Consider the following 56755-nt stretch of genomic DNA (forward strand, 5'->3'; position numbering starts at 1 on the left):
GGTATCAACTTCTGGCGTTGATTTTTGGCACGCTGTTGAGTTCTCAAGGAACGGACGCTTCCTTTGTACTCACCCTCTCGGGCTTTCCTCCGGGCTTCGTTCTGTTCTTACGTTTCCGACTCTATCAGAGTCAGTCCCGCTCGCTTTCCAGGTTCTTCGCTTTCGCGTTTTCCCTTTCCGGCGATTCCGACTCTATCAGATCCTTTCGGGCCTGACTCCCAGTCAGCGGGCTTGTCGCTCGGGCTGTTGGGCCCTTGCGACGAGTGAGACAGTAGCGGATTCCCTGCCCCCGAACCTAATCGGCGGCTGCGTCCTAGGACGCGGATTCCACATTCGCAAATACGCATGAAAACGAGACGACAAAGTGCATCGTTCGTTCGAATACGTGTTGCGGGATGGCTGTCCGGGGACCGACCGGGGTCGGCGCTCTCACGGCGGACAACTCGGAGAACCTTACGGATCGGGTACTGGTGTGTCAACTCCGGGACAGACGTCCCCCTCAGGGCTAACCTGGGGCCCATGACCACGCATGCGCTCACGGCCGCCGCCTCGGCGGCCGGGGGGCCGTACGGCAGTGGGTTGCCGCCGACCGGGAGCCGGACGACGCGCTGTTCTGCGTCGTGGATCTGCACGCGCTGACCGTCGAGCACGATCCGGCGCGGGTGCGCCGGCTCAGCCGGCAGGCCGCGACGCTGCTGTTGGCCGCCGGCCGCCGATATCTTGGCCTACCGGACCGATGAGGTCCCCGTGGGCGAGGACCAGCGGATGTCGCCGATGCGGTGGTGGAGCTGCTGCGGCCGGTGCGGGAGCGGCATGCCGAGCTGGCGGCCGATCCGGCAGCGGTGGAGAAGGTGCTGCGCGAGGGGGCCGGGCGGGCGCGGGCGCTGGCCCGGCCGGTCGTGGACCGGGCCTACGAGGCGATCGGGCTGCTCGCTCCCTGATGCCCGGCCGCGTCTGGGACCGAGGGCGTCAGTTGACGCAGCCCGCGATCACGCTCGGGGCGCAGTTGGTGGGGTAGTTGTCCGTCACGGGGGTGGCGGTGAGGGTGACCGTGCCGCCGTCGTTGAAGATGCCACCCGGGGCCGTGTGGGAGAAGTTGTTGGTCACCGAGCTGTTGCGGACGTTCAGGGTGGCGTCGGAGGCGTTGGCCAGGCCCCCGCCCCGCGCCCCGCTGCTGAGGGCCCGGTTGGCGAAGACGGTGGTCCGCTCCAGCGTCAGGGTGGAGCTGCGGTTGTACACGCCGCCGCCGGCGTTCTCGGCCGCGCTGTTGCCGCGGATGAGCGTGTCCGTGACGGTCCCCGTCAGTTGGTAGGTGTTGATCCCGGCGCCGAAGAACCGGGCCGCGTTGTCGGTCACCCGGCTGCCCGTGAGGGTGAGGCTGCCGTTCGCCGCGTCGAGGCCGCCACCGTCGTCCTTGGCGGTGTTGCCGGTGATGGTGGTGTTCGAGATGTTCGTGGCTCCGCTTGTGGAGACGCCGCCCCCGGTGTTCGTGGTGATGTTGTAGCTCACGGTGCTGTTGCGGAGGGTCAGCGTGCCATAGCTGAGGATGCCCCCGCCTGGCCCGGTCTGGCCCGCGAAGTTGCGGGTCACCTCCACGTTGTTGAGGGTGAGCGTGGTCCCGGGGCCGGCGTGGATCCCGCCGCCGCCCTCGCCGCCGCTCGCCGACCGGCCGTCGCGGACCGTGAGGTTGTTGAGGGTCAGGCGGCCGGTGGGGCCGGAGACCTTGAAGAGGCGGAAGTCGGTCGCGGACTGGCGCCGGATGGTGCTGCCCGCGCCCAGGATGTTGATGTCGCTGGTCACCACGGGCAGGCCGTTGCCGGGGTTGTCGGGGGCCGTCAGGGTGTACGTGCAGCCGGGGCTGAGGAAGAGGACCGCCGGTCCGGGGACGGTGTTGGCGAGGTTGATGGCGGATCTGAGGGCCGTCGCGCTGCACGGGACGAACTGCTGGGCGTGGGCCTCGGTGGCGGGCAGCGCGACCACGGTCGCGCAGGCCGCCGCCGTGGCGGCGAAAACTCCTAGTCTGGACATGGAGAGCAAACTAGGTAAATCCGCTGAGAAGACTTCGGGGCGCGCCGGGGCGGTCCCCCGCACGGTGCACACGGCCGCCCCGCCGGTCGGACTCGGGACACGACCGGATGGCTCAGCTGTTGCCGGAGGCGAGTTCGCGGCTGCGGTCGCGGGCGGCTTCGAGGGCGGCGATCAGGGCCGCCCGTACGCCGTGCTTCTCCAGCTCGACGATCGCGTTGATGGTCGTACCGGCCGGGGAGGTGACGGCCTCGCGGAGCTTGACCGGGTGCTCGCCGCTGTCGCGGAGCATCACGGCGGCGCCGATGGCGGCCTGCACGATGAGGTCGTGGGCCTGGGCACGGGGCAGGCCCAGGAGGATGCCGGCGTCGGTCATGGCCTCGACGAGGAAGTAGAAGTACGCGGGGCCGGAGCCGGAGAGGGCGGTGGCGGCGTCCTGCTGGGATTCGGGGACGCGCAGGGTCTTGCCGACGCCGCCGAAGATCTCCTCGGCGTGGGCGAGGTGCTCGGCGGTGGCGTGGCTGCCGGCCGAGATGACGGACATGGCCTCGTCGACGAGGGCGGGGGTGTTCGTCATGACGCGCACGACGGGGGTGCCGGGGGCGAGCCGCTCCTCGAAGTAGGAGGTGGGGATGCCGGCGGCGCCGCTGATGACCAGGCGGTCGGCGGGGACGTGCGGGGCGAGCTCTTCGAGGAGCTTGCCCATGTCCTGCGGCTTGACGGTGAGGATGAGGGTGTCGGCGCGCTTGGCGGCCTCGGCGTTGCTGACGGCCTCGACGCCGTAACGCGCGTGGAGTTCCTCGGCGCGTTCCGCGCGGCGGGCGGTGACGAGGAGCTTCGAGGCGGGCCAGCCGCCGCGGATCATCCCGCTGAGCAGGGCCTCGCCGATCTTTCCGGTACCGAGGACTGCGACTGTCTGGGTCATGCCCGATTCACCTCGCCGAACGCCGAACTGAGTGCGTGTACGGCTTCATCCTCGCACCCCGCGGTCAGGGCGTGCGGCGGCGGAGGGTGGCCGCGCCGAGGGCGAGGACGAGCAGGGCGCAGGCGGCGACGATGACGGCGTCGCGGATGAAGTCGGCCGTCATGTCCGTGTGGGTGAGGACCTGGGTCATGCCGTCGACGGCGTAGGACATGGGCAGGACGTTCGAGAGGCCTTCGAGAACGGGCTGCATGGAGTCGCGGGCGGCGAACAGGCCGCACAGCAGGAGCTGGGGGAAGATCACCGCCGGCATGAACTGGACGGCCTGGAATTCGGAGGCGGCGAAGGCGGAGACGAAGAGTCCGAGCGCGGTGCCGAGGAGCGCGTCGAGGAGGGCGACGAGCAGGAGCAGCCACGGGGAGCCGACGACGTCGAGGCCGAGGACCCAGAGCGCGAGGCCGGTGGCGAGGAGGGACTGGACGACGGCGACGGCTCCGAAGGCGAGGGCGTAGCCGGCGATGAGGTCGCCCTTGCCCAGCGGCATGGCGAGGAGGCGTTCGAGGGTTCCGGAGGTGCGCTCGCGGAGGGTGGCGATGGAGGTCACCAGGAACATCGTGATGAGGGGGAAGATCCCGAGGAGCGAGGCGCCGATGGTGTCGAAGGTGCGCGGGGTGCCGTCGAAGACGAAGCGCAGCAGGGTCAGCATGAGGACGGGGACCAGGAGCATCAGCGCGATCGAGCGCGGGTCGTGGCGGAGCTGGAGCAGGACGCGGGCGGCGGTGGCGAGGGTGCGGGAGCCGTTCATCGGGCGGTCCTTTCGGCGGCGGCCTCGGCGGCGGACTCCACGTTGGCAGCGTCCGCGTTGGCGGCCTCCGCGTTGGCGGTGTCGACGAGGCGGAGGAAGCCCTCCTCGACGGTGGCCGACCCGGTACGGGTGCGCAGTGCGTCGGGGGTGTCCTGGGCGAGGATGCGACCCTCGCGCATGAGGAGCAGGTCGTGGCAGCGCTCGGCCTCGTCCATGACGTGGGAGGAGACGAGGAGCGTGGCGCCGCGGGTGGCGGCGATGTCGTGGAAGAGGTTCCACAGGTCGCGGCGCAGGACGGGGTCGAGGCCGACGGTGGGTTCGTCGAGGACGAGGAGCTGCGGGGTGCCGAGGAGCGCGACGGCGAGGGAGACGCGGCTGCGCTGGCCGCCGGAGAGGTTGCCGGCGAGGGCGTCGGCGTGGGGGGTGAGGTCTACGTCGGTGAGGGCGCGGTCAACGGCGTCGGCGCGGCGTTCGGCGGCGGCCCGGCCGGGTTCGAGGACGGCGGCGAAGTAGTCGAGGTTCTGCCGGACGGTGAGGTCGTCGTAGACGGAGGGGGCCTGGGTGACGTAGCCGATGAGGGAGCGGAGTTCGGGGTGGCCGGCGGGGCGGCCGAGGACGTCGAGGGTGCCGGTCACGTGGGCCTGGGTGCCGACGATGGCGCGCATGAGGGTGGATTTGCCGCAGCCGGAGGGGCCGAGGAGGCCGGTGATGCGGCCGCGGGGGACGTCGAAGGCGATGGAGTCGAGGACGGTGCGGGGGTGGCGGCCGGTGCCGCGGCGGACGGTCAGGCCGTGGGCGTGCACGGCGGCCGGGGCGCCGGTGCCGACTCCCTGGGCCCTATTATTCATCATGCGATGAATAATGCTCCTGGCTGTGCCGGGGCGTCAACGGAGCGGCGCTTACTTCTTGCGCTTGGGCCGGCGCGCGGCCGGGTTGCCCGTACGGGAGCTGCGGCGGCGGGCGAATTCGGCGGTGGCGTGCTCGTACTCGGCGCGGCGCAGCTTCTCGCCGGGCGCCTCGGCGAGGCAGCGGAGGAAGTACGCGATGAGGGAGCCGATGAAACCGATCGTCTTCAGGCCCTTGAGGGCGGCCTCGTCGGAGGACGGGGCGGGGCGGCGGCTGAAGGAGTCCCAGGTCTTGACGAAGGCGATGGAGCTCGCGATCGCGAAGAGGACGACGACGGAGATGCTGAGGAAGGGGCCGACGTCGCCGATTTCCAGGCCCTCGTAGGCGAGGCGGAGCAGCAGGGCGGCGGCGAAGGCGGTGACGAGGGAGCCGAGGGCGAGGGCTACGCGGCGCAGGGCGTAGCCGCCGTCGTGGTTCACCCAGGTGGTGCCGAAGAACCGGATCGGTTCGGGCTGGGGGCCGACGGGGGCCGCAGCCGGGGCCTGCCCGGCGGGGTTCTGGTCTCGCTGGTCGTCGCTCACACCAGCGATTATCGCCCCGCCGGCGGCCCCGGTCCGGGTGTGTCTCACGTGTCAGACCAGTGAGGCCGCCAGGCGGTCAGGCGGTCAGGCCCTCAGCCGCACTGGGTGGCGACGTAGCCGTCCGTGCCCGTCTTCACGTACGCGTCGGACACGAACTCGCCGTTGCCGACGCAGTCCCAGATGTTCGTCGTGCCGTACGGGCCCGAGACCGTCGTGCCGTCGCACTGGCAGCGGATCGACACGTACGCGCCGAGCGGCAGGACCCGAATGACCGAGTAATTGGTGCCCGGGCCGCTGCGGACGTTCACCCGGTAGCCCGGCGCGACCGGAAAGGTCGGGAAACCCGACCCGCTGGTCAGGCTCTCCATTTGGCTTGAATCGTTCTCAACCGACATGCGAAATCTCCCCCCACGGGTGTTGCCTTGTGCAACTCGCGCAGGGTAGCAGGACCTTGGAGATTCGTACGGTTCATCGACTAGGCTCCGGCGGGGGTGGTGGTGAACGATGCATTCGCTGCGCGCGGACCATGTGGGGTTTCCGGAGTACGCCGGGCAGTACCGGCTCGAATCCGTGCTCGGCTCCGGCGGCATGGGCGTCGTCCATCTGGCCACGTCAGGCTCGGGGCTGAAAATCGCCGTCAAGATCGTGCACCCCGAGCACGCGGTGGATCCGGAATTCCGGGCCCGCTTCCGGCAGGAGGTCGCGGCCGCCCGGCGGGTGAGCGGCGCGTTCACCGCGCCCGTCGTGGACGCCGATCCGGATGCCGAGCGGCCGTGGATGGCCACCCTGTTCATCGACGCCCCGACGCTTGCCGAGCGGGTACGGGAGCGGGTGCTGGACCCGCCGGAGCTGACCCGGCTCGCCGCCGGGCTGGCGGAGGCGCTGCGGGACATCCACCGGGCGGGGGTCGTGCACCGGGATCTGAAGCCCAGCAACGTGCTGATGGCCCCCGACGGGGTACGGGTCATCGACTTCGGGATCTCCCGGCCGGCCGACAGCGATCTGCGCACCGAGACCGGGAAGCTGATCGGGACGCCGCCGTACATGGCGCCGGAGCAGTTCCAGCGGCCCCGGGACGTGGGAACGGCCGCCGATGTGTTCGCTCTGGGGGCGGTGCTGGTGCACGCGGCGACCGGGCGGGGGCCGTTCGACTCGGACAGCCATTACCTGGTGGCGTACCAGGTGGTGCACAGCGAGCCCGATCTGACGGGGCTTCCGGCGCGGCTCGTCCCCCTCGTCGCGCGGTGCCTGGCCAAGGACCCGCGGGAGCGGCCCACGGCCGAGGCGCTGATCGCCGAGATGCGGGCGATCGCGTATCCGACCGCCGAGGACACCCAGGCCTTCATCCCACGGCCGCGCCGGCCGGTGGCGGCCGAGGTGGCCGAGGTGGCCGAGGAGGTGACGCACCTGCGGGAGCCGGTCCCCGCTCCCGGCGGGCCGGGCGCCCCCGGCGGGCGGAGGCGGCGGCGCCGGGTGGCCGTGGCGGCCGGGCTGGGGCTGCTGCTCGTGACCGCGGTGGTCGGCGGGTACCTCCGGTACGGGCCGTCGGCCGGACCGGCGGCCCAGCCGGCGGTGAAGGCGGCTCCGGTCCCGGCGAAGGCCTTCGCGCCGTGGGCGGTGTCCCTCGGGAAGCGGACCGCGGCCTGTTCCTGGGAGGCGGCGGCCCTGTTCTGCTCGGGGCCCGGGACGACCGCCGTCCGGCTCGACCCGTCGGACGGTTCGCGGGAGTGGTCCGTGGCGGCGCCCACGCCGGCGACCCGGACGGCGAAGGACAACGCCCCCGGGTACGGCGGCGGGCACGTCCTGGTGGTGGCGCCCGGCAGTGAGGTGCTCCAGGCGCTGGACGCCCGGACCGGGGCCGAGCGCTGGCGGTACAGGCTGCCCGGCGGTGCTCACGTGGTGTCCGCCGGGGGGCGGGTGCTCGTCGCGGCGCCGGGCGGGAGTACCACCGCGCTGGAGGCGGCGACCGGGTCCGCCCGCTGGACGAAGCGGATCGGCGGGGTGGGCTCCCTCTGGTGGGGCGACCCGCACGCGTCCGACGCGGCGGCCTCGCTTTACGTCTCGACGGCCGCCGGCGACGGCAGGTCGACGCAGGTCGCGGCCGTGGATCCGGCGAGCGGCACGGTGCGCTGGCAGCTCCGTACGACGGGCCTGCTCCAGCCGGTCGGGGTGGCGCGCGGGGCGTTCTACCTGCTGGACACCGACGTACGGGCCAGGACCGACGCCGTCGTACGGGTGGACCTCGGGACGCGCGATGTGCGGCGCGTGCGGTTGGCCTCGCCGCTGTACGAGACGCAGTCGGCCGTGGGGCAGGACGGCGTCGTGTACCTCTTCGGGGCCACGGGGGCGCTCGCGGCGGTCGGCGCCGAGAAGGAGGAGTGGCGGCTGCAGACGGGCGTGGCGGTGGGCTCCCGCCCGGTACTCGCCGAGGGCCGTGTCTATCTGACCGCGCCGGACGGACGGCTCCTGGCCGTCGACGCGGCCGCCGGCCGTCTGCTGGGGCAGACGAAGCCGCGTATGGAGGGGTCCACGGGGTCCACGTTCGCGGCGAACCTGCCCGCGCCCGTGGTCGCCGACGGCAGGGTGTACGCGTCCGCGCCCGACGGCTCCGTGTTCGCCGTGGACGGCGCGAACCCCGCCGAGTGGTGAGGACTCGCGGCGGGGTTCGGTGCGTAGAAGGAACGTAAGGGGAGAAGCTAGCCCAGCCTCGACACGTCGCGGACCGCGCCCTTGTCGGCGCTCGTGGCCATCGCCGCGTACGCGCGCAGGGCCGCGGAGACCTTGCGCTCGCGGTTCTTCGGGGCGTAGACGCCGCCCAGGGCCTCGCGGCGGGCCGTCAGGGTCTCGTCCGGGACGAGGAGTTCGATCGAGCGGTTCGGGATGTCGATGCGGATGCGGTCGCCGTCCTCGACCAGGGCGATGGTGCCGCCCGAGGCCGCCTCCGGGGAGGCGTGGCCGATGGAGAGGCCCGAAGTGCCGCCGGAGAAGCGGCCGTCGGTGACCAGGGCGCAGGCCTTGCCCAGGCCGCGGCCCTTCAGGAAGGAGGTCGGGTAGAGCATCTCCTGCATGCCGGGGCCGCCGCGCGGGCCCTCGTAGCGGATGACGACGACGTCGCCCTCCTTGACCTCCTTGCGGAGGATCTTGTCGACGGCCTCGTCCTGCGACTCGCAGACGACCGCCGGGCCCTCGAAGGTCCAGATCGACTCGTCGACGCCCGCCGTCTTCACGACGCAGCCGTCCTCGGCGATGTTGCCGCGCAGGACGGCGAGGCCGCCGTCCTTGGAGTACGCGTGCTGGACGGAGCGGATGCAGCCGCCCTCGGCGTCGAGGTCGAGGGTCGCCCAGCGCTCCGACTGGGAGAAGGCGGTCGCGGAGCGCTTGCAGCCGGGGGCCGCGTGCCACAGCTCCATCGCCTCGTCGGAGGCGGTGCCGGAGCGGGCGTCCCACTTCCCCAGCCAGTCCTCCAGGTTGTCCGAGTGGACGGTGGTGACGTCCTTGTTGAGGAGGCCGCCGCGGTGCAGTTCGCCGAGGATGGCGGGGATGCCGCCGGCCCGGTGGATGTCCTCCATGTAGTACGTGCCGCCGGGCGCCACGTTCGGGGCCACCTTGGACAGGCACGGGACGCGGCGCGAGACCTCGTCGATGTCCTTGAGGTCGTAGTCCAGGCCGGCTTCCTGCGCGGCGGCGAGGAGGTGGAGGATCGTGTTGGTGGAGCCGCCCATGGCGATGTCGAGGGCCATGGCGTTCTCGAAGGCCTGGCGGGTCGCGATGGAGCGCGGGAGGACCGACGCGTCGTCCTGCTCGTAGTACCGCTTGGTGATCTCGACGACCGTGCGGCCGGCGTCCTCGTACAGGGCGCGGCGGGCGGTGTGCGTGGCGAGGACGGAGCCGTTGCCGGGGAGGGCCAGGCCGATGGCCTCGGCGAGGCAGTTCATCGAGTTGGCAGTGAACATGCCACTACAGGAACCGCAGGTGGGGCAGGCGTTCTCCTCGATGCGGAGCACGTCCTCGTCGGAGACGCTCTCCTTCACGGCGTCGACCATCGCGTCGATCAGGTCGAGCTTGCGGACGGTGCCGTCGACGAGGGTGGCCTGGCCGGCCTCCATCGGGCCGCCGGAGACGAAGACGACCGGGATGTTGAGGCGCATGGCGGCCATCAGCATGCCGGGGGTGATCTTGTCGCAGTTGGAGATGCAGATCAGGGCGTCGGCGCAGTGGGCTTCCACCATGTACTCGACCGAGTCCGCGATGAGGTCGCGGGAGGGCAGGGAGTACAGCATGCCGCCGTGGCCCATGGCGATGCCGTCGTCGACCGCGATGGTGTTGAACTCGCGCGGGATGGCGCCCGCGGCGCGGATGGCGTCGGAGACGATCCGGCCGACCGGGGCCAGGTGCGTGTGGCCGGGGACGAACTCGGTGAAGGAGTTGGCGACCGCGATGATCGGCTTGCCGATGTCCGCGCTCGCTACGCCCGAGGCGCGCATCAGCGCACGTGCGCCTGCCATGTTGCGGCCGTGGGTGACGGTGCGGGACCTCAGCTCGGGCATCGGGTTCACTCCCCATGAGTGCGGCTGCGCGAGCGCGGCCGCGACAGTTGACGCGACTGTGGATACGACTGTGGATACGACTCAGTTACGAGGCTACGCCCCCGGCCCGCGGCCCGGCCGGGGCGTCCGGATAGCGGGACGGCCGGCTCATTCCTCGGTCAGGTAGCGCTGGAGGGTAGGGGCCACCAGGGCCACGATGGCCTCCGGGTCGGCGGAGGCGAGGGGCTCGACCTGGACGACGTAGCGCAGGATCGCGATGCCCACCATGTGCGAGGCGGCGAGCTCGGCGCGGAAGGTGGGGTCGGGGACGTTGAGGTCGGCCGCGACGCGCTCCAGGACCCGGCGCAGGATCAGGCCGCGCAGCACCTTCGCCGCCGCCTCGTGGGTGAGGGCCGAGCGGATGACGGCGAGGAGCGGGACCCGGGTGGCCGGGTTCTCCCAGATGTTCAGGAAGTAGCGGGCCAGGCGCTCGCCGATGCCCTCGGGGCCCTCGCCGAGGATCGCGGGGACGACGAGGGCGGGCTCCATGCTGAGCTCGATGGCGGCGGCGAAGAGCTCGTCCTTGCTGCCGAAGTAGTGGTGCACCAGGGCGGGATCGACGCCGGCGGCCTTGGCGATGCCGCGCACGGAGGTCTTGTCGTAGCCGCGTGCGGAGAACTCGGAGCGGGCGGCGCTACGGATGCGCTCCTGCGTGCCGGGGCCGTCGTCGGCCTCGTCGTGGCGCGGGCGGCCGGGGCCGCGGCGGCGCTTCGCGGGCGCGGCGGGGGGCGGGGGCGCGGGCTCGGCGGGCCGCGCGGGCGCGGCGGACGGCGTGGGTTCTTCCGGGGGTGGGGGCGGTGTGGTCATCGGCGGGGCGCCCGGGTGTCGGCCGCGGAGAGGTGGAGGCGGGTGAAGGCCAGGGCCTCGGCGAGGTCGGCCTCCCGCTCGGCGGAGGACATCGCGCGGCGGGTGTTGACCTCGATGACGATGTGGCCGTCGAAGGAGGAGGTGGCGAGGCCCCGCAGCAGCTCGGCGCAGGGCTGGGTGCCGCGGCCGGGGACGAGGTGCTCGTCCTTCGCCGAACCGTTTCCGTCGGCGAGGTGGATGTGCGCGAGGCGGTCGCCCATCCGGTCGATCATCGCGGTGGCGTCGGTGCGGGCGGTGGCGGTGTGGGAGAGATCGACCGTGAAGTGACGGTAATCGTCCTTGGTCACGTCCCACTCGGGCGCGTACGCGAGCATCTCGCGGTCGCGGTAGCGCCAGGGGTACATGTTCTCGACGGCGAACCGGACGTCGGTCTCGTCGGCCATGCGCCAGATGCCGCTGACGAAGTCGCGGGAGTACGCGCGCTGCCAGCGGAACGGGGGGTGGACGACGACGGTGCTCGCGCCGAGCTTCTCCGCGGCGCTCTGGGCGCGCTGGAGTTTGGTCCAGGGGTCGGTGGACCAGACGCGCTGCGTGATGAGGAGGCAGGGCGCGTGGATGGCGAGGATCGGGACCTGGTGGTCGTCGGAGAGGCGGCGCAGGGCGTCGATGTCCTGGCTGACCGGATCCGTCCAGACCATCACCTCGACGCCGTCGTAGCCGAGGCGCGCGGCGATCTCGAAGGCGGTCGCCGTGGTCTCCGGGTAGACGGAGGCGGTGGAGAGGGCGACCTTCGCTTTCGGGGTCGGGGGGTGGGGCGGGGGCACGGATGACAGGGTACCCATGCCCATGCCCTGGCCGGGCGGTACGGGGATTCTCGCCTGCGGCGCAGAGCTCAGCCGGTGGCTGGGCCTCGGCGGGCGCCGGGCGGGGTCGGGGCCCTGCGGGGCTGTCCCCTACCCGCCCTTCCACCGTTCCCCGGGCTCCGCCCGGACCCGCGCCTCAAACGCCGGCGAGGCTGAAAGATCCAGCCTCGCCGGCGTTTGAGGCGCGGGGTCCGGGGCAGCGCCCCGGCAGCGGCGGCGCGCCTGATCGGCCGGCCCCGCCACGGGATCGGCGGACGGAGTCCGGCGCAGCGGCGCGAAGCCGGGGAGGCGCCCCCGGCGCCGAGCCGTGCGAGCGGCGCGTTAGGAGGGAGCGGGGGTGGGGAGGTGGTCCAGGCGGCGGAGGATGACGCCCTCGCGCAGGGCCCACGGGCAGATTTCGAGGGAGTCCACGCCGAAGAGATCCATCGCGCCCTCCGCGACCAGCGCGCCCGCCAGCAGCTGCTCGGCGCGCCCCTCCGAGACGCCCGGGAGGGCGGCCCGCTCGGACGTGGTCATGGCAGACAGGCGCGGGACCCATTCCTCCAGGGACTTGCGGGTCAGGTCCCGCTGGACGTACAGGCCGTCCGCGGAGCGGGCCGCGCCCGCGATGCGGGCCAGCTGCTTGAAGGTCTTCGACGTCGCCACCACATGGTCCGGTGCCCCGAAGCGGCTGAATTCGCCGACCGTGCGCGCGATCTGGGCCCGCACGTGGCGGCGCAGCGCCCGTACGTCCGACGGGTCCGGCGGGTCGCCGAGGAGCCAGCCCGAGGTGAGGCGGCCCGCGCCCAGCGGGAGGGAGACGGCCGCGTCCGGGTCCTCGTCGATGCCGTACGCGATCTCCAGCGAGCCGCCGCCGATGTCCAGGACGAGCAGCTTGCCCGCCGACCACCCGAACCAGCGCCGGGCCGCGAGGAACGTGAGCCTGGCCTCGTCGTCACCGCTGAGGATCGGCAGCTCGATGCCGGTTTCGAGCTTGACCCGGGCCAGGACCTCGTCCGCGTTCGTGGCCTCGCGCACGGCGCTGGTCGCGAAGGGGAGGACGTCCTCGCACCCCTTGTCCTCGGCGGCCTGAACGGCGCCCGCGATCACCGAGACGAGTCGGTCTATGCCCTCGGGACTGACCGCGCCGTGCTCGTCGAGCAGCTCCGAGAGGCGCAGATCCGCCTTGTGCGAGTGCGCCGGCTGCGGGCGCGCGCCGGGGTGCGCGTCCACCACCAGCAGATGGATCGTGTTCGAACCCACATCAAGGACACCGAGTCTCATAGGAGGAAACGCTACTGTGCGCCAGGAGGATGGGTGTCGTAAGGGGCGCTTACGCTTGGGTTTGTGCCACATACGAAGAAGGCCAACAAGTCCCGGACCAAGAACGCCAAGGTTTCGGCCCCTGATGAGAAGGGTCTCGACTTCCCTCGGGCCTGGGTCGAGTTTCCCGATCCCGCCGACGACGAACAGATCTTCCGCTGCGACCTGACCTGGCTGACCTCCCGCTGGACCTGCATTTTCGGCAGCGGCTGCCAGGGCATCCAGGCCGGCCGGGCGGACGACGGCTGCTGCACCCTCGGTGCGCACTTCTCCGACGAGGACGACGAGAAGCGCGTCGCCGAGCACGTGGCGCGGCTGACTCCCGAGTTGTGGCAGTTCCACGACGTCGGCAGCGAGACGGGCTGGACGCAGCTCGACGACGACGGAGAGAAGCAGACCCGCCGCTGGGACGGCGCCTGCATCTTCCTGAACCGGCCCGGCTTCCCGGCCGGCGCCGGCTGCTCCCTGCACATCCTGGCTTTGAAGAGCGGCCAGGAGCCGCTGGAGACCAAGCCGGACGTGTGCTGGCAGCTGCCGATCCGCCGGACCTACGACTGGATCGACCGGCCCGACGACACGCGTGTCCTCCAGGTCTCGATCGGCGAGTACGACCGCCGGGGCTGGGGCCCGGGCGGCCACGACCTGCACTGGTGGTGCACGTCGGCCACGTCCGCGCACGGCGCCGGTGACCCGGTGTACGTGTCGTACCGGGCGGAGCTGACGGAGCTGATGGGCAAGGAGGGCTACGAGGCGCTCGTGAAGCTGTGCGAGGCGCGGCTGGCCTCGCTGCTGCCGATGGCCCCGCACCCCGCCGATCCCGTCTAGGACGGCTCTCTTCTCCGCCTGCCTACCGCCTACGAGCCGGAAGGTACCGGGGTCTCGGTGGGGCCCTCGGGCGCCGGGGAAACCGTTCCTCCTGACGGAGTCGGCGTCGGAGTCGGGGTGGGCGTCGGTGTCGGAGTCGGGGAGTCGGTCGGCGTCGGGCCCGCCGTGCCGCTCGGGGTCGGGGTCGGTGTCGGTGTCGGGGTCGGCGAGGGGGTGGCGGTCGGAGCGGGCGTCGGGGCCGGGCGGCCTCGGCCCTTGACGGAGACCACCGTGCCGCCCGGGTCCACGCCGACCCGGGCCGTCCAGGCGTCCTCGGGCTGGGTCTCCCGGTCCACGGTGATCCTCAAGGTGACCGATTCTCCGGGTGCCAGCGTGCCCGCGGTCTGGCTCGCGCGCAGCCACGGGGCGTCGGACCAGAGCCGCCAGTCCACCGGGGCACCGCCGGAGGCGGTGAGGGTGAGCCAGGTGGTGGCGCCCCGCGCGGACGCGGTCACGGTGAGCCGGCCGGGGGCACCCGGGCCGATGGCGCCTTCGGGAGTGGCCGGCGGGCCGGTGCTGATCACCTCGACGGAGACGTCCGGGGCGGTGCTGCCCGTGGCGAAGCCCGGCCGGCCGGTGGTGCGGGCGGTGTTGCCGGCGTTCTCGTAGGCGGCGAGCGGCAGCCCGGCGGCGGTCGGCGGGATATGGGTCTCGCTCGCGGAGACGCGGGTGGCGCCGTCGGCTCCGACGGATTCACCGGTCGCGGGGGCGCCGCGGTAGGCGGCCCACAGGGCCAGAACGGGCGCGGCGACGACGGTGGCGACCACGGTGGTGGTCACGGCCCGGGCCCGGAGCCGGTCGCGGCGGGCCGCGCGGTCCCTGGGGTCCATCGGGAATCCCGTCCGGTCGAACCGGGGGCGGGGCCCGCGCCCGCGGCTGCGGCCGGAGCGCAGCATCGCGGCGTGGACGGCGGTCCGGGGCGCGGGGACCAGCGGGAGCGCGGCGGTGTTGATGCCGCCGGAGCCGGGCCAGGGCGCGGCGGCCCCGACGCGCTCGGCGACCCGGCGGCAGCGCGGGCAGTCGTCCACGTGCCGGACGAGCTCGGCGCGCAGGGTGGTGGACAGCAGCACCAGGCCGTCGCCGCCCTCGGAGGTGAGCCGGGACACGGCGGGACAGCTGCCGGTCTCGACGACGGCGAGGGCGGCGCGGGTGCGCTCCACCTCGCAGGCGGCGCCGGACAGCAGCTCCCGGGCGGCGGTCGGGGGGGTGCCGAGGACGGCGGCGAGCTCGGGGACGCCGAGGCGGTGGCGGACGGCGAGTTCGAGGGCCTCGCGCTGCTCGGGGGTGGTCCCGGCGGCCTCGGGCCAGGCGAGGCGGGCGAGTTCGGTGCGGCGGTACGCGTACACGTCCAGGACGTCCAGCGGATCCGGGACGTGCCGGGCGGCCGGGGCGGCCGGGGCGTGCCGGGCCGCGGGGGCAGCGGGGGTGGCCGGGGCGGCGGGGGCATACACGCCGCCCGGTGTGGCCCGCGAGCCGGACGGGGTGTGTGAGGTGGCCGGGGCAGGTGAGGTGGCTGTGACGTGCGGTGCGGATGTGGCATCCTGCCCCGCCGCCCCGGCGGGCGGGTCCAGCGTGCGCCGGCGCCCCGTGCGCTCCGGCGTGCGCCGGGCGGAATGCGCTCCCTGCCTGACGCGCCGCCGCTCGGCGAGCCGGCGCAGGCAGCCCCACCGGGCGAGGGCGTACAGCCAGGCCCGCCGGTCCCCCTCGTCGGGACATCGGCCGGGGTGCCGCTCGGCGACGGCCAGGACGTCGCCGAGCACCTCGGTGGCGGCGTCGTGATCGCACAGGACCGACAGGCAGTACGTGAACAGGCCGTCCAGATAGGGCTCGTGCCGGAACGGGGGCGGCGGCTGCTCCCCCGGGTCCCCCTCGGAGGGAGTGCGCCCGTGCGCCCGGTGTGCGCCGGTGCGCGATGCGGGGTGTTGCTGGTTGCTGCTGCTCACCTGGGTGACCGTAGGGCGCACGCGGGTGACCCCCTGGAAGCCTTCACCGCATTTAGCCCTTACGGGTGAACAGATCGGGCCCCTGCTGACGGCGGACCTGACGCGGCGGAACCGACAACCCGACCGGCGCACCCCCGGGGGGTGTCAGTGGGTGCGGATACGGTGGGGCGCATGGCTGCCCGTACATCTCGTTCATCCGCCAAGGACCGGCCGTCCTACCGCTGTACCGAGTGCGGGTACACGACCGCGAAATGGCTCGGGCGCTGCCCCGAGTGCCAGGCGTGGGGCACCGTCGAGGAGATGGGCGGCGCGCCCGCCGTACGGACCACCGCGGCCGGGCGCGTCTCGACCGCCGCGCTGCCGATCGCGCAGGTGGACGGCCGTACGGCGACCGCGCGCAGCACCGGTGTGGACGAGCTGGACCGGGTGCTCGGCGGCGGCCTCGTGCCCGGGGCCGTCGTGCTGCTCGCGGGCGAGCCCGGCGTCGGGAAGTCGACGCTGCTGCTGGACGTCGCGGCGAAGGCGGCCAGCGACGCGCACCGCACCCTGTACGTCACGGCCGAGGAGTCGGCGAGCCAGGTGCGGCTGCGGGCCGACCGGATCAACGCGCTCAGCGATCACTTGTACCTCGCCGCCGAAACCGACCTTTCGGCGGTCCTGGGGCATCTCGACGCCGTGAAGCCCTCGCTGCTGGTCCTGGACTCCGTCCAGACCGTGGCCTCCCCCGAGATCGACGGGGCGCCGGGCGGCATGGCCCAGGTCCGGGAGGTGGCCGGGGCGCTGATCCGGGCCTCCAAGGAGCGCGGGATGGCCACGCTGCTGGTCGGCCACGTCACCAAGGACGGAGCGATCGCCGGCCCGCGGCTGCTGGAGCACCTGGTGGACGTGGTGCTCAGCTTCGAGGGCGACCGGCACGCGCGGCTGCGCCTCGTGCGCGGCGTGAAGAACCGGTACGGCGCCACCGACGAGGTCGGCTGCTTCGAGCTCCACGACGAGGGGATCACCGGGCTCGCCGACCCGAGCGGGCTGTTCCTGACCCGGCGCGCGGAAGCCGTGCCGGGGACCTGTCTGACGGTGACCCTGGAGGGGAAGCGTCCGCTGGTCGCCGAGGTGCAGGCGCTGACCGTGGACTCGCAGATCCCCTCGCCCCGGCGGACCACGTCCGGCCTGGAGACCTCCCGCGTCTCGATGATGCTGGCGGTGCTGGAGCAGCGCGGCCGGATCACCGCGCTGGGCAAGCGCGACATCTACAGCGCGACGGTGGGCGGGGTGAAGCTCACCGAGCCCGCCGCCGACCTGGCGATCGCCCTGGCCCTGGCCTCCGCCGCCAGTGACGTGCCGCTGCCGAAGAACCTGGTCGCCATCGGGGAGGTCGGCCTCGCCGGTGAGGTGCGGCGCGTGACCGGCGTACAGCGTCGGCTCGCGGAGGCCCACCGGCTGGGGTTCACGCACGCGCTGGTGCCGGCCGATCCGGGCAGGGTGCCGGCCGGCATGAAGGTGACCGAGGTGGCGGACATGGGTGACGCCCTGCGGGTGCTCCCGCGCCGGGCAGCCGGCCGCAAGGAAGCCGGGTAAGGGGCCCGGTGCGAGGCCCGGGGCCCGGTGCGGGGCCCGAGGGCGGCCGGTGAGGGGCCGGGGTGAGGCGTCGCGTCGCTGGTCAGGGGTGCGTGCCGGGTGTCGGGACGGGCTTGCTGGCCAAGCCACGGCGGGGCCGCAGCGCGCGCCGGTAGACTTTGGCCTGGTCCGCCCGGCCGTACGCAGGCGGCGCAACCCGCGACCGGAGGAGTGCAGTGGCAGCCAAGGACGGGGCAGCAGCATCCGGCAAGTCGGGCGCGAGCTCCAAGCAGGAGGCCATGATGCGCGCCTCACTGAGCGCGGTCGCACCTGGTCAGCCCCTGCGTGACGGTCTGGAGCGGATCGTTCGCGGCAACACCGGCGGGCTGATCGTCCTCGGGATGGACAAGACCGTCGAGTCGATGTGCACCGGCGGCTTCGTGCTGGACGTGGAGTTCACCGCGACCCGGCTGCGCGAGCTCTGCAAGCTCGACGGCGCGCTCATCCTGGACAAGGACATCACCAAGATCCTGCGGGCGGGTGTGCAGCTGGTCCCGGACGCGTCGATTCCGACGGAGGAGACGGGTACGCGGCACCGTACGGCCGACCGCGTCTCCAAGCAGTGCGGTTTCCCGGTCGTCTCCGTCTCCCAGTCGATGCGGCTGATCGCGCTGTACGTCGACGGCGAGCGGCGGGTCCTGGAGGAGTCCGGGGCGATCCTGTCGCGGGCGAACCAGGCGCTGGCCACGCTGGAGCGGTACAAGCTGCGGCTGGACGAGGTCGCCGGGACGCTGTCCGCGCTGGAGATCGAGGACCTGGTCACGGTGCGCGACGTGACGGCGGTCGCGCAGCGGCTGGAAATGGTCCGCCGGATCGCGACGGAAATCGCGGAGTACGTGGTCGAACTGGGCACCGACGGGCGCCTGCTCTCCCTCCAGCTGGACGAGCTGACCGTCGGCATCGAGCAGGAGCGCGAGCTGGTCATCCGGGACTACGTGCCGGAGCCGACGGCGAAGCGTTCCCGCACGGTGGACGAGGCGCTGCCGGCGCTGGACGCGCTGTCGCATCCGGAGCTGCTGGAACTGGCCATCGTCGCGAAGGCGCTCGGCTACACGGGCTCGCCGGAGACCCTGGACTCGGCGGTGTCCCCGCGCGGCTACCGGCTGCTGGCGAAGATCCCCCGGCTGCCCGGGGCCATCATCGAGCGGCTCGTCGAGCACTTCGGAGGCCTGCAGAAGCTGCTCGCGGCGAGCGTGGACGACCTGCAGACGGTGGACGGCGTCGGCGAGGCGCGTGCGCGCAGCGTCCGCGAGGGCCTGTCCCGCCTGGCGGAGTCCTCGATCCTGGAGCGCTACGTCTGACCTGCGGCGCCGCTGCTGGGGCTCCGCCCCAGACCCTCCCCCAGACTCCGTCCGGGGGACCCCCACGCCTCAAACGCCGGCGGGGCTGGAATTGCTAGTCCTGCTTCAGGACGAACGAGGTGCGGGCCACCGGCATGCCCGGGGACTTGACCTCGACCATGTACGTGTCAGGGGCCACGGAACCCGCCGGGGGCGACTGGCACTTGTCCGCCGCGCTGGGCTTGCGGTCCCATTCCAGGGAGTGCTTCGTCTCGCCCTGCGCGGGGAGGCGGAAGAAGAGGCTGCCCGCGCCCGACGGGCAGTCCGCCGAGGACCAGACCGCCTTGGTGCCCGTCGCCTGGAGGATGGTCAGCACCGCCTGCTTCGGGCCGAGATCGACCTTGCACGACGTGCCGGAGCTGTTGCGGGCGATCAGTTCGAGGCGGGGCTTCTCGTTCGCCTCGTACTCGTTCTTCACGCTCTTGACCTCCCACTTGAGGGACGCCGGCGCGCACGTGGGGAGCGGGGAGTCCGCGGGGACCTGTTCGCCCGCCGAGGCGCCGCCGCCGGACCCAGAGGCCGGACCCGAGCCCGAACCGGAACCGGAGCCAGGGCCGGAACCGGAACCGGAACCGGAGCCAGGGCCGGAACCGGAACCGGAACCGGAGCCAGGGTCGGAACTGGAACCGGAGCTGGAGCTGCCGCCCGAACCGCCGCCGGGTTCTCCGTTCTTGCCCGCGTCCGAACCGGACTCGCCACGTCCGCCCGGGGCCTGACTGATCGCCGGCCCCGTCCCGGACGGGCCCGGGGTGATGGACGTGACGGGGTCACGGCCGCCGTCCCCGCCCTTTCCGTTCGTACTCGACTTCCCCCCACCGGAACTGACGGTCCATACGGCGAGGAGCGCGATGAGCGCGGCAATGGACGCCAGCACAGCCCTCCGTCGCCAGTAGATGGAGGAGGGGAGCGGCCCGACCGGATTGCGCAGAGATCCCACGGACGGAACTTTACGAGAGTTCGCGGCCCGATCGGCGCCCCCCATGCCGCACATGCGTCTTGTTTTGCCGATGATCATCCTGCGGGAGGACACCGGACCGCCCAGAATCGGCCAAGAGCCCCACGGGGTGGAAAATCGGAATTATGTACGATTACGGCCGCCATGCGGGCGAGCGGTGACCGCGCCGCTGTCCGGTTCACCGGTCCGGACCCGGCGCGGTGGCCCCAAACGTGCCAGGATGCCGTCTGCCATGACTGCATCTCCCGCCGCTTCGCCCGCCCCTTCCCCCCACGTCTCCCACGCCCTGCACTCCCCCGTCATCGCGTGGTTCGACGAGCACGCCCGCGACCTGCCCTGGCGCCGCCCCGAGGCCGGCCCCTGGGGGGTCATGGTCAGCGAGTTCATGCTCCAGCAGACCCCCGTCAGCCGGGTCCTGCCGGTGTACGAGCAGTGGCTCGCCCGGTGGCCCCGGCCCGCCGACCTCGCCGCCGAGGCCCCGGGCGAGGCCGTACGGGCCTGGGGGCGGCTCGGCTACCCCCGCCGGGCGCTGCGCCTGCACGGAGCGGCCGTCGCGATAACGGAACGGCACGGTGGCGACGTACCCCGGGAGCACGCGCAGCTGCTCGCGCTGCCCGGCATCGGCGAGTACACGGCGGCGGCCGTGGCCTCCTTCGCCTACGGGCAGCGGCACGCCGTCCTGGACACCAACGTCCGGCGGGTCTTCGCCCGCACCGCGACCGGTGTCGAGTACCCGCCGAACGCCACCACCGCCGCCGAGCGGCGCTTGGCCCGGGCCCTGCTGCCCGAGGACGAGGAGACCGCCGCGCGCTGGGCGGCGGCCTCGATGGAGCTGGGCGCCCTGGTGTGCACGGCCAAGTCCCCGGACTGCGCGCGCTGCCCGGTGGCCGGGCTCTGCGCGTGGCGGCTGGCCGGTAAGCCGGCCCACGACGGGCCGCCGCGACGCGGGCAGACGTACGCCGGGACCGACCGGCAGGTGCGCGGCAAGCTGCTGGCCGTACTCCGGGAGGCGGTCGGGCCGGTTCCGCGAGCGGTGCTGGACACGGTCTGGGACGAGCCCGTGCAGCGGGCCCGGGCGCTGGACGGGCTGGTCTCCGACGGGCTGGTGGAGCCGCTCGCGCAGGGCATGTACCGGCTGCCGCTGAGCTGACCGACTGAGCCGGCCAACTGAGCCGGCCGACCCGATTCATTCATGACTCAACCATTCCGGTTGAGACGGCGAACCCCCAGCTCACGAGGCACCGTTACACAACCTATGGGTGTCCGTGCGCCCTCCGAAGGCTGACCCGCACAGCTCCGTGACAACCCCTCCGTACCTTCGAACCCGTAAGACGGCGGATGAGCGGTGGAACGGAACGGAGGCGGTCTGAGATGGCGCACGACGGGGTACTCGAGTTCGAGGACTACGTACGCACTCGGCAGGACGCGCTCCTGCGCAGCGCACGGCGCCTCGTCCCGGACCCGACCGACGCGCAGGACCTCCTCCAGACCGCCCTCGTGCGCACCTACGGCCGCTGGGACGGGATCGCCGACAAGTCCCTCGCCGACGCCTACCTGCGCCGGGTCATGATCAACACTCGCACCGAGTGGTGGCGCGCCCGCAAGCTCGAAGAGGTTCCCACCGAGCAGCTCCCCGACGCCTCCGTCGAGGACGGCTCCGACCAGCGCGCCGACCGCGCCCTGCTGATGGACATCCTCAAGGTGCTCGCGCCCAAGCAGCGCAGCGTGGTCGTGCTGCGACACTGGGAGCAGATGAGCACCGAGGAGACGGCCGCGGCGCTCGGCATGTCGGCGGGAACCGTGAAGAGCACTCTGCACCGCGCACTGGCCCGTCTCCGGCAGGAGCTGGAGAGCCGGGACCTGGACATGCGCGCGCTCGAACGCGGTGACCACACCGGCCGTTACGAGGGGCGGGAGCGGTGCGCGGCCTGACGGGCCACCATCTGAGCGGCAGAAGTTCACTGGTGCTGATGTCGACGGGGACGGTCGTCCTCGTCGGCACTGTGCTGTTCGCGGCCGGTTGCTCCACCGGCGGCACCGGGCTCAAGGACGGCGGCCCCGCCCGCACCGATACCGTGGCCAAGACGGGCCCGCCGCCCGCCGCCGAGCCGCACGCCTCCTCCTCCGGCGACGCCTCGGCCCCGGCCGCGCCCTCGGGGCGGCCGAAGGTCATGAAGATCGACCCGGTCGCGCTGCTCAAGGCGGACCCGAAGGTCAGCGCCGAGGTCAAACGGGACCTCAAGCCCTGCACGGGCAAGGAGTACCCGGTCGACGTCAGCTACGGGAAGGTCACCGGGGGCCCCGCCGTGGACATCGTCGTCAACGTGCTGTCCTGCGCGGACGCGCTCGGCCGGGGCTCGTACGTGTACCGGGAGCGCGGCGGCAGGTACGAGAATGTGTTCTCGGACGAACAGCCACCCGTCTACGCGGAGATCGACCGGGGCGACCTCGTCGTCACCAAGCCGGTCTACGCGAAGAGCGACGCACTGGCGTATCCCTCCGGCGAGGACGTGATCACGTACCGCTGGAGCGGGGAGAAGTTCACCGAGCAGGACCGGGTGTACACGGAGTACAGCAACGTCGACGGCGGAGGCCAGCCGGCGCCGGCCACCACGTCGAAGAACTGACGCGTACGCGTACATCCGCTCCATCTGCTCCACCGGCTCCATCCGCTGCATCCGCCACATCCGCAAGACACTCAGAGGAACCGAAGCGAGGCTGGGCATGGCCGAGACCCATGTGCTGTTTGTGGAGGACGACGACGTCATCCGCGAGGCCACGACCCTGGCGCTGGAACGCGACGGCTTCGTGGTCACCGCCATGCCCGACGGACTGTCCGGTCTGGAGTCCTTCCGGGCCAAGCGGCCGGACATCGCGCTGCTCGACGTGATGGTCCCCGGCATGGACGGGGTCAGCCTGTGCCGCCGGATCCGCGACGAGTCCACCGTCCCCGTGATCATGCTGTCCGCGCGCGCCGACTCCATCGACGTGGTGCTCGGCCTGGAGGCGGGCGCCGACGACTACGTCACCAAGCCCTTCGACGGCTCCGTGCTCGTCGCCCGGATCCGCGCCGTGCTGCGCCGCTTCGGCCACGCGGGCGGCCTGTACGGCGGGGCGTCGGCCGGGGACGACTCGGACGGCGACCGCGGGTTGCTCTGCTTCGGCGACCTGGAGGTGGACACCGAGGGCATGGAGGTCCGCAAGGCGGGCGCCCCGGTCGCCCTGACGCCCACGGAGATGCGGCTGCTGCTGGAGTTCTCCTCCGCGCCGGGCACGGTCCTGTCCCGTGACCGCCTGCTGGAGCGGGTCTGGGACTACGACTGGGGCGGCGACACCCGCGTCGTGGACGTCCACGTCCAGCGCCTGCGCACCAAGATCGGACAGGACCGCATCGAAACGGTCCGGGGCTTCGGATACAAGCTGAAACCATGAGGCGCTTCACCCTTCGTACCGGGATCCGCTGGAAGATCACACTCGCCATCGCCGCCGTGGGCGCGCTCATCGCGGTCGCGCTGAGCCTGGTGGTGCACAGTGCTGCCCGGGTATCGATGCTGGAGAGCGCCCGCGAGACGCAGCTGGACCGCGTGCAGTACATGTCCCGCAACGTCGACGCCGGGCGCAAGCTGCCCCAGAACTTCGTGATCAACGACCCGGAGCTGCCCTCCCAGCTGCGCCAGAAGGTGCAGTCGGGACGGCGCGGTACGTATGTGCAGGAGAACCCGCGCGGACCCCAGGTGGTCTGGGCCGCCGTACCGCTCGGCAACGGCCAGACCCTGTCCCTGCACACGCAGTTCCGGGAGAGCGCCAACATGGTGCGCGATCTGGACCGGGCCCTGGTCGTCGGCTCCCTCGCCGTGGTGATCGGCGGCTCCGCGCTGGGCGTGCTCATCGGCGGACAGATCTCGCGTCGGCTGCGCAAGGCCGCGGCGGCCGCGCAGAGGGTGGCGCACGGGGACCCCGGGGTAAGGGTCCGGGACGCGGTCGGCGGTGTCGTACGCGACGAGACGGACGACCTCGCGCGGGCCGTGGACGCCATGGCCGACGCGCTCCAGCAGCGGCTGGAGGCCGAGCGGCGGGTCACCGCGGACATCGCGCACGAGCTGCGGACGCCGGTGACGGGCCTGCTGACGGCGGCGGAGCTGCTGCCTCCGGGGCGGCCGACCGAGCTGGTGCGCGACCGCGCGCAGGCGATGCGGGCCCTGGTCGAGGACGTACTGGAGGTGGCCCGGCTCGACAGCGCCTCGGAGCGGGCCGAGCTGCAGGACGTGGCGCTGGGCGAGTTCGTGAGCCGACGGGTGACCGCGCTGATGCCGGAGGCGACGGTACGGATCGTCGCGGACGAGATCGTCAGCACCGACCCGCGACGGCTGGAGCGGATCCTCGGGAACCTGCTGGCCAACGCCGCGCGCTACGGGCAGCCGCCGGTCCAGGTGGACATCGAGGGCCGGGTCGTGCGCGTCCGGGACCACGGGCCGGGCTTCCCCGAGGCGCTGCTGCGCGAGGGGCCGAGCCGGTTCCGTACGGGCTCGACGGACCGCGCGGGCGTGGGCCACGGCCTGGGGCTGACCATCGCGGAGGGGCAGGCGCGGGTGCTGGGCGCCCGGCTGACCTTCCGCAACGTGGCGGCGCCGGGCGGCTCGGACCGCGAGGGCGCGGCGGCGGGGGCGGTGGCGGTGCTGTGGCTGCCGGAGCACGCGCCGACCACCACGGGGAGCTTCCCGATCATCAAGCTGCCGGAGCAGTAGCCGCAGAGTCGCTGCCGGAGGCGCTTCCGGAGGAGCTGCGGAGTAGCTGCGGAGCAGCTGCCGGAAGATCGGATTCCGGCGTGACTTAGCATCCGGGGCATGTCCTACGGCACTCCTCCCCCGAGCAACGCGCAGCCCGACCCCGCCCCGGAGAGCGGCGGCGGCTACGGGTACCCGCCCGGTCCGCCGGGTCCGCCCCTGTCCGGCTACGGCTTTCCGCCCGGTCCGCCCATAGGCGGCGGCGGGTACGGCTATCCGCAGCCGAGCGGGCCGAACCCGTACCAGGACCCTCCACAGGCGCCCGCCGCCCCCTTCGCCGTTCCCGTTCCCGCCTCGCCGCAGCCCGACTGGGAGGCCCTGAGCGAGCGCGCCGAGGCGCAGCGCCGCAGGAAGCGGAGGTGGGCGTGGGGCAGCGCGGTGACCGTACTGGCGCTGCTGGCCGGCGGTGGGGCGTACCTGCTGGTCGCCGGGCCGTGGACGAAGGCGGAGGCGAAGGGCGGGGCGGCCGAGGGCGGCAAGCCCGCGGCGTCCGCTTCGGGATCGGGCTCGGGCTCGGGCTCGCCGAAGCCTGGCACGTCAGGTGGGACGGGTGTGAAGGGGAATTCCGCTCTGGTGGCGGGTGACCCGACGGTGATCCGCGACCTGAGCGGTGGCATCGGCCTGCGGATGGGCGACGACGCCTCGGTGGTCCCGCTCGGCGCGCGGCACGAGGTCAAGATGCGGGGCAGCTCGAAGTCCTACGCGCAGGCCTCGGAGCGGGTCGTGGACACGACCAAGAGCTTCACGGTCTCGGTGCGGGTGTACAACCTCGCCGAGAAGAGCTCCCGTATCGCCGTCAGCCAGGGCGACGGGGAGTCGTTCACGTTCGAGCTGGGCGGGGACCAGGTGAACGGCAAGCTGACCTGGGTGTTCCGCGTACAGACGGGCGACAAGGGGGCCGCGTCCACCACGCGCACCGTCGCCTCCGAGGCGGCGGCGGCGAAGCGGGACAGGACGACGCTGACGGCGACCTACGACGCCGGGACGAAGACGATCGCCCTCTACGTGGACGGGAAGCCGGCCGGCAAGCCGCAGCAGGTCTCGGGGATCTGGCAGGGCCCCGGCCCGCTCCAGCTGGGGCGGGCCCGGCACCACAACCTGTGGAGTGGCGCCTGGTCCGGGTCCATGGACCGGGTGCGGGTCTTCGACGCCGCCCTGTCGGCGGAGCAGGTGGCCGCGTACCAGGCGGGCAAGCTGGACCCGGCGGTCAAGCCGAGCCACTCGTGGCTGGTCAGCTGACCGAGGCCGCTGAGCGGCCAGCAGGTCAGATGCTGACGCCGGCGGTGCGCAGGAAGGACATCGGGTTGATGGCCGAGCCGTAGTTCGCGGTGGTCCGGATCTCGAAGTGGAGGTGCGGGCCGCTGGAGTTCCCGGTGTTGCCGGACAGGCCGATCGTCTGGTTCTTGGAGACCTTCTGGCCGATCGTGACGTTGATCTTCGAGAGGTGCGCGTACTGGGAGTACGTCTTGTCCGCGTGCTTGATCACGATGGCGTTGCCGTACGCCGGACCGTCGCCGCCGCCGTTGGGGCCGGCCTTGACGACCACGCCGGCGCTCGCGGCGTGGACCGGGGTACCGACCGGGACGGCGAAGTCCTGGCCGGAGTGCTTGCTGGCCCACATGGTGCCGCCCTTGCCGAAGGTGGCGGAGAGCGTGTAGCCGGCGACCGGCTTGGTCCACAGGACGGTCTTCTCGACGGCCTTGGCGGCCGGGGCGGCCTTCGCGGCGTCGGCGGCCTTGGCGGCCGTGGCGGCCGTGGCGGCCTGGGCCTGGGCCTGCTCGGCCACCAGCGCGGCGGTCCCGGTCAGGGTGGTCGGGGCCTCGTCGGCGAAGGCGGCGGTCGTCCCGGCTCCGAAGGCCAGCGCCACACCGAGACCGGTGGCGACGAGGGCGGTACGGGTACGACGGGTGCTGACGCGCTTCGCGGACATGTGGAGACCTCCGGGGCCGGGGACAAGTACGTGTGGGGCAGCAAGCGACCCGGCGCTCCGCCGTGCGGATGCCGGGCTTGCCCAACCTTGGTAATCCGTGTCCCCTGACTTCCCCAAACCTCCCGATTACTACCGAAGCTCGTAGGCGGACAGGTGTGACCCAGTCGGTTGACCGTCGCGCGCCTGGGGCGAGGGGATCCTCAAATCGGACACTGGATCTACGAAAGGTCCTCGTAGGTCCGATTTGCCCTGTGCGGCTTGTCACCGCCGAGGCGCGGAAAAGGGACGGCCCCGGGACTTCTCAGTCCCGGGGCCGCCCCTTGGTTCATCCGAACGCTACGCGCCCTTGGAGAGGTCCGGGCCGGAGCCCGTCGCCTCGATCGGGGGCAGGTCCGGCAGCGCCGACTTCTCCTCGCCTCGGAAGGTGAACTTGGCGTTTTCGCCCTCACCCTCCACGCCGACGACCACGATGTGACCGGGGCGCAGCTCGCCGAAGAGGATCTTCTCCGACAGCAGGTCCTCGATCTCGCGCTGGATGGTCCGGCGCAGCGGGCGCGCACCCATGATCGGGTCGTAGCCGCGCTTGGCCAGGAGCTGCTTCGCGTCACCGCTGAGCTCGATGCCCATGTCGCGGTCCTTGAGGCGCTCGTCCACCTTGGCGATCATCAGGTCGACGATCTGGATGATGTCTTCCTGGGTGAGCTGGTGGAAGACGACCGTGTCGTCGACACGGTTCAGGAACTCGGGCCGGAAGTGCTGCTTGAGCTCTTCGTTGACCTTCGCCTTCATCCGCTCGTAGTTGGTCTTCGTGTCGCCCTGGGCCGCGAAGCCCAGGTTGAAGCCCTTGGAGATGTCCCGCGTACCCAGGTTGGTCGTCATGATGATGACCGTGTTCTTGAAGTCCACGACCCGGCCCTGGGAGTCGGTCAGACGACCGTCCTCCAGGATCTGGAGAAGGGAATTGAAGATATCCGGGTGCGCCTTCTCGACCTCGTCGAAGAGGACGACGGAGAACGGCTTCCGGCGCACCTTCTCGGTGAGCTGGCCGCCCTCTTCGTAGCCCACGTAGCCGGGGGGCGAACCGAAGAGACGGGAAACCGTGTGCTTCTCGCTGAACTCCGACATGTCGAGGGAGATCAGCGCGTCCTCGTCGCCGAAGAGGAATTCGGCGAGCGTCTTGGAGAGCTCGGTCTTACCGACACCGGACGGGCCGGCGAAGATGAACGAGCCACCGGGACGCTTCGGGTCCTTCAGACCCGCGCGGGTACGGCGGATGGCCTGGGAGAGCGCCTTGATGGCGTCCTTCTGGCCGATGACGCGCTTGTGGAGCTCGTCTTCCATGCGCAGGAGGCGGGAGGACTCCTCCTCCGTGAGCTTGAAGACGGGAATGCCGGTCGCGGTCGCGAGGACTTCGGCGATCAGGTCCTCGTCCACCTCGGCGACGACGTCCATGTCGCCGGACTTCCATTCCTTCTCGCGCTTGCCCTTCGAAGCCAGCAGCTGCTTCTCCGTGTCACGGAGAGACGCCGCCTTCTCGAAGTCCTGGGAGTCGATCGCCGACTCCTTGTCGCGGCGCACGTTCGCGATCTTCTCGTCGAACTCGCGCAGGTCCGGCGGCGCGGTCATCCGGCGGATGCGCATCCGGGAGCCGGCCTCGTCGATCAGGTCGATCGCCTTGTCCGGGAGGAAGCGGTCCGAGATGTACCGGTCAGCCAGCGTGGCGGCCGCGACGAGGGCCGAGTCCGTGATGGAGACGCGGTGGTGGGCCTCGTAGCGGTCGCGCAGGCCCTTGAGGATCTCGATCGTGTGGGGGAGGGAAGGCTCCGCCACCTGGATCGGCTGGAAGCGGCGCTCAAGGGCCGCGTCCTTCTCAAGGTGCTTGCGGTACTCGTCCAGCGTCGTGGCGCCGATGGTCTGGAGCTCACCACGGGCCAGCATGGGCTTCAGGATGCTTGCGGCGTCGATCGCGCCCTCGGCGGCACCCGCACCCACGAGGGTGTGGAGCTCGTCGATGAACAGGATGATGTCGCCGCGGGTGCGGATCTCCTTCAGCACCTTCTTGAGGCGCTCTTCGAAGTCACCGCGGTACCGGGAGCCGGCGACCAGTGCGCCGAGGTCCAGGGTGTAGAGGTGCTTGTCCTTGAGGGTCTCGGGCACCTCGCCCTTGACGATCGCCTGGGCCAGGCCCTCGACGACGGCGGTCTTGCCGACGCCGGGCTCGCCGATGAGGACCGGGTTGTTCTTGGTCCGGCGGGACAGCACCTGCATGACCCGCTCGATCTCCTTCTCGCGCCCGATGACCGGGTCGAGCTTGGATTCGCGGGCAGCCTGGGTGAGGTTGCGGCCGAACTGGTCCAGGACGAGCGAGGTCGAGGGGGTTCCCTCGGCCGGGCCGCCTGCGGCCGCCGACTCCTTGCCGCCTCCGGAATAGCCGGAAAGCAGCTGGATGACCTGCTGCCTGACTCGGTTGAGATCGGCGCCCAGCTTCACGAGGACCTGGGCGGCGACGCCCTCGCCCTCGCGGATCAGGCCGAGCAGGATGTGCTCGGTGCCGATGTAGTTGTGGCCGAGCTGGAGGGCCTCTCGGAGCGAAAGCTCCAGGACCTTCTTCGCCCGCGGGGTGAAGGGGATGTGGCCGGACGGGGCCTGCTGCCCCTGACCGATGATCTCCTCAACCTGCTGGCGAACAGCCTCGAGCGAAATCCCGAGGCTCTCCAGGGCCTTAGCGGCGACACCCTCACCCTCGTGGATCAAACCCAGGAGGATGTGCTCGGTGCCGATGTAGTTGTGGTTGAGCATCCGGGCTTCTTCCTGAGCCAGGACGACAACCCGCCGCGCGCGGTCGGTGAACCTCTCGAACATCGTTTATCGCTCCTCAGAGCGGTCGGGCAGTTCGGGGTCGGTCCCCGCCCTGTCCTTCCGCATGCTAGTCCCGCAGGGCGGGACAGCTCATTCCAACTGCCGACATCCGTTCGCGGCTCACCCCCACATCGGTAGGGAAAACCGGCTTGAAGAGCCGACAACTGCTCCAACCCGATGGTGCGAGACGATGTTCCCGCAGGCCAGGCAGATACCCGTCACAGGTGTACGCCGATGGCGAACGCAGGCCGGTCAAATCAGCGTGTCGCCCCGTACCACTAGGGAATGTCTTACCCCTCGGCACTGACACTCCATGCCCTCGGCACCGGTTCCCTCCGCTAAGGGCGAACACGCTTCCGTCTCGAATGCGGGACAACCGCCTCGCGGATGTTTACGTTCCGCATCGACGCCGGAGCGGTGCGTAACCCTCGGGCGTTTCGGGAGTTGCTCCGGTCATGGCTGTCAGCGTGCCGCCCCTCGCGCCCGTTCCGACCGTTCCGCCTGTCCCGCCCGTCACCGTGCCGGCGCCCCGGAGCGCTTCCGAGAGTCCGCGGGAGGCGCTGGGCGCCGCGATGGCGGCCGACGAGTCCTACGCCGCCTGGTACGGGCGTGAGCTCGGCTGGAGCCTCGTGGGCGGGCCGCCCGGGCAACTGGTCACCGGAACCCTGTTCGACGTGCTGGAGCTGCCCTCGGACGCCGGGGGACGGCTGCTGCGCTGCCGGGTCGCCACCGGTCCGGTGGCGCTCATGGGCCGCCGGATGCGGTTCCTGGTGGCCCCGGGGAGCGCCGAGGAGCTGGAAGGGCTGCTGGACTGGCTGGAGTGGGGCGGGGTCGCCCTGGATCTCGCCGCCCTGGGTGCGGGCGGCCGGATCACCGCCCCCGCGCCGCCGGGATCTCCCGTACGGGAGGGGAGTTCCCGGGGGGCCGCCGTGTGGCTGCGGCCCCCCGAGCAGGGGTGCGAGGCACTGCTGCCCGCCCTGCCCGGTCCCGGGCGGGGCGCCGGACCCGGGCAACGAGGCGCCGGGCCCGATCTCGTACGCCTGGTCGCCGCGGCGGCGACGGAATGCCACCGGGCGCGGCTGCGGCGCCGTACGCCCCTGCGGAGCGCCGTGGCCGGGCCCTTCACGGGCCGGCCGGTCAGGGACTGAGGGGTCAGCCCCGGTTCTCGTAGGCCTCGCGGATCTCCTGCGGGACGCGCCCGCGGTCGTTGACGCTCATGCCCTGGGACTTCGCCCAGGCGCGGATCTCCGCGGTGTCCGGGTGTCCGGACGTCGCGGCGGTCCGGCCCTTGGCACGGCCGGTGGACGCGCGCCCACCGGTGCGGCGGCCGCCCTTGGTGAACGGGTCGAGCAGGCCGCGAAGCTTTTCAGCGTTGGCGGTGGTGAGGTCGATCTCGTAGGTCTTGCCGTCCAGAGCGAACGTCACGGTCTCGTCCGCCTCGCCACCGTCGAGGTCGTCGACAAGAAGGACCTGAACCTTCTGTGCCACCGGATTTCCTTTCATCGAAAATGCAGTACGCGGAAAGGAAACCGCTTTTGCCTGAAAAACACAAACCCCCGGCGAGAGGTTCAGGACCACAGCACGGAGGGAAACGTGCGCGATTCGGACATAGTTCACAGGTGCGGGGTGCGCCGGAAAAGCCCGGGGCGATCGATCACAGATGCAGAAGCATCCGGCTGTTGCCCAAGGTGTTCGGCTTCACTCGTTCGAGACCGAGGAACTCGGCGACGCCCTCGTCATAGGAACGCAGGAGCTCCATGTAGACATCGGTCTCGACCGGGGTCTCGCCGATCTCGACGAAGCCGTGCTTGGCGAAGAAGTCCACTTCGAAGGTCAGGCAGAATACCCGGCTGACCCCGAGGCGGCGTGCGGTCTCCAGCAGCTTCGCCAGGACCTGGTGGCCCACGCCGGAGCCCTTCAACTCGCGGTCGACCGCGAGAGTGCGTACTTCGGCGAGGTCTTCCCACATGACGTGGAGAGCGCCGCACCCGACGACTTGCCCGTCCGAGTCGCGTTCCGCGACCCAGAACTCCTGGATGTCCTCGTAAAGGACCACCGGGGCTTTGTCGAGCAGGATCCGCTGCTGCACGTACTGGTCGAGCAGGCGGCGCAGCGCGGGAACATCGCCGGTGCGCGCGCGGCGGATCGTCACTGTTTTTGCGTCTGCAGCGGAAAACTCACCCATGCCCGGACGTTATCTCCCCGGCTCGGACCCCCGCTCGGCGGAGTCCCCTTCGGCTGGGGATCCCGTCCCGGGTTCCTTCTGCGGTTGCGTCCCGGCTTCCGTCGCGGCTTCCGTCGCGGCCGCCGCCTCCTGGGCCTCGTCGTCGTGCTGGACGATCCGGATCGCGTCACGGAGGGCTTCGCGCTGTTCCGCCGACATCATGCCGAAGAAGGCCACGAGAGCGGCCGCGGGGTTGTCGCTCGTGGACCACGCTTCGTTCATCAGTGCGGCCGAGTAGGCGGCGCGGGTGGAGACCGCCGTATATCGATAGGCGCGGCCTTCGGCTTCCCGGCGGACCCAGCCCTTCTGATGGAGATTGTCCATAACGGTCATGACCGTGGTGTACGCGATGGACCGTTCCTGCTGGATGTCCTCCAGTACTTCACGAACAGTGACCGGGCGGTTCCACTGCCACACCCGCGTCATGACCGCGTCTTCGAGTTCTCCCAGGGGGCGAGGCACACCAAGCACGATAGTGCGGCTTGTGCGGAATTGCCCGACTATTCAGCCAGAACGCGCGACAAAATCCCCGCGGCTACTTCTGCTGCTGCCGGGTGGCCTCGGCGCCGGCGATCGCGGCGTCCACGGCCGCGTCTTCCTTGGCCTTGTTGGCCCCGCCCTGGCTCTTCACGATCGTCACGATGAGGGCGATGAAGAACGCGGCCATCACGACGGGGGGCACGAGCGCGGAGACGTAGTCCATGCCCCCCAGCGTAGCTACACGGCGGCGCGGCCGGCCGCCGGGGGCGGGGTGGGCTTCCGGCGTGGCGGGAACACCTCGCCGGGCGTCGGAATGGGCCGCTCGGACGGCCGCTCCGAGGGCCGCGCGGGGCGCGCCGGCCCCTTCGGCTGTGTGGTGGGGGTGGGCTCGGGCTTGGGCTCGGGCCGGCGGTCGCCCGGCCGCTCCTCCGCCGCCGCGAGGCCACGCCCGCCCGCCAGGGCCCGCAGCCGGGTCCGGGGCGCCGGGGGCATGCCCACCGGCAGTTGGGCGAGGGCGGCGGTCAGCCTGCGGCGTACGGAGCGCTCCGCGACGCCCTGGGCCCGCTCCAGCAGCGCGGCCGCGACCGGGTTGGCGCGGAGCGCGCGCAGCGCGGCGAGATCGTCGGGCACCGGCTCGTACCCGGCGGCCAGGGCGTCCCGCAGCAGCTCCAGGTAGCCGGAGAGGCTGCCGGGCAGGGCGCCGCGGTAGCGGGCCAGGTCTTCGAGGAGGAACGCTCTGAGCCGTCCCGCCTCCTGGACCGCTTCGTCCACCGACTGCGCGAGGCGCAGGCAGTCCGAAACCTCGGCGGCCGGCAGGGGGGCCGTGGAGGACTGGAGGGCGTGGGCGAGCGAACGCCTGAGCACGTGCAGCTCGGCGGCGCTGAACGCCATGCCGCCGCGGGATCCGTAGGGCGTGGGCATGGGCCGAAGATACGCGCTAATCGGACAAAATCCCCTGAAGGTGCCCCTACCCGGCGCGGCGCGGCGCAGCACGCCGGGTCGTCGGATCGCCGGGTCAGGCGGTCTCTTTGACGGCACGGAGGAAGTCCGCCCAGGCGGCCTGTGTGGTGGCCATGACGAGGTGCGCCGGGTCGACCCGGTCGGCGACCCGGACGAGGGAGCCGGGCGTGGCGGCGACGTACACACAGGCGTCCCCCTCGCCGCAGAACGAGGACTTCTGCCAGTCGGTCGGAGCGGTCATGGTGTCTCCTCCGGTCACGGGCGCTCGTGGCGCCGTGGACGAGGTCGCGGTACTTCCGTGGGCGACGGTAACCCCGCGGCGGGCCCGTTCCGGCCATTTCCGCGGAATTCGCGCTTGCCCGAGACCGCTCAGTCCACGGGGAACGCGTACGCGATCTCGTAGCGGGCGTCGGGGACCACGAGGTCGGCGGTCTCCACGGGGCGGCCGTCGGTGTCGAAGTAGGTGCGCTCGATCTCCGTGATCAGGTCACCGACGCTGATGCCGAGCAGGTTGGCCTGAACCTGGGTGGCGCGGGACGGGCGCGGGACCTCCAGCACGGTCGCGACGGTGACGCCGATGGACTTCATGCGGGCGATGACCCCGGCGCCGCGCAGGTCGCCGACCTCCGGCAGCACGATCGGGGTGCCCTCGGTGATGGCCAACGGCTCCCAGGACTCGGAGAGTTCGACGGGGCTGCCGTCGGCCATGAACTCGTAGTACGTCAGAACGCAGGGGTCGCCCGGGGCGATCGCGAGGCGTCCGGCGATCCGCTCGGGCGCGGGGACCCGGGCGTCGGTCTTGGAGTCCCAGGTTCCGGCGAGTCCGTGCACGGCGGCCTCGGTACGGAACGGGCTGCCGGCGCCGGGGTCGGTGCGGCGGGTGCGGAGCATGCGCATCCGCCGGCGCGGGGTGCGCACGTACGTCCCGGAACCGGCGCGGCCTTCGAGGAACCCCTCGATGATCAGCCGCTCCATCGCGCGCTGGGTGACGCTCTGTCCGACGGCGTACTCGCGGGCGAAGCGCGCGCGGGACGGGAGTTTGTCGCCGATCGACCACTCCCCCGCCTCGATACGAGCCCGGATGGACTCGAACACCTGCAAGTACGTGGATTCACGGGGCATTTGGGCCGTCCTGTACACGTCCGTCCTGCGTTGGCCGACGTTGACAAAGTTAACCCATCAGGTTAAAGCTGATTGCTCAGCATCACGAGGGGTGATCGACTGCTCGCCCTGAGCTCACCTGAGGGGGACCCGTGTGTTCCGCCGAGACACAAGCAGCGGCCCTCGCCGCCCTGCTCAGCGCGGCGCTCGGCGGCGCCGAGACCCGCACCGAGGCGACCGGCGACCGGATCCGGATCGAGGCGGACCTGCCCGCGGAACTGACCTCGACCGCGCACGCGGCGCTGCTCGGCGCCCTGGCCGCGGGGGGCCGGTTCGGTCATGTGCGCGGCAGGGGCGGCGCCGACACCGTCTGGGTCGAGATCGACAGGGGCGACGGTCCATCCGACAAGACCACCCCGCACACGAAGAACACGCCGAACACCCCAACCGGTACGAGCACCCCAACCACCCCGAGCACCACGGTCGAAGTGAGGTCGAGCGAGTGATCACAGCCGAGTTCGAGACCACCGTGACGGACGTCGTGACCTGTGAGGCCTGTTGGCGGGAACCGGTACGGGCGGCCCGTACGACGGCGCCCGGCGCCCCGCGCGACCTGCTGTGCGGATCCTGCGCGGAGCAGGGCTACCCGGTGCGGGTCGAGCTGTTCCCGCCGTTGGGCGTCTACCGGCTCACCTGGGACAAGGTGACGATGGACAAGCACCGCAACCCCGGCCACCCGGAGCTGCCGCCCAACCCCGGTCCGCCGCTGCCCAGTCCGCCGCCGGCCCCCACGCCGGGCCGTCCGCCCGTATGACGGGCCGGCCCCCGGTCCCCGCGCGGGAGCCGGGGGCCGGGGGCCGGGAGCCGGGGCCGTCGGTCAGTCGAAGTTGGGCGCGTTGCGCTCGTAGACCAGCCGCAGGCCGATCAGCGTCAGCCACGGTTCGTGGTCGTCGATGGCCGAGGACTCGCCGAGGACGATGGGGGCCAGGCCGCCCGTGGCGATGACGCGGACGTCGTCCGGGTCGCCCTGCTTGCCCGCGAGTTCCTTGGCCATCCGGGTCACGACGCCGTCGACCTGGCCGGCGAACCCGTAGACCACGCCCGACTGCATCGCCTCGACCGTGGACTTGCCGATCACGTTGCGCGGGCGGGCCAGCTCGATCTTGCGGAGCTGCGCGCCGCGGACGCCGAGGGCCTCCATGGAGATCTCGATGCCCGGGGCGATCACCCCGCCCACGTACTCGCCCTTCGCCGAGACCGCGTCGAAGGTCGTCGCCGTGCCGAAGTCGACGACGATCGCGGGCCCGCCGTAGAGCTCGACGGCCGCGACCGCGTTGATGATGCGGTCCGCGCCGACCTCCTTGGGGTTGTCCATGAGGATCGGCACGCCCGTCTTGATACCGGGCTCCACGAGCACCGCGGGGACATCGCCGTAGTAGCGGCGGGTGACCTCGCGGAGCTCGTGCAGGACCGACGGCACCGTCGAGCAGATCGCGATGCCGTGGATGCCGTCGCCGAGCTCGCTGCCGAGCATCGGGTGCGTGCCCATCAGGCCCTGCATCAGGACGGCCATCTCGTCGGCGGTCCGGCGCGGGTCGGTCGAGATGCGCCAGTGCTCGACGATCTCGTCACCGTCGAACAGACCCAGAACCGTTTGGGTGTTGCCCACGTCGATGGTGAGGAGCACGGGTTACACCGCCTCGCGCAGGTCGAGGCCGATGTCGAGGATCGGGGAGGAGTGGGTGAGCCCGCCCACCGCGAGGTAGTCGACGCCCGTCTCGGCGTACACGCGGGCGTTGGCCACGGTCAGCCGGCCCGAGGACTCCAGCACCGCGCGGCCGTGGACCAGCGCGACGGCCTCCTCGGTCTCGATCGGCGTGAAGTTGTCGAGCAGGATCAGGTCCGCGCCCGCGTCCAGGGCCTCGCGCACCTGCTGGAGGGTGTCCACCTCCACCTCGATGGGCAGGTCGGGGAACTGCTCGCGCACCGCCTCGAAGGCCTCCCGGACACCGCCCGCGGCGATCACGTGGTTGTCCTTCACCAGCGCCGCGTCCGAGAGCGACATGCGGTGGTTGACGCCGCCGCCGCAGCGGACCGCGTACTTCTCCAGGCAGCGCAGGCCGGGCGTGGTCTTGCGGGTGTCGCGGACCTTCGCCTTGGTGCCCTCCAGCTCGTCGGCCCACTTGCGGGTCGCCGTCGCGATGCCCGACATCAGGCAAAGCAGGTTCAGCGCGCTGCGCTCGCCGGTCAGCAGGTCCCGGGTACGGGCCGTGACCGACAGCAGCACCTGGCCGGCCTCGACGCGCGCGCCGTCCTCGACGTGCCGTTCGACCTCGAAGGTGTCGGTGCAGACGACCGACAGGACGGCCTCGGCGACCCGCAGGCCGGCGACAGTGCCCGCCTCGCGCGCCGTGAAGTCGGCGGTGGCGACGGCGTCCTCGGGGACGGTGGCGACGGTGGTCACGTCCTCCCCGCCGTCCAGGTCCTCGGAGATCGCCATGTGGGCGATGTCCTCGACCTCGATCGGGTCCAGGCCCGCGTCCGCGAGCAGCTGGGCCAGGTTCGGGTCGAGGCCGGTCTCCTCGCCCTCCCCGCAGGCGCAGTCGTCGCCGCAGCCGCCTGCGGTCTCGTCGAGGAGGGGAAGCTCGGCGTGCTCGTGCGATTCGGGGGTGCTCACGATGACTGCTCCTGGCTCAGGGGGTGCCGTACGGACGGAAGGTCCGCGGTGTCGGTGGGGGTGACGACCAGGGCCCGCCGCTCGGTGGCGGACAGCCGGACGACGAGGTGGCGGCGCCAGTGGGCGTCGTCCCGGTCGGGGTGGTCCTCACGCCAGTGGCAGCCGCGGGTCTCCGCGCGCCGCTGGGCGGCGGCGACCAGGACCCGGGCCACGCACAACAGGTTCGTGGCTTCCCAGGTCTCGGTGCCGGGCACGGCGGTCTTGCCCTGGGACTCCAGCTCCGTCAGGGCCGTCGTGTAGAGGCCTTCGAGGGCCTCGGCCGCCGTACCCAGGGACTCGGCGGAGCGGAGCACGCCCGCGCCGTCCGTCATGATGCGCTGGATCTCGTACCGCGCCTCGGCGGGCTGGAGCGGGCCGGTGGCGGGCACCGGAATGCCCGGGCCGCTGCCGGCGGGCGCGTGGGCGGCGATATCCTCGGCGATGCGCTCGGCGAAGACCAGGCCCTCCAGCAGGGAGTTGGAGGCGAGGCGGTTCGCGCCGTGCACGCCGGTGCAGGCGACCTCGCCGCACGCGTACAGGCCGGGGACCGTGGTGCGGCCCTGGAGGTCGGTGCGTACGCCGCCGGAGGCGTAGTGCGCGGCGGGCGCGACCGGGATGGGCTCGGTGACCGGGTCGATGCCGTGGGAGCGGCAGGCGGCGAGGATGGTCGGGAAGCGGTGCTCCCACATCTCGGCGCCGAAGTGCCGGGCGTCCAGGTACATGTGCTGGGCGCCCTGCTCCTGCATGCGGCGCATGATGCCCTTGGCGACGATGTCGCGCGGGGCCAGCTCGGCGAGTTCGTGCTGGCCCACCATGAAGCGGACGCCGTCCGCGTCGACGAGGTACGCGCCCTCGCCGCGGACCGCCTCCGACACGAGGGGCTGCTGCCCCTCGGCGTCCGGGCCGAGGAAGAGCACCGTCGGGTGGAACTGGACGAATTCGAGGTCGGAGACCTCGGCCCCGGCGCGCAGGGCGAGGGCCACGCCGTCGCCGGTGGACACCGACGGGTTGGTGGTGGCGGAGAAGACCTGGCCCATGCCGCCGGTCGCGAGGATCACGGCGGGCGCGTGGACGGCGCCGACGCCGTCGTGCTGGCCCTCGCCCATGACGTGCAGGGTGACTCCGGCCGTACGGCCCTCGGCGTCCTGGAGGAGGTCCAGGACTAGGGCGTTCTCGACGGTGCGGATACCGGCCGCGTGGACGGCCTCGACGAGGGCGCGGGAGATCTCGGCGCCGGTGGCGTCGCCGCCGGCGTGCGCGATCCGGCGGCGGTGGTGGCCGCCTTCCCGGGTCAGCGCTATCTCGCCGGTCTCGGCGGAGGTGTCGAAGACCGCGCCGGCCTCGATGAGGCGGCGTACGGCGTCCGGGCCCTCGGTGACGAGGAGGCGGACGGCGGCCTCGTCGCACAGGCCCGCGCCCGCGACGAGCGTGTCGTCGAGGTGCTGCTCCGGGGTGTCGCCCTCGCCGAGGGCCGCGGCGATGCCGCCCTGGGCCCAGCGGGTGGAGCCGTCGTCGAGCCTGGCTTTGGTGACCACGACGGTACGGCGGCCGGCGGCGGCGCAGCGCAGGGCGGCGGTCAGGCCCGCGACGCCCGAGCCGACGACCACGACGTCGGCCTCGACGGCCCAGCCGGGGGCAGGGGCGTGCAGCCGTATGCCGGTGCCGGGGGTGCCTGTGCCGGCGGCGGTGCCTGGGGTGCTCACGGGTGTGCTCCGAACTCCAATGGGATGTTGTCGATCAGCCGGGTCGTGCCGACCTTCGCGGCGACGGCCAGCACGGCCTGCCCGGTGAAGTCGGGGCCGGCGTCGGTGAAGTCTCGCGGGTCGACCAGGGCGAGGTAGTCCAGTTCGAGGGGCGGATCGTAGCGGCTCGCCTCCTCCAGGACGTGCCGCGCGGCGGCCCGTACGGCGTCCGGCAGGCCGGCGCCGGGCAGTCCGGCGCCCGCGGCCGAGACGGCGTGCGCGTCGGCGGAGGCGCGGATCTCGCCGAGCCGGGCCAGGGCGGTGGCCCGCTCGTCGCTCGACGGGTCGGCCTCGGCGCGGGCGACCAGGGCGGCCTGGGCGGCGAGGCGGTCCTGGCCGGCGAACAGGGCGCGGGACAGGGCGAGGGCCGTGCGGCGCTCCGTGGTGGACAGGTAGCGGTTGCGGGAGGACAGCGCGAGACCGTCCTCCTCGCGGACGGTCGGTACGCCGACCACCTCGACGGGGAAGTTCAGGTCGGTCACCATCCGCCGGATCAGGGCCAGTTGCTGCGCGTCCTTCTGGCCGAAGAGGGCCAGATCGGGGCTGGTGAGGTGGAGCAGCTTGGCGACGACGGTGAGCATGCCGTCGAAGTGGCCCGGGCGGGTGGCGCCTTCGAGGCGCTGGCCCATGGGGCCGGCGCTGATCCGCACCTGCGGGTCGCCGCCGGGGTAGACCTCGTCGACGGCCGGGGCGAACACGGCGTCGGCGCCGGCCTCTTGGGCGATGCGGAGGTCGGCGTCGAGGGTGCGGGGGTAGCGGTCGAGGTCCTCGTTGGCCCCGAACTGGAGGGGGTTGACGAACACGGTGACCACGACCTGGCCCTCGGGGCCGACGAGCTCGCGGGCGGAGCGGATGAGGGCGGCGTGGCCCTCGTGGAGGGCGCCCATGGTCATGACGACGGCGCGGCGGCCGGTGCGGGGGAGCTTGCGGAGCTCCCCGGCGGTGTTGAGCAGCAGCTCGGCGGTCATCGGTCGTTGCTCCCTTCGGCGCCCGCGAGGACGCCGAGCAGGTCCTCGGCGAGTTCGGGCTTGAGCAGGCCGCTCGCCAGGGCGCGGTCGGCGGTGGCGCGGGCCATGGCCAGGTAGCCGGCGACGGCGCCGGGGGCGTGCCTGCGCAGCTCCGAGACGTGCGCGGCGACCGTACCGGCGTCACCGCGGGCCACGGGGCCGGTGAGGGCGGCATCACCCGAGCGCAGGGCGTTGTCCAGGGCCGCGCCGAGCAGCGGGCCGAGCATCCGGTCGGGGCGCTCGACACCGGCCGTGCGCAGCAGCTCCATGGCCTGGGCGACCAGGGTGACCAGGTGGTTCGCGCCGAGGGCCAGGGCCGCGTGGTAGAGCGGACGGTTCTCCTCCGCGATCCACTCGGGCTCCCCGCCCATCTCGATGACCAGGGCCTCGGCGGCCAGCCGCAGCTCCTCGGGGGCGGTCACGCCGAAGGAGCAGCCGGCCAGGCGCTGGACGTCGACCATGGTCCCGGTGAAGGTCATCGCGGGGTGCAGGGCCAGCGGGAGCGCGCCCGCGCGGCGGGCGGGGTCCAGCACGGAGGTCCCGTAGCGCCCGGAGGTGTGGACGAGGAGCTGTCCCGGCCGGATCGCGCCGGTCTCGGCGAGGCCCTCGACGAGGGCGGGCAGCGCGTCGTCGGGGACGGTGAGGAGGACGAGGTCCGCGTACTCCAGGACCTGCGCGGGCGGTACGAGGGGCACGTCGGGCAGCAGTTCCGCGGCGCGCCGCCGGGACGCGTCGGAGACGCCGGACACGGCGATGGGCCGGTGCCCGGCCTGCTGGAGCGCGCAGGCCAGCGCGGGGCCGACACGGCCGGCCCCGACCACGCCGACGGTGAGCCGGGCAGGTCGCGGTTGCTGGGATGAGTTCACGCGGGGAGTGCCTTCCGTTCCAGTCCGCGGGGGGTACCGGACGATACGCCGCCATGCTAGCTCCTGGCGTGTCGGCCGGTCCGCGATGATCGGGGGCATGACGGATGACCTGGAGCGGAAGAAGCGGCTGGTGGCGGCGTGGCGCGGGGCCGACCGGGTGTTGACCCGGAGCCTGCTGGAGCCGACGGTGGGGGAACTGCTGGCGGCTCTGACGGTCGCCGCGGCCGACGCCGGTGCCGGTGCTGGTGCCGGTGCTGGTGCCGACGAGCCGGCCGATGTGTACGGGGACGGGGTCGTGGCCCGGCTGGAGCGGCGGGTGGCGGAGCTGCTGGGAATGGAGGACGCGGCGTTCTTCCCGTCCGGGACGATGGCCCAGCAGATCGCGCTGCGGTGCTGGGCGGGGCGGACGGGGAACCCGGTCGTGGCGCTGCACCCGATGAGCCACCCGGAGCGGTGGGAGGGCGGCGCGGTGTCGCTGGTCTCCGGCCTGCGCACGGTGCACGTGACGGACGAGCCGCGGCAGCCCACGGCGGCGGAGGTCCGGGAGGTCCCGGAACCCTTCGGGGCGCTGATGCTGGAGCTGCCGCTGCGGGACGCGGGGTTCCTCCTGCCGTCGTGGGAGGAGCTGGAGGACGTGGTCGCCGCCGGGCGGGAACGGGACGCGGTGATCCACTTCGACGGGGCCCGGCTGTGGGAGTCCACGGTCCACTTCGGCCGTCCCCTGCCGGAGATCGCGGGGCTGGCGGATTCGGTCTACGTCTCGCTGTACAAGTCGCTGGGCGGCATCAGCGGGGCGTGCCTGGCGGGCTCGTCCTCGCTGATCTCGGAGGCGAGGGTCTGGCGGCACCGGTACGGGGGCCAGGTCTTCCGGCAGTTCCCGCAGGCGCTGTCCGGGCTGGCCGGGCTGGAGCGGGAGCTGCCGCGCCTGCCGTCGTACGTGGTCCAGGCGCGCATGGTCGCGGAGGCGCTGGGCTCCGCGTTCGCCTCGGCCGGGGCCCCGTGGTTCCGGATCAACCCGGAGGTGCCGCACACGCACCAGTTCCAGGTGTGGCTGCCGTACGAGGCGGACCGCCTGACGGACGCGGGACTGCGCCAGGCGGAGGAGACGGGCACGGTCCTCTTCCGCCGCTGGCACCCCGAGGGCCCCGCCGGCCTGGCGATGACGGAACTGGAGATCACGACCCCGGGCCTGTCATGGACCCCGGAGGACGTCACCTCGGCGGCCGCGGACTTCCTGTCCCGTCTGTAGCCCTCGCGGGGCGGAACGAGACGGGGCCACGCCCCCGGCGGGGCCGGACAGGCACGCCCCGGCGGGGCCGGACAGGCACGCCCCGGCGGGGCCGGACAGGCACGCCCCGGCGGGGCAAACCCGGCTCCGCCGGGCACCGGGCTCCGCCCGGACCCGCGCCTCAAACGCCGGCGAGGCTGGAGTTGCCCGGCGGGGCTGGAATGACCGCCGAGCCCCGCCCCGCGCGGCCAGCGCAGCGACCACACGCGGCCGTCCCTCCGGCGCCAGCCGGCCGGCGGGGCCCACATCCAGCCTCGCCGGCGTTTGAGGCGCGGGGTCTGGGGCGGAGCCCCAGGGGGCCCGGCCCGAACCCCGCCCCGCGCGGCCGGCGCAGCGGCTCTGGGGCAGCCGGCCCAGCCACCCGTCCCGCGCGGCCAGTGCAGCGGCCGGACGGCGTACTCCCCCGTTCCGCCCGGCCGGCGCACCCCACAGAATGGGGCGATGAGCGTCACCATCGACATCGCCGGGCTTCCCGCGGAGCGCATCCGCTTCGCGCCCTCTCCGCTCTCGGAGCTCTGCATGACGCTGCACGCGCTCTCGCAGCCCGCCCATCACCCCGGGCTCGCCTCCTGGACCTCCGCCACCGCCGCCGGGCTCGACACCAGCCTCGCGGACCGGCTGCTGGAGGCGGACTTCATGTGGCGGAGTTCCTTCTCGGACATCTTCATGGCCTTCGCAGGCGTCCCCGGAGGGTCCGGGCTGCCCGCCGGGACGCTGGCCGAGGAACTCGACGTACTCGACCGGATGGACGACGAGCGGTTCGTGATGGCCGCCCTGGAGCACTGCCGGCTCGCGCTCTACAACGAGGGCGGCGGGCCCTCCCCGCTCGTCAGCCCGGCCGCCCGCACCAAGGCGCTGGAGACGGCCGCCGCCCGCGGCCCCCTCCAGCTCGAATTCTCGCTGCGGCTGCTGGACGACACCGCCGCCGTACGGGTCTGGCTGCGGCGGCTCCTGGAGGAGTGCGACGAGGCCTTCTTCGGCGAGACCTGGAAGCGGATCGGGCCCCAGCAGGCCGCCGACGCCCGGCACAAGACCGAGGTGCTGCGCCGCAAGGGGCTGCCCGCCGCGCTGAAGGAGGTCTCCTCGGCGTTGAGCGTGGACGAGGCCCGGACCCTGATCACCGTCGACAAGATGGTCAACGGCTCCGCCACCGCCACCGATCCCCGGATCGGGGAGGGGCTGGTCTTCGTTCCGACCCATTTCGGCTGGCCGCACCTGCTCGTGCTGCACGCCCCCGGCTGGCGGCCGGTGGTCCACTATCCGCTCAACTCACCCGAACTGGCTCCCGATTCCGCCTCGGTGGACACCCTCGTGCGCCGCATGGAGGCCCTGGCCCATCCGATGCGGATGATGCTGTGCCGGAGCCTGGCCCGCGCCCCGTACACCACCAGCGAACTCGCCACGGTGCACGGCATATCCGCGCCGGAGGTGTCCCGGCACCTGGCCGCGCTGAAGAAGGCCGGGCTGCTGCGCACGTGGCGTCAGGGGCGTTATGTCCACCATCAGTTGGATCTGACCCTGGTTGCGCGGATCGGCTCGGATTTCATAGAGGGCATCCTCCGCTAGGGGGACTTGGCCTGTTTCAGGCGGCCAGAGTCACCGATATACGGAATTCATAAACCGGAATCGGTGAAAACTCTGGCCAGAGTGGCGACTTGCTGTTTAACGTGCGTCCACCACTCCCCCACGCAGTGCGCACTCTCCTTCCGCATGCCCGTATGCCCGTATGCCTGCAACTGCCGTGAAAGGACCTCCATGCCCTCACGCCGTATAGCCGCAGCGACCGCCGCCCTGGCGACCGTGGCCCTCGTATCCCCGCTGCTGCTCGCCGGTCCCGCCGGTGCCACCAGCCCGCAGAGTGACGCCGCCCGGGGCGACGCCCTGGCGAGGAAGCTGGTCAAGGAGGCGACCGGCAAGGGCGCCTACAACCACCTGAAGGTCTTCCAGTCCATCGCGGACTACAACAACGGCACCCGCGTGGCCGGTTCGAAGGGCCACGCGCAGTCCGCGCAGTACGTCGAGGCCGTGATGAAGGCGGCCGGCTACAAGGTCACGAAGAACGAGTTCGAGTTCGTCTACGTGGAGACGATCTCCGAGAAGCTCACGGTGAACGGCTCGGCCGGGCGCGATGTCCCGATCGAGCTGATGACGTACACCGCGAGCGGCCCGCAGGACGGTGTGACGGCGCAGGTCGCGGTCGCCCCGGTCGACGCCGACGGTACGAACGGCTGCGAGCCCGGCGACTTCGCGGCCGGCACCTTCACCGGCAAGATCGCGCTGGTCAAGCGCGGCGGCTGCACCTTCGCCGCGAAGCAGCAGAACGCGGCGGCGGCCGGCGCCGTCGGCGCGATCATCTACAACAACACCGCGGGCCCCCTGAACGGCACCCTCGGCGACCCGGCCGCGGGCAAGGTCCCGACCGGCGGCATCACCCAGGAGGCGGGCGAGAAGCTCACCGCCGAGGCCGCGGCCGGCCCGGTCGAGGTCACCCTGGACATCCGCGAGCTGCGCGAGAACCGCACGTCGTACAACGTGATCGCGGAGACCCGGGGCGGCGACGAGAACAACACCGTCTTCCTCGGCGCGCACCTCGACTCGGTCGCGGCGGGCCCGGGCATCAACGACAACGGCTCCGGTTCGGCCGGCATCCTCCAGGTCGCGCAGCGCCTCGCGAGCAGCCAGTCGAAGATCAACAACAAGGTCAAGTTCGCCTGGTGGTCGGCGGAGGAGTTCGGCCTGCTCGGCTCGGAGGCGTACGTCGCCGGGCTGACGGACGCCCAGAAGAAGCAGATCAAGCTGTACCTGAACTTCGACATGATCGCCTCGCCGAACTCCGCGTACTTCGTGTACGACGGCGACAACTCGGACGGTGTCGGCGCCGGCCCCGGTCCGGAGGGCTCGGCGCAGCTGGAGAAGGGGATCAACTCCTTCCTCGACTCCAAGAACGTCCCGCACGAGGGCACGGACTTCACGGGCCGCTCGGACTACGGCCCGTTCATCGAGGTCGGCATCCCGTCGGGCGGTACGTTCACGGGCGCCGAGGGCATCAAGACGCCGGAGCAGGCTGCGAAGTTTGGCGGTCAGGCGGGTGTCGCCTACGACGTGAACTACCACGCCAAGGGTGACGACATCACCAACATCGACCAGAAGGCGCTCGACATCAACGTCGACGTCATCGCGGACGCGGTCGGCCACTACGCGTTCGACCTGGCTCCGCTGTCGCAGCCGGTCGTCTCCGAGCCGACCGACGGCGACGCGGGCAGCGGCGGCGGCCTGCACGACGGCCACGGCCACGAGGTCACCGAGTAACCGAGTAACCGAGTAACCGAGTAACCGAGTCATGCTGGGGGCCGGTATCCCGTCGGGGATGCCGGCCCTTAGCTCTTCGACCAGCTCTTCGACCAGACTGCGGTGACGGACGCGATCGCGTCGGCGGTCGCCGCCATCCGGCGGGGGCTGGCGCGGACGCTCCGGCTGAGCTCCAGGTGCAGGAAGCGCGTCTCGCGCGCGGCGGCCAGCCGGCCCTGCTCGTTGGTCCGGCCCGACAGCTTGCAGTGGGTGGCCCACGCCCGGCACGCCGTGACGCCCTTGCCGCGCAGCACCCCGGCGAGACGCACGCCGTCCTCGACGGCCGCGTCCCCGGCGCCCGTGGAGACGACGGCGTCGGTACCGGGGGCGGAGTCGTCGGCGAAGCCGTGGAGCTGGATTCCCGGCAGGCCCCGGCGGGTCAGTTCGGCGATGACGGCGTGGAACACCGAGTCGGTGCGGTGCGCCATGTCGGCCACGTCGCCCTCGCCCTCGGCCTCGCCCCCGCCCCCGGCCGCTTCGTCGGCCGCGTCCTCCGCGGCGCCGTCGGCCGCGTCGTCGCCGGACTTGCCCGCCGTACGGTGGGCCCCCGCCAGCACCATGACGCCGCCCGGGGCCGCGCGCAGCACCTTGACGCCCAGCCGCTCCGTGTCCCGGTCCGCGACCGGGTGCGGGACCTGGACCGACCAGCGCGGCCGCTCGCCCAGCTCGACGTAGACCCGCCCCCAGCCCCGGTTGGCGGAGCCGGGCCGGGCCGCCGCGTCGGAGACCTCGGCGAAGCGGCGGCCGCTGGCCTTGTCGGTGAAGGTGTCGAGGGCGTAGTCCAGCTCGGCCAGCCGGGTGCGCGCCTCCTCGGGATTCCCGTCGAAAAGGGAAGAAACCGCCTCAACCAAGGCCGCTCTCTCGACCGAGGTGGGGGCGCGATAGCCGCCCGTCATCCCGAATTCCGACGTGAAACGGGTCACCCGCTTCAGGAGATCGACTTCCTCCGCAATGGGCGGATTGGATGATTCCGATTCCGGCGCCTTTCCGGACGAACCCGTGTAACCAGGGGTGACGTATGCCACCAGCGCCAAGATCGCCCCGGCGAGTGCCGCAGCAATCGTTACGTTCCTTGTGATTTTCGGACTCATCGTTGACTGAAAATAGCCCAGTGATAATCAGCCCCACCCGACTGGTCTCCGCCCGGACCCGAGCCGCCGCACTGCTCGCCCTCCCGCTGAGCCTCTCGCTCGTGGCGTGCGGCCCCTTCGGCGACCCGACGGCGGAGTCGGGCGACGGGGCAGGGGCCGGCGCCAAGGGAAGCCCGGGCCGTTCGTTCAGCGTCGCCGCCGCCGGCGACATCCTGATCCACCCCCAGCTGACCGACCAGGCCGCCCGGGACGCCAAGGCGGCCGGGCACAAGGGCTACGACTTCGACCGGATCCTGGCCGGGGTCAAGCCGGTCATCAGCAAGGCGGACCTCGGGATCTGCCACATGGAGCCCGTACTCGGCCGGCCGAACGGCCCCTTCCAGACGTACCCCGATTTCCTCGTGCCGCCGCAGATAGCCAAGACGATCAAGAACGTCGGCTACGACACCTGCTCGACGGCCTCCAACCACACCCTCGACCACGGCGAGGACGGCGTCCGCAACACCCTGGACACCCTGGACCGGGAAGGCCTCAAGCACACCGGCTCCGCCCGCGACCAGGCCGAGGCCGACAAGCCGCTGATCCTGGACGTCAAGGGCGTGAAGGTCGCCCAGATCTCCTTCGCCTTCGGCTTCAACGGGCGCGAGGTCCCCCAGGACAAGCCCTGGATGGCCAACCTCATCGGCTTCAAGGACATCGCCGCCGCCGAGAAGAAGGCCCGCGCGGCCGGCGCCGAGGTGGTGATCCTCTCCATCCACTGGGGCCGTGAGCACCAGCCCAACCCGAGCAACCCGCAGTTGCAGCTGGCCCGCCGGATCGCCAAGGAGACCGGGATCGACCTGGTCATCGGCCACCACGCGCACGTCGTGCAGCCGATGGAGAAGGTCGGGGGCACCTGGGTGGCCTACGGGCTGGGCAACCAGCTCGCCCGCCACGACGTGCCCACCGGTCTGACCGAGGAGGGCGCCATCGGCTGGTTCGACTTCACGGAGAAGAACGGCGCGTGGGAGGTGCGGGCCCGGTTCGTGCCGACCTTCACCGACATCCCGCCGGACCCCGAGAGCACCCCGGGGGCGGACGCGCCCGCCGGGGGCGACGCCAAGCCGGTGCGCGACCACCGCCTGGTCAACGTGGCCGAGGCCCTGCGCGACGACAAGAACCTGCTGCCCGAGCAGAAGGCCCGCTACCGGCTGGCCTTCGAGCGCACCCAGGGCACCATGCTCAACCGCGGCGCCGCCAAGGACGGGCTGCGGCCCTTGCAGGACCTGCCCGACTGACGCCGCGCCGGGCACACCGCATCGCACCACGCCGCACCGCGCACCGCACCGCACACGTCACCGCATCGCCGCTACGCATCCCCGATTCCCGCGTCCAGGAGAGGAGCCCCCGCTGTGGCCGCATCGCGCAAGACGCGGCGGCGCAAGGCCCGCCGCAGGGCCGACATGTCGCTGCTCGGTGGCATCAGGCCGCCGATCACCGTGCTGTCGGTGCTGCTGCTCGCCCTCGCCGGGTTCACGGCCCTGAGCCTGGGCAGCGTCCGCGAGGACAGACTGCCCGCGGCCGTGCTCACCTCGCAGCAGCACTTCGCCGAGGACGGCGCGATCGCACTGCGCGCCTCCCTCGACGAGAGCGTCACCGACCTCAACCGGTCCGCGGCCCTGTTCTCCACCGGGAAGCCGGTGGCCCCGGACGCCGTCCTCGACCGGATCGGCAGCGTCTACCAGAAGTGGCGCGGCACCGCCGTCGTCGAGATCAGCTCCGGCCGGCTGCTCGCCGCCCGCGGCGAGAACCTCCCGCTGACCGCCATCGACCGCGCCAAGCTCTCCGGCGAAGGCGGCCTGGCCCCCCGGATGGTCAAGCTGGCCAATGGCGAGACCCGTCTGCTGACGCTCTCCCTGCTGTCCTGGCAGGGCCAGCCCCAGCAGCTGCTCGTCGCCTCCAGCAGCCTGCGCTTCCCCGGCATCAGCCTCGGCAACTTCCGGGCCATCGCCGTCGTCGGGCCCGACGGCTCCGTGCTCAGCAACGACGGCATCCCCGAGCCCGAGATGGTGCTCACCGACCTCCAGCGCGCCGACGTCAAACGCGACACCAAGCAGCTGGCCTCCTTCGCCAAAACCGCCGCCGAGCGGGCCGAGGCGCACCCCCTGAGCACGAAGGAGCCCGGCTCCGGCGGCTTCCTCGGAGTCAGCGGCAGCCTGATGGGCGGCGAGTGGGCAGGCGAACGCGCCGCCGCCGGCTACGCACGCCTGGCCGGCCCGGAACCGGGCGTCGGAACCGGCGCCACCAGCCTGGAACTGACCGTCGTCGCCATGGTCAACGTCGCGGAGAGCGCCGAGCGCACCTCGGACGCCTTCGCCGGGCTGGTCCTGGCCGGCGCCCTGCTGCTGGTCGGCGCCCTGGTCATCGCGCTGCTGATCGGCACCGTGCAGCGCCCGCTGATCGCCCTGTTCCTGGAGAGCCGCCGGCTCACCCGCGGCGACCTGACCCGGCGCGTCACCGTCCCCCGGGGCGGCGAGGCCGCCCGGATCGGGACCGCGCTGGAGCGGCTGCGCCGCCAGCTGCTCGACGAATCGGGCGACGAGGCCGCCGCCGCCCCGCGCCGCCGCGGCGGACGACTCCGGCGTACGGGCGCCCGTACGCTCGTCGCCCTGTGCGGGGTGCTGCTGCTGGCCTGGTGCGTCCCCCTGGGGCTGCTCGTCAACCGGGCCGGGGACGAGGTCGTCGTCCCCCAGCAGCTGGTCAACGACCAGCGGGAGCGCACCGACACCCTCAACGACCGGATCCGGCGCGCGCTCAACGAGGGCCACGCCGACCTGCTCTCCGTGGCCTCGCTGATGGGCGAGGACACCGGCGCGCCGCACATGCGCACCGTCCTGGAGCGCACCCTCCACGAACACCTGCGCTACCAGTCCCTCTACGTGCTCGACGCCAACGGCAAGATCCTCGCCCGGGCGGGCGACGACCCGCAGGCCGCCGACGGCAAGGGCCCCCGCGAAGAACCGATCGCCCTTCACGACGGCGCCAAGGAGCCGGTCGTCATCGCGACGGCCCAGATACCCGACCGGGACGGCACGGCGATCGTCGGCGAGTTCCGCATCGACTTCCTCAACTCCCTGCTCAAGCGGCCGGGTCTCGGCGAGATCCGGGTGGTGGACTCCAAGCACCGGGTCATCGCCTCCAACAGCGGCTACCGGGCGTTCGAGAAGCTCGACGACGAGCGGCTCGACGCCCTCGTCGAGGGCTCCGCCCTCAAGGTCGGCATGTCCCCCCGGCCCGGCAGCATCCTCTACCGCAGCGGCGGCGACCACGTCATCGCGGCCGCGGCCCCGTTCGTCGGCGGCGGCGCCGCCAAGCCCTTGGACTGGACCGTGGTCAGCTGGCAGTCCGCCAAGGGCCTGGCCATCCACGAGTACAGCCTGCAGAACCGCACCGTCCTCGCCGGCCTGCTCGGCCTCGCGGTCGGCGCGGCCAGCCTGGGCTGGCTCGTGATCATCGTGGTCGGCCCGCTCCGCGAACTCGCCCGGCGCGCCGAGGCGCTCGCCGACGGCGACCGGCGCACGGTGCTCTACCCGCGCCACCACGACGAGGTGGGCGCCGTGACGCGGAGCCTGGAAATCATCCGGCAGCAGCTCCAGCAGCAACAGCAGCAGCGCAGTAAGCAGGCCGAGGCGGGCGGGCAGTCGTCCGCCGCCCCAGCCGGAAGGAACTGATCCCCGTGCTCTTCCTCTACTGCGTGCTGCTCGTCTGCTGCGCGATCATGCTGGTTGCCGGCATCGTCGAGCAGCGCCGGCACTTCGCCAGCCTCGACCAGATACCGAACCGGGTGCTGGTCAACGGCATCCGCGGAAAGAGCTCGATCACCCGGCTGTGCGCGGGCGCGCTGCGCGGCGGCGGGCTGACCACGGTCGCGAAGACCACGGGCACGGCGGCCCGGTTCATCCACCCCGACGCCACCGAGGAACCCGTCTACCGCAAGTTCGGGATCGCCAACGTCGTCGAGCAGATCGGCATCGTGCGGCGCGCCGCCGCCTACCGGCCGGACGCGCTGGTCATGGAGTGCATGGCGGTCATGCCGGCACTCCAGGAGATCAACCAGTCCAAGCTGATCCAGTCGACGATCGGCGTGCTGTGCAACGTCCGTGAGGACCACGTCGCCGAGATGGGCCCGACGCTGGACGACATCGCGCGGTCCCTTTCGCGCTCGATGCCGTACGGCGGGATCTGCGTCACCGCCGAGAAGGAGCGTTTCGCCGTCCTCCAGGAGGAGGCCGACGCCCGGGACTGCCAACTCCTGTACGCGGACCCCGACACGGTCAGCGACGAGGAGCTGCGCGGGTTCAGCTGGTTCACCTTCAAGGAGAACGTGGCCATCGCGCTCACCGTCGCCGAACTCCTCGGCATCGACCGGGCCACCGCCCTCCAGGGCATGTACGACGCCCCGCCGGACCCGGGCGTGCTGTCGGTCGAGCGGTACCTGGCCCCCGGCGGGAAGCGGCTGCGCTTCGCCAACGTGTTCGCGGCGAACGACCCCGAGTCGACGCTGATGAACATCAACCAGCTGCTGGACCTCGGGGCGGTGGACCGCCCGCTGAACGTGGTGATCAACTGTCGGCCCGACCGGGTCGAGCGCAACGGGCAGATGGGCGCGATCATCCCGGAACTGCGGCCCGACAAGGTGTTCGTGATCGGGCATCCGGCCCGCAGCGCCATCGACGCGATCCCGGCCGAGTGGCGCGACCGCGCCGTGGACCTGGGCGGCGACCACCGCGACGGCGAGGAGTTCCTGCACGAGCTGCTCGGCCACCTCGGGGCCAGCTCCTCGCTCGTGGCGATCGGCAACATCCACGGCCAGGGCGAGGTCCTCCTGGACCACCTCGCGGACCTCCCACCGGACGAGTCGGCCCCGACACCCGACACCACCCCGCCCCCGACGCCCCCGATGTCCACCCGCCCCCTGGCCCCGTACGCGGCGGACCCGCACGCGGCCGACCCGCACGCCGCGGACCGCTACGGCGCGGACCCGTACGCCGGGGACCGCTACGGCGCGGACCCGTACGCCGGGGACCGCTACGGCGCGGACCCCTACCCCAGGGATCCGTACGCCGGGGACCCCTACCCCGGGGATCCGTACGCCGGAGATCCCTATGCGGCGGACCGGTACGTGGGCGCCGGGTACACGGGCGCCCCCTACGCAGGCGCCCCACACGGGGCCGCACCCCAGACCCCCGCCCCATACCCGGGTGTCCCGGACCGAGGTGCGCCTCACGCGGGCGCCCCCTACGCAGGCACCCCACACGGGGCCGCACCCCAGACCCCCGCCCCGTACCCGGGTGTCCCGGACGGAGGTGCGCCTCACGCGGGTGCCCCCTACCCGGGTGTCCCCAACGGGGTCGTACCGCAGGGCCGCGCAGGCGATCGGCCGGCGGGCCCGGTGGATCCCCTCGGGATCGCCGCCGCCACTCCCGTACCGGCCTGGCCGCAGCCGCAACCGCAACCGCAGCCGCAGCCGCCGCAGGTCCACCCGTTCCCCCGGCAGGGGCACCGGCAGAACCCAGGAGAACCCCGTTGATCCCCGCCGTCCTCACCCCCGAGATCGCCGCGATCGGCATCGCGCTGGGCCTGCTGTTCTCGCTCGTCTGCTACCTCACGACCAACCTCTCCCCCGGCGGAATGATCACCCCCGGCTGGCTGGCGCTGACCCTGCTGGAGGACCTCCAGCGCGCCGCCCTCGTCGTCGGCGTGACCGTGATGACGTACGTGCTGACGCTGGTCGTCCAGCGCTTCGTGATCCTCTACGGCAAGCGGCTGTTCGCGGCCGTCGTGCTGCTCGGCGTCCTGCTCCAGGCCACCGTGGTGATCGTGCTCCAGATGGAGTTCCCGCTCCTCTACGCCAACCAGACCCTCGGCTTCATCGTGCCCGGCCTGATCGCGTACCAGCTGGTCCGCCAGCCCAAGGGCGCCACCCTGCTCGCCACCGGCAGCGCCACGCTCATGACCTACGTCGTGCTGACCGCCGGCATCCTGCTCGGCGCCATGCCGGCCGCCTGAGCCCGTCCCGTCCCTACCCGCCCCGCCCCACCCCGCCCCCCTCCAACCGCCCGGAGCACCCCGCATGACCGCCAAGCCGAAGAGCCGCATCCGCCCCGCGCTGCACGCCGTCACCGTGGTCACGCTGCTGGCCGCGAGCGGCTACCTCACGTACGCGCTGCGCGTCGAGGAGCAGGCCAAGGCGCCCGCCGTCCAGGTGGTCGACGACAAGAACATCGCGGCGGGCCTCAAGGCGGGCGAGGCGGACGCCCAGCAGTGGGAACGCCTCAAGGGCCCCGACCGCTCGGTGATGCGCGACGGCCACGGCCAGGTGCTGGCCACCTTCACCGACGGCGCCCGGACGGCCACCCTCACCGGACCGAGCCGCACCTTCACCGAGCCCGCCAACACCAAGACCCGCGTCGTGACCGAGAACTGGGTCCGCCTCATGCCCGAACCCTGGAAGCAAGGCGCGGAGAACGAGAAGTGGTTCAAGGAGTGGTTCAAGAAGTACTTCGGGAGCCAGGAGGACGACGTCTTCGCGATGGCGTTCCAGTACGGAGACCAGGCCCCGGTGAAGAAGGACGCGCAGGGCGTCGCGTACGCGGGCGACGCCTCCTTCGGCCCGATCAACCCCAACGGCTCCGAGGGCAACGACCTGCGCCTCGAACAGTCGGACTTCTACGACTACCTCGGCACCCCGTACACCTTCCGCAACGGCACCAAGAAGCAGGCCCAGACCGCCCGCTACCGCTCCATGGACTGCTCCGGTTTCATCCGCACCGTCTTCGGATACCGGGCCCGCTACCCCCTCATGCCCGACGACAAGCCGGGCGCCGGCCTGCCGCGCACCGCGAACGGGATGGCCCGCTCCGCCCTGGGCGCGGACGTCCTCCCGCTCAAGGGGATCGGCCCGGAGGACCGGCCCACCGCAATCGACGTGATCCAGCCGGGCGACCTGCTGTTCTTCAAGCTCGACGCGCGCACCAACGACCGCCTCGACCACACCGGCATCTACCTCGGCACCGACACCGACGGCCACAAGATCTTCATCTCCAGCCGGGAAGAGGCCAACGGCCCCACCATCGGCGACAAGGGCGGCACCTCGCGGCTCGACGGCAACGGCTACTACGCGACGACGCTGCGCAGCGCGAAGCGGCTTTGATCCTTGACGCGCCCCTCGCACGGCTCGGCCCTGACGGGCCTCCCCGGCTTCGGACCGCTGTGCCGGACTCCGTCCGGCAGCGGCTGCCCCTAGCCGCCCGGCCGCCAGGCCGGGATCCCCACCGGCTGCACCAGCCAGCCGAAGTCCCCGAGCCCGCCGCGCGCGGTGAGTTCGGCCGCCTCGCCCGCGCCGGCCAGGGCGCGCACGTACGCCGCCGGGTCGGCCGAGGCGAGGGCCAGCGGGGGCCGGCCCCCGCTGACGCCGAGGGCGGTGAGCGCCTCGCGCTGGGTCAGCAGGGCCGCGCCCGGTCCCGCGCAGGCGTCCAGTGCCACATGGGCGGTGACATCGCAGCCGCCGTCCGGGACCGCCGGGACCTCCCGGCCCGCGCGGAAACCGGTGAGCGTGCCGAACGGGGGCCGGGTGTCCCGGGTGTGGGCGTAGTCGACGGCCACGGCCAGACCCCGGTCCAGGGTCGCCACCGCCGCCGCCCAGGCCTCGTCACGGGGCCGGCCGATCTCGGCGCGGCCCGCGCCCGGCCACCACCGCTCCAGCCAGGCCAGGTCCTCGCCTTCCACGGGCCCGCCCCGGCTCTCCGTACCGTCGGGCGCGACCAGGACGTAATGCCCGTCCTCGGCGATGTCCAGCGGTACGTTGTCGAGCCACTCGTTCGCGAACAGCAGCCCCGTCGTCCGTTCGGGCGGTGCGGCAACCCAGCGGATCCGCGGATCCAGCCCCTCCAGCCCCTCCGGCGCCGCCGCGCGCTCCACGGCGTACGGGCGCACCCGGGCCGCCGTCTCCGGCTCCAGCGCGGCCAGCACCCCGGCCAGCAGCTCGCCCCGTCCGGCCCCGACGTCCACCAGGTCCAGCGCGTCCGGACGGCCGAGTTCCGCGTCCACCCACCGCAGCAGCCGGGCCACGGCCCCCGCGTACAGCGACGAGGCGTGCACGGACGTACGGAAGTGGCCGGCGGGACCCGGCCCGCCGGGGCGCACGTAGAAGCCGCCGGGGCCGTACAGCGCGGCCTCCATCGCCGTCCGCCAGCGGACGGGAACCATGGCTTCACCCTGAGTGCTCATCGCCCCAAGGCTATGCTGCCTCCACCTTGGGGAGTACTTTCCCCGGTGACAGGTTCGGACCTGTGGTTGACTCCAGCACCTATCGTCGTTGCCTACTCTGGGTTACGTGCAGCGCCTCTACGACTTCCTCCGCAGACACCCGACGGGCGTCGACAGCTTCTGGGCTGTCCTCCTGTGCGGGATCGGACTGCTGCAGGTCGCGGACGACAGCTTCAACAGCACCGCCATCCGGCTGGCCGCCGTCGTCTCGGTGCTCGCCCTGGGCGTGGTCGTGGCCCTGCGCCGCAGATGGACACGGCAGATGTTCTGGCTGGCGGTCGCGACCGGCGTCTATCAGCTGCTGGTCGGCATCGAGGTGCACAACGCCGACTTCGGGATGCTGATCATCCTGTACACGGTCGCCGCCTCGGCCGAGGTCTCGCGCCGCCTCTCCCGTACGGCGCTCTGCGTCGGCTTCACCGCCGCCCCCCTCTACGCCCTGCGCTTCCGCATGGACAAGGGAACCCCCACGAACGACATCCTCTTCACCCTGTTCGCCATCGTCCCCTTCGTCCTCGCCTGGGTGATGGGCGACTCGCTGCGCACGCGCCGGGCCTACTACGCCCAGCTCGTCGAGCGGAACCAGCGCCTGGAGAAGGAGCGCGAGGCCCAGGCCAAGGTGGCCGTGGCCGCCGAGCGCGCCCGCATCGCCCGCGAGCTGCACGACGTCGTCGCGCACAACGTCTCGGTGATGGTGGTCCAGGCCGACGGCGCCGCGTACGTCATGGACGCCGCCCCCGAACAGGCCAAGGAGGCCCTCCAGACCATCTCCGGCACCGGGCGCCAGGCGCTGGCCGAGATGCGGCGACTGCTGGGCGTCCTGCGCACGGGCGAGCCGCAGGAGTCCGAGGACTACGTGCCGCAGCCCGACGTCGAGCAGATCGAGGTCCTGGTCGAACAGGTCCGGGCGGCCGGGCTCGACGTGGACTTCGAGGTCGAGGGCGCGCCACGGCGGCTGCCCAGCGGCGTGGAGCTGACGGCGTACCGGATCGTCCAGGAAGCCCTGACGAACACGCGCAAGCACGGGGGCCCCGAGGCGAAGGCGAGCGTGCGGCTGGTCTACTTCGACGACGGCCTCGGCCTGCTGATCGAGGACGACGGCCGCGGCTCGCCGCACGAACTGTACGAGGACGGCGGCGCCGACGGCGCCGGGCACGGCCTGATCGGCATGCGGGAACGCATCGGCATGGTCGGCGGAACCCTGGACGCGGGCCCCCGCCCGGGCGGCGGCTTCCGGATCAGCGCGCTACTCCCGCTCAAGAAGAGCTGACCACCGAGTGAGGACGTACACACTCGGGCACGCCCCTATGAGACCAGTACCCCTCGCTCCCACAGCTCTTCCGCGTGATCCTTGAACCTGTCGAACATCCCCCCGTCACCCTGGCGGCGGAGGTGGAGCATCGGGGAGTCATGTCCGATCACGCGGGCCAAGTGGGGCGTGACGAGCGCGTCGTGATCGAACTGGAAGACACTCAGCCCCACGTGGTTCGCGGCGTCGGAGGCCTCGCTGAATCTCGCCTCAAGCCCTTCCAGCGGCCCGAGGCGGTCCAGGTTCTCCAGGGTGATCCTGATGCGCGTGGAGACGGTGAGCGCCGCCGCTTCGACGTCCTCGCGCTGGCGGGTGATCTCACCCTCGGGGTCTCCGAGCAGGAACCGCACCCGGCACGTGTCGAGCCGGTTTTGCGCGTGCGGCGTGCGCTCCTCGTCAGCGATCCAGCGTTCCACGCTCTTCTGAACCCTACTGCTGGACGTCTCAACTGTCGTCACAACAAGGGGAGATACGTCCTCCCAGGTGGAGGAGCATCGCACCGTAGCCGGTGACCCGTGCTCCATCGCCGTGCAGAACGCGGAGCTGCGTAACCACCCGCACTGCTGGGGTACGGCGTGAGCACGAGAGCGGTACTTCGGTACATCGGCTACGGCATGCGCCGCCACCCCTTCGCCGAGACGACAGCGACCGCACGTTGCTCGGCAGGCCCGGTACGGGTCTTCCGGTCGGGTGAGCCCGTGCGCCCGCTGGGGCGCGACCTTCGGAGACGCGTTCCCGCCCTGCGAGTGCCTGCGCTGCGTACTCGTCATGTGGAACTTCGAGACTCCCCGCCCGTGACGGGCACCGCCGGGTCATCGCAGCGGCGGCAACCGCCGCCCCGCGCACCGGTCAAGCCACCGTCTTAGCGTGCTGTCGTCGCACCATCTCGGAGATCCAGATGGGCGCGAACGGAGACGTGCAACCCGGGGAAGTCGGGTAGTCCTTGAGCACCTCCAGGCGCTCACCGATGTCGATCGCACGGGTGCGGTGCTCGGCGTGCTCGATCCCGATCTGAGCCAGGCAGTGGTTCATCGCCCACTGCAGGCGGTCCGGGGCGTCTTTCATCTCCGCCTCGATGACGTGTAGCAGTCCTGTGAGGTCGAGGCCCTCGGGCTTCTTCGCCACGCGTTCGGTGGTCAGCGCCCAGCCGGCACTCGCGACCACTGGATCCGGGTCGGCGGACCAGGCCAGGCGCAGTTCTTCGGAGTGCGGGTTCTTCTTCACCACGTAGTTCACGAGCCAGTCGTGCACCTTGGGTGTGCGCGCCTCGCGCACCATGGCGTCCAACTC

Annotated in this window: 52 protein-coding genes and 2 pseudogenes (1 of these 54 cut by a window edge); 24 read left to right on the forward strand and 30 right to left on the reverse strand. The window is 72.2% G+C overall.

Annotated features, from left to right (window positions below; genetic code table 11):
- Together MTF65_RS12365 and MTF65_RS12370 are read left to right on the forward strand one after the other, a co-directional pair.
- Positions 1 to 215: hypothetical protein (locus MTF65_RS12365; RefSeq protein WP_243628698.1), on the forward strand; the 215-nt coding region annotated here is incomplete at its 5' end.
- A gap of 345 nt (positions 216 to 560) precedes the next feature.
- Positions 561 to 941 (forward strand): annotated as a pseudogene (locus MTF65_RS12370) (hypothetical protein); the annotation flags it as partial.
- Between the two features lie 28 nt (positions 942 to 969).
- Here the strand turns inward: MTF65_RS12370 and MTF65_RS12375 are convergent.
- The 6 genes from MTF65_RS12375 to MTF65_RS12400 all read right to left on the reverse strand — a co-directional run bounded on the left by MTF65_RS12375 (position 970) and on the right by MTF65_RS12400 (position 5547).
- Positions 970 to 2028 (reverse strand): right-handed parallel beta-helix repeat-containing protein, encoded by a 1059-nt coding sequence (locus MTF65_RS12375; RefSeq protein WP_243628699.1) that lies wholly within the window; start codon positions 2026 to 2028, stop codon positions 970 to 972.
- Positions 2029 to 2140: 112 nt separating this feature from the next.
- A complete protein-coding gene (gene proC / locus MTF65_RS12380; RefSeq protein WP_243628700.1) occupies positions 2141 to 2950 on the reverse strand; it encodes a pyrroline-5-carboxylate reductase in 810 nt (269 codons plus the stop codon).
- Between the two features lie 64 nt (positions 2951 to 3014).
- Positions 3015 to 3752 carry an ABC transporter permease gene (locus MTF65_RS12385; protein ID WP_243628701.1) on the reverse strand — a complete coding sequence of 246 codons (738 nt, stop codon included), beginning with the start codon at positions 3750 to 3752 and terminating at the stop codon, positions 3015 to 3017.
- The gene (locus tag MTF65_RS12390) at positions 3749 to 4603 is read right to left on the reverse strand and encodes an ABC transporter ATP-binding protein (protein ID WP_243628702.1); all 855 of its coding nucleotides are present in this window, start codon (positions 4601 to 4603) and stop codon (positions 3749 to 3751) included. The genes MTF65_RS12385 and MTF65_RS12390 overlap by 4 nt, the downstream gene beginning before the upstream one ends.
- A gap of 48 nt (positions 4604 to 4651) precedes the next feature.
- Positions 4652 to 5179, reverse strand: coding sequence for a hypothetical protein (locus MTF65_RS12395; RefSeq protein WP_243628703.1), 528 nt, complete (start codon positions 5177 to 5179; stop codon positions 4652 to 4654).
- A 92-nt stretch (positions 5180 to 5271) separates the two neighbouring features.
- Positions 5272 to 5547, reverse strand: a complete 276-nt coding sequence (locus MTF65_RS12400; protein WP_243628704.1) for a peptidase — start codon at positions 5545 to 5547, stop codon at positions 5272 to 5274.
- Positions 5548 to 5683: 136 nt separating this feature from the next.
- Here MTF65_RS12400 and MTF65_RS12405 point away from each other — a divergent pair, with 136 nt between their 5' ends.
- Positions 5684 to 7828, forward strand: a complete 2145-nt coding sequence (locus MTF65_RS12405; RefSeq protein ID WP_243628705.1) for a serine/threonine-protein kinase — start codon at positions 5684 to 5686, stop codon at positions 7826 to 7828.
- A 47-nt stretch (positions 7829 to 7875) separates the two neighbouring features.
- On the opposite strand, the gene ilvD is transcribed toward MTF65_RS12405, so the two are convergent.
- From ilvD to MTF65_RS12425, 4 genes are all read right to left on the reverse strand, one after another.
- Positions 7876 to 9726: a dihydroxy-acid dehydratase gene (gene ilvD, locus MTF65_RS12410; protein WP_243628706.1), complete on the reverse strand. Its 1851-nt coding sequence runs from the start codon at positions 9724 to 9726 to the stop codon at positions 7876 to 7878.
- Between the two features lie 147 nt (positions 9727 to 9873).
- Positions 9874 to 10572 carry a TetR family transcriptional regulator gene (locus MTF65_RS12415; RefSeq protein WP_243628707.1) on the reverse strand — a complete coding sequence of 233 codons (699 nt, stop codon included), beginning with the start codon at positions 10570 to 10572 and terminating at the stop codon, positions 9874 to 9876.
- Complete coding sequence (locus tag MTF65_RS12420; RefSeq protein WP_243628708.1) at positions 10569 to 11414, reverse strand: sugar phosphate isomerase/epimerase; 846 nt, start codon at positions 11412 to 11414, stop codon at positions 10569 to 10571. The genes MTF65_RS12415 and MTF65_RS12420 overlap by 4 nt, the downstream gene beginning before the upstream one ends.
- A gap of 342 nt (positions 11415 to 11756) precedes the next feature.
- Entirely contained in the window at positions 11757 to 12698 is a 942-nt protein-coding gene (locus MTF65_RS12425; protein WP_243628709.1) for a Ppx/GppA phosphatase family protein, read from the reverse strand.
- 63 nt (positions 12699 to 12761) lie between these two features.
- Here MTF65_RS12425 and MTF65_RS12430 point away from each other — a divergent pair, with 63 nt between their 5' ends.
- Positions 12762 to 13562: a hypothetical protein gene (locus MTF65_RS12430; protein ID WP_243628710.1), complete on the forward strand. Its 801-nt coding sequence runs from the start codon at positions 12762 to 12764 to the stop codon at positions 13560 to 13562.
- Between the two features lie 29 nt (positions 13563 to 13591).
- Here the strand turns inward: MTF65_RS12430 and MTF65_RS12435 are convergent, their stop codons facing one another.
- Positions 13592 to 15544, reverse strand: coding sequence for a BACON domain-containing protein (locus MTF65_RS12435; protein WP_243628711.1), 1953 nt, complete (start codon positions 15542 to 15544; stop codon positions 13592 to 13594).
- 171 nt (positions 15545 to 15715) lie between these two features.
- On the opposite strand from MTF65_RS12435, the gene radA reads away from it, so the two are divergent.
- Together radA and disA are read left to right on the forward strand one after the other, a co-directional pair.
- On the forward strand, positions 15716 to 17119 hold the full coding sequence (radA, locus tag MTF65_RS12440) for a DNA repair protein RadA (protein WP_243628712.1): 1404 nt from the start codon (positions 15716 to 15718) through the stop codon (positions 17117 to 17119).
- A 215-nt stretch (positions 17120 to 17334) separates the two neighbouring features.
- Positions 17335 to 18459 (forward strand): DNA integrity scanning diadenylate cyclase DisA, encoded by a 1125-nt coding sequence (disA, locus tag MTF65_RS12445; protein WP_243628713.1) that lies wholly within the window; start codon positions 17335 to 17337, stop codon positions 18457 to 18459.
- A gap of 94 nt (positions 18460 to 18553) precedes the next feature.
- Here disA and MTF65_RS30510 read toward each other — a convergent pair whose 3' ends face one another.
- Complete coding sequence (locus MTF65_RS30510; RefSeq protein ID WP_308407159.1) at positions 18554 to 18916, reverse strand: hypothetical protein; 363 nt, start codon at positions 18914 to 18916, stop codon at positions 18554 to 18556.
- A 769-nt stretch (positions 18917 to 19685) separates the two neighbouring features.
- Here MTF65_RS30510 and MTF65_RS12455 point away from each other — a divergent pair.
- The 6 genes from MTF65_RS12455 (at position 19686) to MTF65_RS12480 (ending at position 25476) form a co-directional block, all read left to right on the forward strand.
- On the forward strand, positions 19686 to 20603 hold the full coding sequence (locus MTF65_RS12455; protein WP_243628715.1) for an A/G-specific adenine glycosylase: 918 nt from the start codon (positions 19686 to 19688) through the stop codon (positions 20601 to 20603).
- Between the two features lie 221 nt (positions 20604 to 20824).
- On the forward strand, positions 20825 to 21385 hold the full coding sequence (locus MTF65_RS12460) for a SigE family RNA polymerase sigma factor (RefSeq protein ID WP_243628716.1): 561 nt from the start codon (positions 20825 to 20827) through the stop codon (positions 21383 to 21385).
- Between the two features lie 38 nt (positions 21386 to 21423).
- A complete protein-coding gene (locus MTF65_RS12465; RefSeq protein WP_243628717.1) occupies positions 21424 to 22080 on the forward strand; it encodes a hypothetical protein in 657 nt (218 codons plus the stop codon).
- Positions 22081 to 22177: 97 nt separating this feature from the next.
- A complete protein-coding gene (gene cseB, locus MTF65_RS12470; protein WP_243628718.1) occupies positions 22178 to 22885 on the forward strand; it encodes a two-component system response regulator CseB in 708 nt (235 codons plus the stop codon).
- A complete protein-coding gene (cseC, locus tag MTF65_RS12475) occupies positions 22882 to 24198 on the forward strand; it encodes a two-component system sensor histidine kinase CseC (protein WP_243628719.1) in 1317 nt (438 codons plus the stop codon). The genes cseB and cseC overlap by 4 nt, the downstream gene beginning before the upstream one ends.
- Before the next feature lie 99 nt (positions 24199 to 24297).
- The gene (locus MTF65_RS12480) at positions 24298 to 25476 is read left to right on the forward strand and encodes a LamG domain-containing protein (protein ID WP_243628720.1); all 1179 of its coding nucleotides are present in this window, start codon (positions 24298 to 24300) and stop codon (positions 25474 to 25476) included.
- A 25-nt stretch (positions 25477 to 25501) separates the two neighbouring features.
- Here the strand turns inward: MTF65_RS12480 and MTF65_RS12485 are convergent, their stop codons facing one another.
- Both MTF65_RS12485 and MTF65_RS12490 read right to left on the reverse strand, forming a co-directional pair.
- Positions 25502 to 26167 (reverse strand): M23 family metallopeptidase, encoded by a 666-nt coding sequence (locus MTF65_RS12485; RefSeq protein ID WP_243628721.1) that lies wholly within the window; start codon positions 26165 to 26167, stop codon positions 25502 to 25504.
- Between the two features lie 336 nt (positions 26168 to 26503).
- On the reverse strand, positions 26504 to 29029 hold the full coding sequence (locus tag MTF65_RS12490; RefSeq protein ID WP_243628722.1) for an ATP-dependent Clp protease ATP-binding subunit: 2526 nt from the start codon (positions 29027 to 29029) through the stop codon (positions 26504 to 26506).
- A gap of 452 nt (positions 29030 to 29481) precedes the next feature.
- Here MTF65_RS12490 and MTF65_RS12495 point away from each other — a divergent pair, with 452 nt between their 5' ends.
- Positions 29482 to 30174 carry an SCO3374 family protein gene (locus MTF65_RS12495; RefSeq protein ID WP_374207219.1) on the forward strand — a complete coding sequence of 231 codons (693 nt, stop codon included), beginning with the start codon at positions 29482 to 29484 and terminating at the stop codon, positions 30172 to 30174.
- Between the two features lie 4 nt (positions 30175 to 30178).
- Here the strand turns inward: MTF65_RS12495 and MTF65_RS12500 are convergent, their stop codons facing one another.
- The 7 genes from MTF65_RS12500 to MTF65_RS12530 all read right to left on the reverse strand — a co-directional run bounded on the left by MTF65_RS12500 (position 30179) and on the right by MTF65_RS12530 (position 33812).
- Positions 30179 to 30514, reverse strand: coding sequence for an Lsr2 family protein (locus tag MTF65_RS12500; protein WP_243628723.1), 336 nt, complete (start codon positions 30512 to 30514; stop codon positions 30179 to 30181).
- Positions 30515 to 30680: 166 nt separating this feature from the next.
- On the reverse strand, positions 30681 to 31211 hold the full coding sequence (locus tag MTF65_RS12505; RefSeq protein ID WP_243628724.1) for an amino-acid N-acetyltransferase: 531 nt from the start codon (positions 31209 to 31211) through the stop codon (positions 30681 to 30683).
- A gap of 9 nt (positions 31212 to 31220) precedes the next feature.
- The gene (locus MTF65_RS12510; protein WP_243628725.1) at positions 31221 to 31712 is read right to left on the reverse strand and encodes a BlaI/MecI/CopY family transcriptional regulator; all 492 of its coding nucleotides are present in this window, start codon (positions 31710 to 31712) and stop codon (positions 31221 to 31223) included.
- Between the two features lie 73 nt (positions 31713 to 31785).
- The gene (locus MTF65_RS12515; RefSeq protein ID WP_243628726.1) at positions 31786 to 31953 is read right to left on the reverse strand and encodes a hypothetical protein; all 168 of its coding nucleotides are present in this window, start codon (positions 31951 to 31953) and stop codon (positions 31786 to 31788) included.
- Positions 31954 to 31967: 14 nt separating this feature from the next.
- Positions 31968 to 32651 (reverse strand): hypothetical protein, encoded by a 684-nt coding sequence (locus MTF65_RS12520; RefSeq protein WP_243628727.1) that lies wholly within the window; start codon positions 32649 to 32651, stop codon positions 31968 to 31970.
- Positions 32652 to 32745: 94 nt separating this feature from the next.
- On the reverse strand, positions 32746 to 32931 hold the full coding sequence (locus MTF65_RS12525; protein WP_243628728.1) for a DUF397 domain-containing protein: 186 nt from the start codon (positions 32929 to 32931) through the stop codon (positions 32746 to 32748).
- A gap of 128 nt (positions 32932 to 33059) precedes the next feature.
- The gene (locus MTF65_RS12530; protein WP_243628729.1) at positions 33060 to 33812 is read right to left on the reverse strand and encodes a GntR family transcriptional regulator; all 753 of its coding nucleotides are present in this window, start codon (positions 33810 to 33812) and stop codon (positions 33060 to 33062) included.
- A gap of 131 nt (positions 33813 to 33943) precedes the next feature.
- Here MTF65_RS12530 and MTF65_RS12535 point away from each other — a divergent pair, with 131 nt between their 5' ends.
- Together MTF65_RS12535 and MTF65_RS12540 are read left to right on the forward strand one after the other, a co-directional pair.
- Positions 33944 to 34297, forward strand: a complete 354-nt coding sequence (locus MTF65_RS12535) for a hypothetical protein (RefSeq protein WP_243628730.1) — start codon at positions 33944 to 33946, stop codon at positions 34295 to 34297.
- Entirely contained in the window at positions 34294 to 34605 is a 312-nt protein-coding gene (locus MTF65_RS12540) for a hypothetical protein (protein WP_243628731.1), read from the forward strand. Before MTF65_RS12535 ends, MTF65_RS12540 begins: the two co-directional genes overlap by 4 nt.
- Positions 34606 to 34668: 63 nt before the next feature.
- Here the strand turns inward: MTF65_RS12540 and MTF65_RS12545 are convergent, their stop codons facing one another.
- Genes MTF65_RS12545 through MTF65_RS12565 form a run of 5 tightly spaced genes read right to left on the reverse strand, consistent with a single transcriptional unit; the run spans position 34669 to position 40122 of the window.
- Positions 34669 to 35478 (reverse strand): type III pantothenate kinase, encoded by an 810-nt coding sequence (locus MTF65_RS12545; protein ID WP_243628732.1) that lies wholly within the window; start codon positions 35476 to 35478, stop codon positions 34669 to 34671.
- A 3-nt stretch (positions 35479 to 35481) separates the two neighbouring features.
- Entirely contained in the window at positions 35482 to 36468 is a 987-nt protein-coding gene (nadC, locus tag MTF65_RS12550; protein ID WP_243628733.1) for a carboxylating nicotinate-nucleotide diphosphorylase, read from the reverse strand.
- Entirely contained in the window at positions 36465 to 38210 is a 1746-nt protein-coding gene (locus MTF65_RS12555; RefSeq protein ID WP_243628734.1) for an L-aspartate oxidase, read from the reverse strand. Before MTF65_RS12555 ends, nadC begins: the two co-directional genes overlap by 4 nt.
- Complete coding sequence (panC, locus tag MTF65_RS12560) at positions 38207 to 39217, reverse strand: pantoate--beta-alanine ligase (protein WP_243628735.1); 1011 nt, start codon at positions 39215 to 39217, stop codon at positions 38207 to 38209. The genes MTF65_RS12555 and panC overlap by 4 nt, the downstream gene beginning before the upstream one ends.
- Positions 39214 to 40122: a Rossmann-like and DUF2520 domain-containing protein gene (locus tag MTF65_RS12565; RefSeq protein ID WP_243628736.1), complete on the reverse strand. Its 909-nt coding sequence runs from the start codon at positions 40120 to 40122 to the stop codon at positions 39214 to 39216. Before MTF65_RS12565 ends, panC begins: the two co-directional genes overlap by 4 nt.
- Positions 40123 to 40219: 97 nt before the next feature.
- Here MTF65_RS12565 and MTF65_RS12570 point away from each other — a divergent pair, with 97 nt between their 5' ends.
- The 3 genes from MTF65_RS12570 (at position 40220) to MTF65_RS12580 (ending at position 44719) form a co-directional block, all read left to right on the forward strand.
- Positions 40220 to 41371, forward strand: coding sequence for a low specificity L-threonine aldolase (locus MTF65_RS12570; protein ID WP_243628737.1), 1152 nt, complete (start codon positions 40220 to 40222; stop codon positions 41369 to 41371).
- A 480-nt stretch (positions 41372 to 41851) separates the two neighbouring features.
- Positions 41852 to 42976: a DUF5937 family protein gene (locus MTF65_RS12575; RefSeq protein WP_243628738.1), complete on the forward strand. Its 1125-nt coding sequence runs from the start codon at positions 41852 to 41854 to the stop codon at positions 42974 to 42976.
- A gap of 189 nt (positions 42977 to 43165) precedes the next feature.
- Positions 43166 to 44719 carry a M28 family metallopeptidase gene (locus tag MTF65_RS12580; protein ID WP_243628739.1) on the forward strand — a complete coding sequence of 518 codons (1554 nt, stop codon included), beginning with the start codon at positions 43166 to 43168 and terminating at the stop codon, positions 44717 to 44719.
- 68 nt (positions 44720 to 44787) lie between these two features.
- Here the strand turns inward: MTF65_RS12580 and MTF65_RS12585 are convergent, their stop codons facing one another.
- Positions 44788 to 45681, reverse strand: a complete 894-nt coding sequence (locus MTF65_RS12585) for a hypothetical protein (RefSeq protein WP_243628740.1) — start codon at positions 45679 to 45681, stop codon at positions 44788 to 44790.
- Between the two features lie 194 nt (positions 45682 to 45875).
- Here MTF65_RS12585 and MTF65_RS12590 point away from each other — a divergent pair, with 194 nt between their 5' ends.
- From MTF65_RS12590 to MTF65_RS12610, 5 genes are all read left to right on the forward strand, one after another.
- Positions 45876 to 47126, forward strand: a complete 1251-nt coding sequence (locus tag MTF65_RS12590) for a CapA family protein (RefSeq protein WP_243629054.1) — start codon at positions 45876 to 45878, stop codon at positions 47124 to 47126.
- Positions 47127 to 47291: 165 nt separating this feature from the next.
- Entirely contained in the window at positions 47292 to 49559 is a 2268-nt protein-coding gene (locus tag MTF65_RS12595) for a HAMP domain-containing protein (protein ID WP_243629055.1), read from the forward strand.
- 5 nt (positions 49560 to 49564) lie between these two features.
- A complete protein-coding gene (pgsB, locus tag MTF65_RS12600; protein WP_243628741.1) occupies positions 49565 to 51418 on the forward strand; it encodes a poly-gamma-glutamate synthase PgsB in 1854 nt (617 codons plus the stop codon).
- Positions 51415 to 51897 (forward strand): poly-gamma-glutamate biosynthesis protein PgsC/CapC, encoded by a 483-nt coding sequence (locus MTF65_RS12605; RefSeq protein ID WP_243628742.1) that lies wholly within the window; start codon positions 51415 to 51417, stop codon positions 51895 to 51897. Before pgsB ends, MTF65_RS12605 begins: the two co-directional genes overlap by 4 nt.
- A 64-nt stretch (positions 51898 to 51961) precedes the next feature.
- The gene (locus tag MTF65_RS12610; RefSeq protein WP_243628743.1) at positions 51962 to 53041 is read left to right on the forward strand and encodes an NlpC/P60 family protein; all 1080 of its coding nucleotides are present in this window, start codon (positions 51962 to 51964) and stop codon (positions 53039 to 53041) included.
- Between the two features lie 89 nt (positions 53042 to 53130).
- On the opposite strand, the gene MTF65_RS12615 is transcribed toward MTF65_RS12610, so the two are convergent.
- Positions 53131 to 54117: an SAM-dependent methyltransferase gene (locus tag MTF65_RS12615; protein WP_243628744.1), complete on the reverse strand. Its 987-nt coding sequence runs from the start codon at positions 54115 to 54117 to the stop codon at positions 53131 to 53133.
- Between the two features lie 106 nt (positions 54118 to 54223).
- Here MTF65_RS12615 and MTF65_RS12620 point away from each other — a divergent pair, with 106 nt between their 5' ends.
- Entirely contained in the window at positions 54224 to 55426 is a 1203-nt protein-coding gene (locus MTF65_RS12620; protein ID WP_243628745.1) for a sensor histidine kinase, read from the forward strand.
- A gap of 35 nt (positions 55427 to 55461) precedes the next feature.
- Here MTF65_RS12620 and MTF65_RS12625 read toward each other — a convergent pair.
- Positions 55462 to 55821: pseudogene (locus MTF65_RS12625) on the reverse strand (XRE family transcriptional regulator); the annotation flags it as partial.
- Positions 55822 to 56314: 493 nt separating this feature from the next.
- Positions 56315 to 56755, reverse strand: partial view of a DNA alkylation repair protein gene (locus MTF65_RS12630; protein ID WP_243629056.1) — the 3' portion only. The gene runs 213 nt beyond the window's last position; 441 of the gene's 654 nt are visible here — the last part of the coding sequence; its start codon lies beyond the right edge, outside the window; the stop codon is at positions 56315 to 56317.

The organism is Streptomyces sp. APSN-46.1 (genome assembly GCF_022815725.1).
Classification (GTDB): domain Bacteria; phylum Actinomycetota; class Actinomycetes; order Streptomycetales; family Streptomycetaceae; genus Streptomyces.

Bases quoted from the DNA above. Each gene is read 5' to 3' on its own strand.
- MTF65_RS12390 (WP_243628702.1), bottom strand. From the start codon at position 4,603: ATGATGAATAATAGGGCCCAGGGAGTCGGCACCGGCGCCCCGGCCGCC.
- MTF65_RS12570 (WP_243628737.1), top strand. From the start codon at position 40,220: ATGACGGATGACCTGGAGCGGAAGAAGCGGCTGGTGGCGGCGTGGCGC.
- MTF65_RS12415 (WP_243628707.1), bottom strand. From the start codon at position 10,572: ATGACCACACCGCCCCCACCCCCGGAAGAACCCACGCCGTCCGCCGCG.
- MTF65_RS12505 (WP_243628724.1), bottom strand. From the start codon at position 31,211: ATGGGTGAGTTTTCCGCTGCAGACGCAAAAACAGTGACGATCCGCCGC.
- proC (WP_243628700.1), bottom strand. From the start codon at position 2,950: ATGACCCAGACAGTCGCAGTCCTCGGTACCGGAAAGATCGGCGAGGCC.
- MTF65_RS12455 (WP_243628715.1), top strand. From the start codon at position 19,686: ATGACTGCATCTCCCGCCGCTTCGCCCGCCCCTTCCCCCCACGTCTCC.
- MTF65_RS12385 (WP_243628701.1), bottom strand. From the start codon at position 3,752: ATGAACGGCTCCCGCACCCTCGCCACCGCCGCCCGCGTCCTGCTCCAG.
- MTF65_RS12400 (WP_243628704.1), bottom strand. From the start codon at position 5,547: ATGGAGAGCCTGACCAGCGGGTCGGGTTTCCCGACCTTTCCGGTCGCG.
- MTF65_RS12580 (WP_243628739.1), top strand. From the start codon at position 43,166: ATGCCCTCACGCCGTATAGCCGCAGCGACCGCCGCCCTGGCGACCGTG.
- MTF65_RS12490 (WP_243628722.1), bottom strand. From the start codon at position 29,029: ATGTTCGAGAGGTTCACCGACCGCGCGCGGCGGGTTGTCGTCCTGGCT.
- MTF65_RS12575 (WP_243628738.1), top strand. From the start codon at position 41,852: ATGAGCGTCACCATCGACATCGCCGGGCTTCCCGCGGAGCGCATCCGC.
- MTF65_RS12480 (WP_243628720.1), top strand. From the start codon at position 24,298: ATGTCCTACGGCACTCCTCCCCCGAGCAACGCGCAGCCCGACCCCGCC.
- MTF65_RS12460 (WP_243628716.1), top strand. From the start codon at position 20,825: ATGGCGCACGACGGGGTACTCGAGTTCGAGGACTACGTACGCACTCGG.
- MTF65_RS12610 (WP_243628743.1), top strand. From the start codon at position 51,962: ATGACCGCCAAGCCGAAGAGCCGCATCCGCCCCGCGCTGCACGCCGTC.
- ilvD (WP_243628706.1), bottom strand. From the start codon at position 9,726: ATGCCCGAGCTGAGGTCCCGCACCGTCACCCACGGCCGCAACATGGCA.
- MTF65_RS12375 (WP_243628699.1), bottom strand. From the start codon at position 2,028: ATGTCCAGACTAGGAGTTTTCGCCGCCACGGCGGCGGCCTGCGCGACC.
- MTF65_RS12530 (WP_243628729.1), bottom strand. From the start codon at position 33,812: ATGCCCCGTGAATCCACGTACTTGCAGGTGTTCGAGTCCATCCGGGCT.
- MTF65_RS12525 (WP_243628728.1), bottom strand. From the start codon at position 32,931: ATGACCGCTCCGACCGACTGGCAGAAGTCCTCGTTCTGCGGCGAGGGG.
- panC (WP_243628735.1), bottom strand. From the start codon at position 39,217: ATGACCGCCGAGCTGCTGCTCAACACCGCCGGGGAGCTCCGCAAGCTC.
- MTF65_RS12405 (WP_243628705.1), top strand. From the start codon at position 5,684: ATGCATTCGCTGCGCGCGGACCATGTGGGGTTTCCGGAGTACGCCGGG.
- MTF65_RS12515 (WP_243628726.1), bottom strand. From the start codon at position 31,953: ATGGACTACGTCTCCGCGCTCGTGCCCCCCGTCGTGATGGCCGCGTTC.
- MTF65_RS12425 (WP_243628709.1), bottom strand. From the start codon at position 12,698: ATGAGACTCGGTGTCCTTGATGTGGGTTCGAACACGATCCATCTGCTG.
- MTF65_RS12465 (WP_243628717.1), top strand. From the start codon at position 21,424: ATGTCGACGGGGACGGTCGTCCTCGTCGGCACTGTGCTGTTCGCGGCC.
- MTF65_RS12420 (WP_243628708.1), bottom strand. From the start codon at position 11,414: ATGGGTACCCTGTCATCCGTGCCCCCGCCCCACCCCCCGACCCCGAAA.
- cseB (WP_243628718.1), top strand. From the start codon at position 22,178: ATGGCCGAGACCCATGTGCTGTTTGTGGAGGACGACGACGTCATCCGC.
- MTF65_RS12485 (WP_243628721.1), bottom strand. From the start codon at position 26,167: ATGTCCGCGAAGCGCGTCAGCACCCGTCGTACCCGTACCGCCCTCGTC.
- cseC (WP_243628719.1), top strand. From the start codon at position 22,882: ATGAGGCGCTTCACCCTTCGTACCGGGATCCGCTGGAAGATCACACTC.
- MTF65_RS12595 (WP_243629055.1), top strand. From the start codon at position 47,292: ATGTCGCTGCTCGGTGGCATCAGGCCGCCGATCACCGTGCTGTCGGTG.
- MTF65_RS12520 (WP_243628727.1), bottom strand. From the start codon at position 32,651: ATGCCCACGCCCTACGGATCCCGCGGCGGCATGGCGTTCAGCGCCGCC.
- radA (WP_243628712.1), top strand. From the start codon at position 15,716: ATGGCTGCCCGTACATCTCGTTCATCCGCCAAGGACCGGCCGTCCTAC.
- MTF65_RS12495 (WP_374207219.1), top strand. From the start codon at position 29,482: ATGGCTGTCAGCGTGCCGCCCCTCGCGCCCGTTCCGACCGTTCCGCCT.
- MTF65_RS12615 (WP_243628744.1), bottom strand. From the start codon at position 54,117: ATGAGCACTCAGGGTGAAGCCATGGTTCCCGTCCGCTGGCGGACGGCG.